Annotated in this window: 48 protein-coding genes (1 of these 48 running past the window's edge); 30 read left to right on the forward strand and 18 right to left on the reverse strand. The window is 61.9% G+C overall.

Annotation, left to right across the window (positions count from 1 at the left end; genetic code table 11):
* The first annotated feature begins 39 nt into the window (after positions 1 to 39).
* The gene (locus BTIS_RS12080) at positions 40 to 291 is read left to right on the forward strand and encodes a hypothetical protein (protein ID WP_094663787.1); all 252 of its coding nucleotides are present in this window, start codon (positions 40 to 42) and stop codon (positions 289 to 291) included.
* 397 nt (positions 292 to 688) lie between these two features.
* Here the strand turns inward: BTIS_RS12080 and BTIS_RS06385 are convergent, their stop codons facing one another.
* The 5 genes from BTIS_RS06385 to BTIS_RS06405 form a co-directional block, all read right to left on the reverse strand.
* Positions 689 to 1474 (reverse strand): nitroreductase family protein, encoded by a 786-nt coding sequence (locus BTIS_RS06385; protein ID WP_094663789.1) that lies wholly within the window; start codon positions 1472 to 1474, stop codon positions 689 to 691.
* 117 nt (positions 1475 to 1591) lie between these two features.
* Complete coding sequence (locus tag BTIS_RS06390) at positions 1592 to 2026, reverse strand: DUF4235 domain-containing protein (protein ID WP_094663915.1); 435 nt, start codon at positions 2024 to 2026, stop codon at positions 1592 to 1594.
* Between the two features lie 56 nt (positions 2027 to 2082).
* Entirely contained in the window at positions 2083 to 2787 is a 705-nt protein-coding gene (locus BTIS_RS06395; RefSeq protein ID WP_094663791.1) for a sirohydrochlorin chelatase, read from the reverse strand.
* A 119-nt stretch (positions 2788 to 2906) separates the two neighbouring features.
* Positions 2907 to 3353 carry a flavodoxin domain-containing protein gene (locus tag BTIS_RS06400; RefSeq protein ID WP_094663793.1) on the reverse strand — a complete coding sequence of 149 codons (447 nt, stop codon included), beginning with the start codon at positions 3351 to 3353 and terminating at the stop codon, positions 2907 to 2909.
* Complete coding sequence (locus BTIS_RS06405) at positions 3353 to 4984, reverse strand: nitrite/sulfite reductase (protein ID WP_094663795.1); 1632 nt, start codon at positions 4982 to 4984, stop codon at positions 3353 to 3355. The genes BTIS_RS06400 and BTIS_RS06405 overlap by 1 nt, the downstream gene beginning before the upstream one ends.
* Before the next feature lie 354 nt (positions 4985 to 5338).
* On the opposite strand from BTIS_RS06405, the gene BTIS_RS06410 reads away from it, so the two are divergent.
* The gene (locus tag BTIS_RS06410) at positions 5339 to 6319 is read left to right on the forward strand and encodes an NAD(P)/FAD-dependent oxidoreductase (protein WP_094663797.1); all 981 of its coding nucleotides are present in this window, start codon (positions 5339 to 5341) and stop codon (positions 6317 to 6319) included.
* Between the two features lie 568 nt (positions 6320 to 6887).
* On the opposite strand, the gene BTIS_RS06420 is transcribed toward BTIS_RS06410, so the two are convergent.
* Positions 6888 to 8234, reverse strand: a complete 1347-nt coding sequence (locus tag BTIS_RS06420) for an aminotransferase class III-fold pyridoxal phosphate-dependent enzyme (RefSeq protein WP_094663801.1) — start codon at positions 8232 to 8234, stop codon at positions 6888 to 6890.
* Positions 8235 to 8598: 364 nt separating this feature from the next.
* Here BTIS_RS06420 and BTIS_RS06425 point away from each other — a divergent pair, with 364 nt between their 5' ends.
* The 4 genes from BTIS_RS06425 to BTIS_RS06440 all read left to right on the forward strand — a co-directional run bounded on the left by BTIS_RS06425 (position 8599) and on the right by BTIS_RS06440 (position 12741).
* The gene (locus tag BTIS_RS06425; RefSeq protein WP_094663803.1) at positions 8599 to 9780 is read left to right on the forward strand and encodes an iron-containing alcohol dehydrogenase family protein; all 1182 of its coding nucleotides are present in this window, start codon (positions 8599 to 8601) and stop codon (positions 9778 to 9780) included.
* A complete protein-coding gene (locus BTIS_RS06430) occupies positions 9777 to 10676 on the forward strand; it encodes an ABC transporter permease (protein ID WP_094663805.1) in 900 nt (299 codons plus the stop codon). Before BTIS_RS06425 ends, BTIS_RS06430 begins: the two co-directional genes overlap by 4 nt.
* 178 nt (positions 10677 to 10854) lie before the next feature.
* The gene (locus BTIS_RS06435) at positions 10855 to 11943 is read left to right on the forward strand and encodes a taurine ABC transporter substrate-binding protein (RefSeq protein ID WP_094663807.1); all 1089 of its coding nucleotides are present in this window, start codon (positions 10855 to 10857) and stop codon (positions 11941 to 11943) included.
* Between the two features lie 15 nt (positions 11944 to 11958).
* Positions 11959 to 12741 (forward strand): ABC transporter ATP-binding protein, encoded by a 783-nt coding sequence (locus tag BTIS_RS06440; RefSeq protein WP_094663809.1) that lies wholly within the window; start codon positions 11959 to 11961, stop codon positions 12739 to 12741.
* 121 nt (positions 12742 to 12862) lie between these two features.
* Here BTIS_RS06440 and BTIS_RS06445 read toward each other — a convergent pair whose 3' ends face one another.
* Positions 12863 to 13897 (reverse strand): glycyl-radical enzyme activating protein, encoded by a 1035-nt coding sequence (locus BTIS_RS06445; RefSeq protein ID WP_219846811.1) that lies wholly within the window; start codon positions 13895 to 13897, stop codon positions 12863 to 12865.
* Between the two features lie 177 nt (positions 13898 to 14074).
* Positions 14075 to 16555 (reverse strand): (2S)-3-sulfopropanediol dehydratase, encoded by a 2481-nt coding sequence (hpsG, locus tag BTIS_RS06450; RefSeq protein WP_211279435.1) that lies wholly within the window; start codon positions 16553 to 16555, stop codon positions 14075 to 14077.
* 532 nt (positions 16556 to 17087) lie between these two features.
* On the opposite strand from hpsG, the gene BTIS_RS06455 reads away from it, so the two are divergent.
* The 10 genes from BTIS_RS06455 to BTIS_RS06500 all read left to right on the forward strand — a co-directional run bounded on the left by BTIS_RS06455 (position 17088) and on the right by BTIS_RS06500 (position 29723).
* Positions 17088 to 18776: an amidohydrolase gene (locus BTIS_RS06455; RefSeq protein WP_094663813.1), complete on the forward strand. Its 1689-nt coding sequence runs from the start codon at positions 17088 to 17090 to the stop codon at positions 18774 to 18776.
* A 95-nt stretch (positions 18777 to 18871) separates the two neighbouring features.
* On the forward strand, positions 18872 to 20539 hold the full coding sequence (locus tag BTIS_RS06460) for an ABC transporter substrate-binding protein (protein WP_094663815.1): 1668 nt from the start codon (positions 18872 to 18874) through the stop codon (positions 20537 to 20539).
* A gap of 18 nt (positions 20540 to 20557) precedes the next feature.
* Positions 20558 to 21523: an ABC transporter permease gene (locus BTIS_RS06465; RefSeq protein WP_094663817.1), complete on the forward strand. Its 966-nt coding sequence runs from the start codon at positions 20558 to 20560 to the stop codon at positions 21521 to 21523.
* A gap of 1 nt (position 21524) precedes the next feature.
* The gene (locus BTIS_RS06470; RefSeq protein ID WP_094663819.1) at positions 21525 to 22436 is read left to right on the forward strand and encodes an ABC transporter permease; all 912 of its coding nucleotides are present in this window, start codon (positions 21525 to 21527) and stop codon (positions 22434 to 22436) included.
* Positions 22433 to 24124, forward strand: coding sequence for a dipeptide ABC transporter ATP-binding protein (locus tag BTIS_RS06475; protein WP_094663821.1), 1692 nt, complete (start codon positions 22433 to 22435; stop codon positions 24122 to 24124). Before BTIS_RS06470 ends, BTIS_RS06475 begins: the two co-directional genes overlap by 4 nt.
* Before the next feature lie 315 nt (positions 24125 to 24439).
* Entirely contained in the window at positions 24440 to 25576 is a 1137-nt protein-coding gene (locus BTIS_RS06480) for an aliphatic sulfonate ABC transporter substrate-binding protein (RefSeq protein ID WP_158216856.1), read from the forward strand.
* A gap of 6 nt (positions 25577 to 25582) precedes the next feature.
* Entirely contained in the window at positions 25583 to 26485 is a 903-nt protein-coding gene (locus BTIS_RS06485) for an ABC transporter permease (protein ID WP_094663825.1), read from the forward strand.
* Between the two features lie 84 nt (positions 26486 to 26569).
* On the forward strand, positions 26570 to 27310 hold the full coding sequence (locus tag BTIS_RS06490) for an ABC transporter ATP-binding protein (RefSeq protein ID WP_094663827.1): 741 nt from the start codon (positions 26570 to 26572) through the stop codon (positions 27308 to 27310).
* A gap of 451 nt (positions 27311 to 27761) precedes the next feature.
* Positions 27762 to 29234 carry a YeiH family protein gene (locus tag BTIS_RS06495; RefSeq protein WP_094663829.1) on the forward strand — a complete coding sequence of 491 codons (1473 nt, stop codon included), beginning with the start codon at positions 27762 to 27764 and terminating at the stop codon, positions 29232 to 29234.
* A gap of 48 nt (positions 29235 to 29282) precedes the next feature.
* A complete protein-coding gene (locus BTIS_RS06500; RefSeq protein ID WP_094663831.1) occupies positions 29283 to 29723 on the forward strand; it encodes a hypothetical protein in 441 nt (146 codons plus the stop codon).
* 292 nt (positions 29724 to 30015) lie between these two features.
* Here the strand turns inward: BTIS_RS06500 and BTIS_RS06505 are convergent, their stop codons facing one another.
* Together BTIS_RS06505 and cobA are read right to left on the reverse strand one after the other, a co-directional pair.
* On the reverse strand, positions 30016 to 30513 hold the full coding sequence (locus BTIS_RS06505) for a precorrin-2 dehydrogenase/sirohydrochlorin ferrochelatase family protein (protein WP_094663833.1): 498 nt from the start codon (positions 30511 to 30513) through the stop codon (positions 30016 to 30018).
* The gene (gene cobA / locus BTIS_RS06510) at positions 30510 to 31316 is read right to left on the reverse strand and encodes a uroporphyrinogen-III C-methyltransferase (RefSeq protein WP_094663835.1); all 807 of its coding nucleotides are present in this window, start codon (positions 31314 to 31316) and stop codon (positions 30510 to 30512) included. Before cobA ends, BTIS_RS06505 begins: the two co-directional genes overlap by 4 nt.
* A gap of 245 nt (positions 31317 to 31561) precedes the next feature.
* Between cobA and hemB the strand changes: the two genes are divergently transcribed.
* The 4 genes from hemB to hemC all read left to right on the forward strand — a co-directional run bounded on the left by hemB (position 31562) and on the right by hemC (position 35844).
* Positions 31562 to 32566 (forward strand): porphobilinogen synthase, encoded by a 1005-nt coding sequence (gene hemB, locus BTIS_RS06515; protein ID WP_094663837.1) that lies wholly within the window; start codon positions 31562 to 31564, stop codon positions 32564 to 32566.
* 13 nt (positions 32567 to 32579) lie between these two features.
* The gene (locus BTIS_RS06520; protein WP_094663839.1) at positions 32580 to 33485 is read left to right on the forward strand and encodes a uroporphyrinogen-III synthase; all 906 of its coding nucleotides are present in this window, start codon (positions 32580 to 32582) and stop codon (positions 33483 to 33485) included.
* 117 nt (positions 33486 to 33602) lie between these two features.
* On the forward strand, positions 33603 to 34652 hold the full coding sequence (locus tag BTIS_RS06525; RefSeq protein WP_094663841.1) for a LacI family DNA-binding transcriptional regulator: 1050 nt from the start codon (positions 33603 to 33605) through the stop codon (positions 34650 to 34652).
* A gap of 181 nt (positions 34653 to 34833) precedes the next feature.
* Entirely contained in the window at positions 34834 to 35844 is a 1011-nt protein-coding gene (hemC, locus tag BTIS_RS06530) for a hydroxymethylbilane synthase (protein ID WP_094663843.1), read from the forward strand.
* Between the two features lie 88 nt (positions 35845 to 35932).
* Here the strand turns inward: hemC and BTIS_RS06535 are convergent, their stop codons facing one another.
* Complete coding sequence (locus BTIS_RS06535; RefSeq protein WP_094663845.1) at positions 35933 to 37711, reverse strand: glycoside hydrolase family 13 protein; 1779 nt, start codon at positions 37709 to 37711, stop codon at positions 35933 to 35935.
* 303 nt (positions 37712 to 38014) lie between these two features.
* On the opposite strand from BTIS_RS06535, the gene BTIS_RS06540 reads away from it, so the two are divergent.
* The 8 genes from BTIS_RS06540 to ureC all read left to right on the forward strand — a co-directional run bounded on the left by BTIS_RS06540 (position 38015) and on the right by ureC (position 48715).
* The gene (locus tag BTIS_RS06540; protein WP_094663847.1) at positions 38015 to 39577 is read left to right on the forward strand and encodes a dicarboxylate/amino acid:cation symporter; all 1563 of its coding nucleotides are present in this window, start codon (positions 38015 to 38017) and stop codon (positions 39575 to 39577) included.
* Between the two features lie 726 nt (positions 39578 to 40303).
* The gene (urtA, locus tag BTIS_RS06545; RefSeq protein ID WP_211279437.1) at positions 40304 to 41650 is read left to right on the forward strand and encodes an urea ABC transporter substrate-binding protein; all 1347 of its coding nucleotides are present in this window, start codon (positions 40304 to 40306) and stop codon (positions 41648 to 41650) included.
* Positions 41651 to 41668: 18 nt separating this feature from the next.
* The gene (gene urtB, locus BTIS_RS06550) at positions 41669 to 42553 is read left to right on the forward strand and encodes an urea ABC transporter permease subunit UrtB (protein ID WP_093961208.1); all 885 of its coding nucleotides are present in this window, start codon (positions 41669 to 41671) and stop codon (positions 42551 to 42553) included.
* A gap of 85 nt (positions 42554 to 42638) precedes the next feature.
* Positions 42639 to 43787, forward strand: a complete 1149-nt coding sequence (urtC, locus tag BTIS_RS06555) for an urea ABC transporter permease subunit UrtC (RefSeq protein ID WP_094663849.1) — start codon at positions 42639 to 42641, stop codon at positions 43785 to 43787.
* Complete coding sequence (gene urtD, locus BTIS_RS06560; protein ID WP_245819345.1) at positions 43784 to 44764, forward strand: urea ABC transporter ATP-binding protein UrtD; 981 nt, start codon at positions 43784 to 43786, stop codon at positions 44762 to 44764. The genes urtC and urtD overlap by 4 nt, the downstream gene beginning before the upstream one ends.
* Positions 44765 to 44990: 226 nt before the next feature.
* On the forward strand, positions 44991 to 45692 hold the full coding sequence (locus BTIS_RS06570; protein WP_245819346.1) for an ATP-binding cassette domain-containing protein: 702 nt from the start codon (positions 44991 to 44993) through the stop codon (positions 45690 to 45692).
* 596 nt (positions 45693 to 46288) lie between these two features.
* Positions 46289 to 46969 carry an urease subunit gamma gene (gene ureA / locus BTIS_RS06575; RefSeq protein ID WP_094663853.1) on the forward strand — a complete coding sequence of 227 codons (681 nt, stop codon included), beginning with the start codon at positions 46289 to 46291 and terminating at the stop codon, positions 46967 to 46969.
* A gap of 21 nt (positions 46970 to 46990) precedes the next feature.
* A complete protein-coding gene (gene ureC / locus BTIS_RS06580; RefSeq protein ID WP_094663855.1) occupies positions 46991 to 48715 on the forward strand; it encodes an urease subunit alpha in 1725 nt (574 codons plus the stop codon).
* 79 nt (positions 48716 to 48794) lie between these two features.
* Here ureC and BTIS_RS06585 read toward each other — a convergent pair whose 3' ends face one another.
* From BTIS_RS06585 to BTIS_RS06615, 7 genes are all read right to left on the reverse strand, one after another.
* Positions 48795 to 50117: a ferric reductase-like transmembrane domain-containing protein gene (locus tag BTIS_RS06585; RefSeq protein WP_094663857.1), complete on the reverse strand. Its 1323-nt coding sequence runs from the start codon at positions 50115 to 50117 to the stop codon at positions 48795 to 48797.
* 92 nt (positions 50118 to 50209) lie between these two features.
* On the reverse strand, positions 50210 to 51127 hold the full coding sequence (locus tag BTIS_RS06590; RefSeq protein WP_158216857.1) for an FAD:protein FMN transferase: 918 nt from the start codon (positions 51125 to 51127) through the stop codon (positions 50210 to 50212).
* A 21-nt stretch (positions 51128 to 51148) separates the two neighbouring features.
* The gene (locus BTIS_RS06595) at positions 51149 to 51691 is read right to left on the reverse strand and encodes an FMN-binding protein (RefSeq protein ID WP_158216858.1); all 543 of its coding nucleotides are present in this window, start codon (positions 51689 to 51691) and stop codon (positions 51149 to 51151) included.
* Positions 51692 to 51890: 199 nt separating this feature from the next.
* Entirely contained in the window at positions 51891 to 52919 is a 1029-nt protein-coding gene (locus BTIS_RS06600; protein WP_094663863.1) for an urease accessory protein UreD, read from the reverse strand.
* 84 nt (positions 52920 to 53003) lie between these two features.
* A complete protein-coding gene (gene ureG / locus BTIS_RS06605) occupies positions 53004 to 53612 on the reverse strand; it encodes an urease accessory protein UreG (protein WP_094663865.1) in 609 nt (202 codons plus the stop codon).
* A gap of 102 nt (positions 53613 to 53714) precedes the next feature.
* Complete coding sequence (locus tag BTIS_RS06610) at positions 53715 to 54569, reverse strand: urease accessory protein UreF (protein WP_094663867.1); 855 nt, start codon at positions 54567 to 54569, stop codon at positions 53715 to 53717.
* A gap of 81 nt (positions 54570 to 54650) precedes the next feature.
* Positions 54651 to 55337 carry an urease accessory protein UreE gene (locus BTIS_RS06615; protein ID WP_094663869.1) on the reverse strand — a complete coding sequence of 229 codons (687 nt, stop codon included), beginning with the start codon at positions 55335 to 55337 and terminating at the stop codon, positions 54651 to 54653.
* Positions 55338 to 55759: 422 nt separating this feature from the next.
* Here BTIS_RS06615 and cbiM point away from each other — a divergent pair, with 422 nt between their 5' ends.
* Positions 55760 to 56821, forward strand: a complete 1062-nt coding sequence (gene cbiM, locus BTIS_RS06620) for a cobalt transporter CbiM (RefSeq protein WP_211279438.1) — start codon at positions 55760 to 55762, stop codon at positions 56819 to 56821.
* A 57-nt stretch (positions 56822 to 56878) separates the two neighbouring features.
* On the forward strand, positions 56879 to 57671 hold the 5' portion of the coding sequence (locus BTIS_RS06625) for an energy-coupling factor transporter transmembrane component T family protein (RefSeq protein WP_094663871.1). 92 nt of this gene lie beyond the right edge of the window; the window shows 793 of its 885 coding nt (coding positions 1–793); its start codon is at positions 56879 to 56881; the stop codon falls past the right edge of the window.

A 57671-nucleotide genomic window follows, 5' to 3' on the forward strand; every position in this document is an offset into this window, starting at 1 on the left:
GGTTCGTCGTTGACCGTATGACGGGGCATAATACGGAGCATGCACTTCTTCACTCCGAAACGATGCCCGAATTCGTCGAAAATCATGTATCACGACAAAGCCCAGGCGGAACGAGCCGCTGAGCAGAGCCGTATCGAACGCGGAGCGGAACTGTGGACGTATCGTTGCCAGTACTGTGGAACATGGCATCTGACCAGTCATTCACCGGACAATGCGTGGGTGCATGTGCCACTCAATCAGCAGGTCAAACCGCATTCGCGGAAAAAGGGATACAAGCCACGTCGTAAATAACGGAGACGATCGTCATCTCGTCATCAGTACGGAGTCGTCAATACCGTCATACATACACCGAGGCCAATCGTTGACTGTGGAACAGCATTGCGGTGGTCTTCAGCAATAGCACATCTGCTGTGCTGTCAGAGGTACGCCAAAGAACGTAGAGCAACATCACTGTGGACTCCAACCACGTCCCATGGGGCGGCGTGGGAACTGAACTATGGAATCGCATCACAGTGGACTCAACAACGTTGACAATTGCGACGTTGACAATTGCAGGAACGGTGAGTGTCCACTGTGATACGCATAGGATGGCGAAAAGCGCGCGATACACGTAGAACGAACGGTAGCCGGTACGTTCTGACCGGCTACCTTCATGAAGTGCGTTATGCGCGTAGGGTGAACGATCGAACTAGCGGTCGAGACGGAATCCCTGGCGGGAAGCAACCGGCTGGACCTTGCGTTCATCCATGTTCGCGGTGGAGTTCTTTGCGATCTGATCGCTGAAGGCGTCGACCGGGCGATCCGTGTCTCGCAGATCGTAGTACTGATGCACATCGGCATCGAAATCGGCGATCTTGGACAGTACGTCGTCGGAAATCTCCGGGTAGGCGTTCTCGAAGAACTGTACCGACTTCGGCATACGCGGCTTCAGCTTGGGCTCCTGAGCGGGAACGCCCATTGCCAGACCCAGCACGGGGTAGGTGTACTTGGGCAAGTGGAGCAGGTCGATCAGCGCGTCCACATCGTTGAGCAGCGAGCCGAGGATCACGCAGCCCAGACCAAGCGAATAGGCGGCGGTTTCCATGGCATGCAGGGCGAGCACGGCGTCGTTCTGCGCCTGGGTAAAGCGGTAGCTGCCGTTCAGCGTGAACTCGTCGGAATCGATATCCACGCTCTTGGCCTTGGCGATCAGCGCGTTGCGATGCTCGTCAAGAACGAACACGTACAGCAGCGGAGCCTGTGCGATATAGGGCTGGCGGCCGATTTCAGCGAGTTTGGCGGCGATTGCGGGATCGGTGATACGGATTGCGGACCAGTCGTTGAGGTACTGGCTGGATGCTGCGTGCTGGGCCACGGATTCCAGAGCATCGATCACATCGGCGGGAATGGCTTCGTCGGCGAATGCGCGGATGGAACGACGGTTCAGCAGCGTCTGAATGGTTGGATTGTCAAGATCATAGGTGTGTTCTGTCATGACACCATTGTGGCAGAACACAGTATGACGACACTGAACGTTGTTCGCTGGGAGAACATGGGAGTGCTCTGTCCAGCGATCGGTGTCACAGCGATATTGATAACGATTGTCTAACGATTATCGGCGACGGTGACGGCGATTCACCAAGGCCTGGGATCCACGATCGGAAAGCTGGGAGACCACGGCGCTCAATGCCGCGGACAACGCCGAGAACGCGATGCTCATGAACAGGCTTTCTTGTTCATCGATGGTGCCATCGCCGAGCTTGCCGGTGCCAACGGAATTCTCACGCGTCACCGCGGACTGGGCCGAATGACGTCCAGCGCGCTGCGACGCACGCTTGGTCATGAGGCCGTTCCACACCAATTGAAATGCCTTGCTGGCTATGAATCCGGCAACGGACGGGATGGCGAATTTCAGCATCTTGTCGCCGAGCGAATCAGGATCGTTGAGACGACGCTCACGCATGGCATCCACCTTTGCATCGAAACGTCCGAAGGCGTCGACGATCTGATCGACATTGCCGTTCGGGCTGGTCTGGAAATCCGTCATGATGACCATTATTCCACGATCTCCAACGGCCGAACGGCAGCGGACGCCGAGTTCGTTTAGTTCGCCGGGGCCAAGGCGAGCTCGGAAAGACGCTCCTGAATAGCCGCGGTAATGACCGGATCATCCTCCAACGTGGGAAGGAATACAGCGTCGGAGGTCAGCGCCTCGACGCGGGCCTTGATCTTGTTGGCAAGACGTCCGTCGGTGAGGAACAGGCGCTCGACGATCAACGGGCCGGGATCGACGCGCAGCGTCTCCTCGATCAACGGATGGCCGATGTGATTCGTGCAGATGATCGGCACGCCGATCTGCCGTTCGACATCGGAGGCCAACGCCTGCAACTGGTCGAACGGTTCGGGGAAGTGCGGAGTGCCATGCGCGACCAGCAGAATACGACGTCCAGGATATTCGTTGACCGCCTTGCTCAGATGATCGACCAGGTAGTCGCGCACCGCGCGCGTGGTGGCCAACGGTTCGGTGACGGACAATGTGACGCCGGGCTTGAGTACCTTGCGCGTGCGCTGCGGAATATCCCAACGCATATGCGTGGCGGAAAACAGCAGCACCGGCACGATCGTCAGGTGCGAGACATGGGATTGCAGGTCGCGAATGCCGTCCTCCAGAGTCTGCTCGTCACCCTCAAGAAATGAGATGCGACCGATCTGCTCGGAACGCTGAATGAAGTTGTTCAGCAGGTCGAGGTTTGACTCGGGAATCTTTCCGCGGCGCCCGTGCAGGACGTAGAGGTATCCAGTGGTCATGATGAGTCCTTGATGTGAGACCTTGACGGCTCCCTTCGACGGTGATGAACACCATCGAAGGGAGCCGTGACGGGGATGAGTGTGGGGATGAGAGATGGGATCGAGGCCGGGCTGGGAGATCAGTCCGCGTCGGCGAGGGTCTTGGCGAGATCCTTGATCTTGGCGATCGCGTCGTCGTCGGGGGCGAGCTCGATCTTCAGGGACGGAGCGGCCAGTTCGGCACCGTCAGCCGTGAGCAGCTTTTCGAAGATGTCCACGGCGGCGCAGAAGTGCGGGTAGCTGGTGTCGCCGGTGCCGAGCACGGCCACCTTCTTGCCGGACAGGTCGTATCCGTCAAGATCGTCGTAGAAGTCGACGATACCGCCGGGCACTTCGCCGTTGTCGCCGTCGCTCCAGCTGGCCACGACATAGTTGTCGGCACCGTCGAAGAACTCGTCGACCTCCACGCCGTCCTCGGCGTCGAAGACCTCAACGTCCTGATCCAGATCCTGCAGGGCCTCCTCAAGCAGTTCCACGGCCTCCTTGGTGTTGCCGGTCGCGCTCGTGAAAACGATCTTGGTGCTCATTACTTCAGTACCTCCGTTGCGGGTAGGGTTGCCAGATAATTGTCGAAAACTTCCTGAAAATGTTCGGTGCCCACACGCTGGTAGTAGTCGTAGAACGACTCCTTGCCCTCATGGGAGTCCTGATAGTCGGCGAGTAGCGAGCCCACCGCATCGGTGAGCTGCTCGGCGGAGACCACACCCTTCAGCTGTTCGTTGAAGTGACCGCCGTCGAGCAGGCTGCCGCCCACGGATAGCTTGTATCCCGCCGTGTGCTGACGGTCGGCCGTACGGGCGTGCACGCCTTCGATGCCGATATCGGCGATGGAACGGTGGGCGCAGCCGTTGCCGCATCCCGTGAGCGTGATGTTCAGCGGGGTGTCGAAGCTGAACCGCTTGTCGAGCTCCTCGACCAGCGGCTTGAACACGGTCTTGGTGTACGCGTTCGCCAGATTGCAGTACTCGGCTCCCGTGCATGTGGTGCCGTAATCGGCCAGCAGACGCGGGTGGATCGAGAACCGTTCGAAGATCGGCTCGGCCTCAAGAGCGGGCAGATCCTCCTCCTTGATCCACGGAATCATGAGATTCTGGCAGTGGTCGAAACGGATCTCGTCCTTGCCGTACTTGCGTGCCACGTCGATCAGCGCCTGGAAATCATCGGCCTGAATACGGCCGGACGGTACGCTGACGCCCACGTAGTAGTAGCCGTCCTGCAGCTGACGATGCACGCCAAGCGCGGTGCCGTTCGTCCAACCCTTGACCTTGGACACGCCCTTGGTCTGCAGATCAGGCAATGATTCGCGGATCTTGTCCTCGAACTGTTCGACGCCCCAATCCTTGATCAGAAACTTGAGCCTGGCCTTGGAACGGCTGCGACGGTAGCCGTAGTCACGGAACAGACGGCAGACGACCTCGGCGAGATCGGCCACGCGGTCGGGCGTGACGAAGATGTTGAGCTGCTGGGCGAGCATCGGCTTCATGCCCAGACCGCCGCCGACCTTCACGTTGAAGCCCTTGACCGTGTGACGGCCGATGCGTTTGGTGGCCGGGATGAACGCCAGATCGTTGATCTCCGCATTGCCCGAGTTGTGACGGTTGCTGCTGATCGAGATCTTGAACTTGCGCGGCAGGTTCGAATAGTCGTAGTTGCCCTGGAAACGACGGTATACGTCGAGCACGGTCTGACGGGTGTCGAACAGCTCGTCGGGATCGATGCCGGACAGCGGATTGTCGATGATGTTACGCGTGATATCGCCTTCGGCACCCACCGTGGTGAGGCCCACAGCCTCGATGCCGGCGAAGATGTCGACGAGTTCGGCGAACGGAATCCAGTGGTACTGCACGGCCTGACGGGTGGTCAGGTCAACGATGCCGTGACCGTACTTGCGGCCGATCCATGCAAGATGATCCGCCTGCTTCACGGTCACACGACCGCCGGGGATCTTGATGCGCATCATGAAGTAGCCTTCGTCCTGCGGCTTCTGCACCGTCAGACCGGCGTACTTGAAGTACATGTAGTAGCTTTTGTCGACTTCCGAGAACGGCTTCTTGACCAGTTCCGGCAGATCCTTGAATACGTCAAGGCCATCCTCGTTCAGCTTGCTGATCTCGTTGGCGTTGAGCTTTTGGTCTGCCCAGGTGGCGGTGTAGCTCATGTGACCCCCAAAATAACGTAAAACCCCTAGTGGCTGCGGCCCCGCCGCTGTTGCGTGGCCGGCCGTATGGCTCACAGCGTACAAATGTGCGTGGCGGACTGTCAAAACGGCTCATGACGGTCATATAGTGCCCAAAACCGTTGGAATTGCAACGAAAACGTGATGTCAAGAGCGGACGGGTGTGAGAAAGTACGGTGACGGTTCTATTTGTGAACCGTTATCAATCGTTGAAATTGCAACGTTTTCGGCAGTGTTGGCAGTGTTTCGTCAACGGTGGTGAATCCGTATACTGGCGGCTATCGTCATGCACAATGCGTGCGTAATGCGTCATATACAACACTAGGGGGAACCATTATGACCGATGAGACGCTGACCGATGTGACCGTGATCGGGGGAGGACCGGTGGGCATGTTCACCGCGTTCTATGCGGCCATGCGCAATCTTGATGTGCAGCTGGTCGACAGTCTGCCCGAACTCGGCGGTCAGGTGGCGGCGCTCTACCCGGAGAAGCCGATCCACGACATCGCCGGATTCGTGTCAGGAACGGGCGCGGAACTCATCGCCAATCTCAAACGGCAGATCGAATCGTTTGGTGACCGGATCGATGTGCACACGAACGAGGAGGTGACCGGACTCGAACGTCGTGATGACGGTACGTTCATCCTGCGCACGGCGAATCGTGAGATCCATACGCGCAGTGTGATCGTGGCCATCGGCAGCGGTGCGTTCAGCCCGCGTCCGTTGGCCATTGACTATGATCGTGAGCAGCTCGACGGACGCAAGGTGTTCTACTTCGTCAAGCGTCTGGCCGATTTCAAGGGCAAGACCGTGGCTGTGGCGGGCGGTGGCGACGCGGCGATCGACTGGGCGCTCGAACTGGAGCAGATCGCCGAAAAGGTGGTGCTCATCCATCGTCGCGACAACTTCCGTGCGCTTGAATCCAGCGTCACCCGGCTCAAGGAGTCCACGGTGGCGATCCTGACCCCGTACAAGTTCACCACCGTGGCCGGCACGCCGGACGGTCTGCATATCGAACTGGCGAAGATCAAGAGCGACGAGACGCTTGATCTCGACGTGGATGCGCTGCTGGTCAACTACGGGTTCACCTCCGACAACCATGTGCTGCGCGATTGGGGATTGCCGGTCAAGCGCGGCGACCTGCAGGTGAACGAGTATCTGGAAACCGACGTGCCGGGCATCTACGGCGTAGGTGACGCGGTGAACTATCCGGGCAAGGTGAAGCTCATCTCCGCGGGATTCGGCGAGGTGCCGCGTGCGGTGAACCATCTGGCCGAGCAGCTGTATCCGGATCGAAAGCAGCCGCTGCACAGCTGAGCGGGTGCTTTCGTAGTTGGCTGGCGGGTGACCTGACGCAGGGTCACCCGCTTTGTGAGAGCGTGCGATCTATTCCGATTTTCGAGCGTTCTTCTCGCGCTCTAGATAATTGAGCCTGATCTCGATGTGGTAAAGAGCCTGAATGACCTCTGCAGATAGGGTTTCCATTGTGAATGTCGGATTGCCGTCAGGATCCACGGTGGAGAGTCTTTGACATACAGACTCAATGAAACCGAATGTTGTTGGAGTCTCGTCCTTATCCAAATTCGATTCAAAACTCTTTAGGAACCGCGTAAAGTCTTCTTCTGTAATTTTCTTACCTATTTTCATTTTCAAGTGTTCCTAGCCAGATGCCATTGTTGTCGAGGCTTATCACGCAATAAGCAGAAGGCCACAAAGCCAGCCACGTAATACCTTTCCCCAATCGAATCCCGGTCCGTTCTGGGTCGAACTGGGTCATGAACACCGGCTCTGGGTATAACCATGTCACGAACACCTTCTTTTTCGCCGCTAACCTACCCGGTTATACCCAGACGTCCGGTAATACCCGTGGTGTCGGATGCGGTTATCAGGCGTTGCAGAATTTGCGGTCGGCCCAGGCGAGGACGTCGTCGAGCGTGGCGAGCTGTTCGCGCAGTTCGTCCTCGGTGATGATGAGCGGCGGGCAGACGTTGAGGTTCGACTCGCGGCCGAACGTGTAGAATCCACGACGCTTCAGCTCGGCGAAGATGGCGGGCATGCGGCCGTTCGACGTATGGTACGGGGCCATGAGTTCACGCGTGCTCTTGTCGGTCACCAGTGTAAGCGCCGCGAACAGACCGATGCAGCGTGCCTCGCCCACGCAGGCGTGACGCTGGACGAACTCTTCGAGCGCGGGCTTGAGCACGCCCTCCAACTGCTTCACATGGCCGCAGATGTCGTTGTCCAGATAATACTGGGTGGCGGCCACGCCGGCGGCGCACGCAAGCGGATGCCCGGAATAGGTCAGGCCACAGGGCAGCGGATGGTTCTCGAAGAACGCGGAGATCTCCTTGCTGGCGATCACGCCGCCAAGCGGGACCGTGGCACCGGTCACGCCCTTGGCGAAGGTGATGAGATCCGGAACCAGATCGAAGTTCTGCCAGGTGAACATCTTGCCGGAACGCGCGAATCCGGCCATGACCTCGTCGCAGATGAGCAGGATGCCGTTGTCTCGGCACAGCTTCGCCACGCCTTCCATATAACCCTTCGGCGGGATCAGCACACCGTTCGCGCCCACGATCGACTCCATGAGCACGGCCGCGATGGTCTCCGGCCCCTCATAGCGGATCTGCTCCTCCAGCTGACGCAGATACTGGCGTGTGCAGCGGGCCTCGTCCTCCTCAGTGCGATCGAAGCCGTCCTCGTACACACTCGGATTGAGGAAATGAATGAACGACGGGGCTGCACCGCCCACTTCGTAGGCGAAACGACGCCAGTCGCCGCTCGCGAACGCGGAGCCCAGCGTGGAACCATGATAGGAGCGATAGCAGGAGAGGATCTTCGGACGTCCGGTATAGAAGCGGGCGATCTCGATGGCGTTCTCATTGGAATCCGAACCGCCCAGCGTGAAGAACACCCGCTGGAAATGATCGGCCCCGGCGATGTCGACCAGCAGCTTGGCCAGCTTGCCGCGCGGCTCCACGGCGAAACTTGGTGCGATATAGCACAGTTCGTCGGCCTGACGCTTGATCGCCTCGACCACCACCTTGTTCTGATGGCCGAGATTGGAGCACACCATCTGCGAGCTCATATCGGCGTACCGGTTACCGTCGTAATCCCAGAAGTAGATGCCCTCGGCGCGCTTGATGGGCGTGGCGGGAGCCCCCTGCTTCGCCCACGGCTGCAGAACATACTGCTCGTGAAGATGTGCCACTTCCTCGCCGGTCAACGTCATATCGAAACCCCTTCCGAAACCGGACTGAAATCATTGGAACGCCCACGGACGTCGTGAGCTGATAGGCAGTATACGCGGCGACTCCGCGCGGACGAAACGTCGTCAATACCGCGGAATGTCAAGGATTATGCGGAATAGTAATCCGTCATAGCGAATGCCTATAGGCCTTTTTTCGTTTTTCTGATTTTTCGCGATTTGAGGAGAATATTGTGGTATACGGATTCCGACGACACGCCGGAACCCACGCATGACCGCGTCGGAGGAGGGGATGCCTCCGGTGCGGTCCGTCACAACAGCAGTATTCGTATTCCACGACGTCAGGAACAGGGCCGACGGGCGCCGTTTCTCGGGGAGGCATCGTCATATGAAATGGAACTACACGCAGCCGGTCGACATACGATTTGGTGCCGGTCGCGTGGCTGAAATCGGCGAGGTCGCACGTGAACGCGGACTGTATCGCGGGCTTCTCGTGGCCGGCGGGCACAGTGTGCGCTCCGGTCTGGCCCAGCGCGTGCTCGACCACGGTCGCGGCACGATCGAAGCCGTGTTCAGCGAGTTCTCCCCTAACCCCGATGTGACCGAAGTGGACGCCTGTGCCGAACTGATCCGCACGCAGGACGTCGGATTCATCGTGGCGCTCGGCGGCGGCAGCGCGCTCGACCTTGCCAAGGCCGCGTCCGTGATCGGTGCGGGCAGTCGTGAATCGGTCGGTTCGATCACGGACTATCACGGCACCGGCAAGCCGTTGCCACTCACCCACCTGCCGCTGATCGCTGTGCCGACGACAGCCGGCACCGGCAGTGAGGTCACCTGCGTCTCCGTGCTGACCAATCGTGCGGCGGGCGTCAAGGCACCCATCGTGTCCAACGGGTTCTACCCGGAACTGGCGATCATCGATCCGGAACTCACCTATACCGTGCCGCCATATGTGACCGCATGCACGGGAATGGACGTACTCAGCCAGGCCATCGAAGGCTACTGGAGTGTGGGTCATCAGCCGATCTGTGACGCGCTCGCCGTGCATGCCGCCCGGCTCGTATTCGAATTCCTACCGAAGGCGTTCACCACGCCGGACGATCGGGAGGCGCGCGAGCGCATGTGCGAGGCGTCGGTGACGGCCGGACTGGCGTTCACCCTGCCGAAGACCACGTCCAGTCACGCCTGCTCGTTCCCGCTGACGAACCGGTACGGCATCGCGCATGGCGAGGCGTGCGCGCTCACGCTTGACTACTTCACGCGGATCAATGCGGCGGACCCCGAAGGACGGGTGAATGCGTTGGCGCGTTCGCTGGGATATCGGGACGCCGACGGACTGGCCGACGCCATCGCCGATCTGCGGCGAACGCTGGGGCTGCGCGAGAACATCGCCGATCTCGGACTTGGTGAGTCCGACATTGCGGCGCTGGTACGTGACAGTCATCATCCGAATCTTGACAACAATCCCGTCGTCATCACCGACGACAACCTACTGGCCCTGTATCGCGGGCTTGCCTCGGGCGGCGCGGCGAATGCAGACAAACACAACGAACGAGAGGAACGTCAATGACCGCCGTAAGCATACCTGCATCCAAGGTGACGGAGCGAATCCGTAGCGTATTCGGCCAGCCCGGAGGAAACGGATCGGTGAAATCCGACGGTCGGGTGACCGTGAGCAAGGCGCAGGGGGTGATCTCCCTGGTGGCGTTCCTGATCGCATGGTGGGCGGTGACCGCGGCCAAGCTGGTCAGCCCGCTGTATCTGCCGAGTCCGGCGGCGGTGTGGGACGCGTTCGTGAAGGCGAACACCTGCAATCCGATCGCGGCCGGCTCCGATCGCATCGTCTGCGGTGTGCAGCAGTACTTCCTGTGGCAGCATCTGCTCATGAGCCTGGAACGCATCGGCGTGGGATTGGCGCTCGCCATCGGATTCGGCGTGCTCGTCGGATTCGTACTCGCCAACGTGACGGTGCTCAACCGGCTGGTGATGCCGTACATCAACTTCATCCGTGCGTTGCCGCCGCTGGGATACATCGGTCTGCTGATCGTCTGGTTCGGCATCGGCGACACCACCAAGATCTGGCTGCTGTTCCTCGCCGCGTTCCCACCGATCGTGCTCGCCACCATCGACGGCATCTCCAGCGTGAACCGTGATCGTCTGAATTCGGCGCTCTCGTTGGGCGCGAACCGACTGCAGCTGCTGGTGCATGTGATGTTCCCGAGCACGCTGCCGTCGATTCTCAACGGCATTCGACTGGCCGTCGGATTCGCGTGGACCACGGTGGTGGCGGCCGAGCTGAACAACGGTATTCCGGGCATCGGCGCGCTCGCCTACCTGTCCGGTACCGAGATGAACACGCCGCTGACCATCGCGTGCATTCTGGTGATCGGCGTGGCCGCTCTGGTGCTTGACGGGCTGATCCAGCTGGTGATCCGCGCGCTTACGCCGTGGGTCGGCAAGGAGTAGCGCGGTAGCCGTTTCGCGGCGTCGAACACATCGAATATCTGTGATCGTGGTTCGTGAATGGGGGTTTGCGGACCACGGTTGAACGCACCTTTGGTCGGAGGCTTGTCGTTGGTGCAAGTGTCGTTGGCACAAGGTGCGGCATGGCAATCAACATCACTATCAACAAGGGGGAAGAACCATGCCCGTTTCATCGAAATCATCGAATGCGTGGCTGCGCAAGGCATTGTCCGTGATCGCGGCGGGGGCCGCGGTATTGTCGCTCACGGCGTGCGGCGGCATGAAGACGGCTGATCAGGTGGCCGGCAACACCGACGCATCGTCGGCAAACGGCGCCTGCCCGACCGATGTCAACAACGATTTCACCGGAACCGTGCGTGTGGGATGGCAGGCCATTCCGAACGCCGATCTGGTGGTGAAGGATCAGAAGCTGCTGGAGTCCTGCCTGCCCAAGGCGACCATCAAGTGGAGCCAGTTCAACTCCGGTGCCGACGTGTTGCAGGCGTTCGGCGCGAAGTCCCTAGACATCGCGCTGCTGGGATCCAGCCCGTCGGTGAAGGCCGTGAGCGGCCCGCTCAACCTGCCGGTGCAGGTGGTGTGGATCAACGATGTGATCGGTGAGGCCGAGTCGTTGGTGACGCAGGCGCAGGGCGTGTCCTCGATCAAGGATCTCAAGGGCAAGACCATTGCCGTGCCGTTCGGATCGACGTCGCACTTCAGCCTGCTGTCGGCCCTGAGCGAGGCGGGTCTGACCGAGTCCGATGTGAAGCTGGTGAACCTTGATCCGGACAAGATGCCGGCCGCGTGGGAGCGCAAGGAGATCGACGCCGCATGGGTGTGGGACCCGGTGCTGAGCCAGCTCAAGGAGAAGGGCGGCACCACGGTGACGTCGAGTGCCGAAACCGCGAAGACCGGTGCGCCGACCTACGATCTGGAGCTTGCCGACAGCACGTTCATCAAGGACAATCCGGCGGTGCTTGACACCTGGACCGCAGTGGAGAACCACGCCGTGCAGCAGGTGAAGAAGGCCGACGACAAGGCCGTGGACTCCATCGCCGTGCAGCTCAACGTGAAGCCTGATCAGGTGCGCCAGCAGCTCAAGGGGTACACGTATCTCGACGCTGCGGAGCAGGCCAAGGCCTTTGATGATCTGCCCGGCGTGTTCTCCAAGACCGCCGAGTTCCTGAAGAGCCAAGGCGGACTCGACTCCGTGGCATCCAGCTATGATTCGGCGCTCTACACCGACGCGATTCAGAAGGCAAGCAAGTAGGCGAGTAGGAGAACCATGACCGATACCCAACCGGCCGTCGCCATCCGAGGCGTGACCAAACGATTCCACACCGACCGCGGCGAGGACGTGACCGCGCTGCACGACGTCAACCTGACGATCAACGCGCATGACTTCATCACCGTGGTGGGACAGTCCGGATGCGGCAAGACCACATTGCTGCGCATGCTCGCCGGCTTTGACCAGCCCACCGAAGGGGAGATCCTCATCGACGGACGTTCGGTGAGCGGACCCAGTCCCGAACGCGGTGTGGTGTTCCAGAAGCCGCAGCTGTATCCGTGGCTGAACGTGCGACGCAACGTGGAATTCGGTCTGCGTATGCAGGGCGTTGACGCCGCTCGGCGCCAGCGTGTGGCCAACGAGTATCTGTCGATGGTCGGCTTGTCCGATGCGGCCGATCGCAAGCCATATGAGCTGTCCGGCGGCATGCAGCAGCGCGCGCAGATCGCGCGAGTGCTGGCCGCCGACCCGGCCGTGGTACTGATGGATGAGCCGTTCGGCGCGTTGGATGCCCTGACCAGGGAGAATCTGCAGGTGGAGTTGCGGCGCATCTGGCAGGAGCAGCGCAAGACCGTGTTCTTCATCACCCACAGCGTGGACGAGGCGATCTTCCTCGGTACTCGAGTGGTGGTGATGAGTGCGCATCCGGGCACAGTGCTGATGGACATCCCGGTGGACGTGCCGCGCGACCCGGAGCACCCCGAGGACATCGACGCCGTGCGGGACACCGATGAGTTCCGCACGCTGGAGACGAGGATCTCCGCCGCGATTCACGCGTGAGAGCGGTAGTCGCCGAGTTCTCCATTATGACGATTTGGGGTATGAGTGTTACAACAACGCTCATACCCCAAAATATTGTTTCTGCGTAGAACTCGACGATCGCCAGTTCCCGTGCATGAGATCAGTCGTGGTATAGGGCTTCGGCGGCCAGACCGGACGCGAGCGCATCGTCGCGGATCGCGTTGAACAGGTCGTCGTCGAGCTTGACTGATCCCATCGGATAGTTGCGGCCGAGGGCGTGATACTTGCCTTCACCGAAACGGTGGTAGCGCAACGGTTGATAGGTGATGTTCGCGTCGGCACCGCCCAGTCCGTGCAGGAAGTCGAGAATGGCGGCCACGTCCTCGCGTGAATCGTTGAAGCCGGGGATGATCGGCGTGCGTACCAGTTTGGGGATTTCCGGATGGTCGGCGCAGAGGCGGCGGAAGTTGTCGAGGATGCGGGTGTTGCCGAAGCCGGTCCATTCGCGGTGTTTCGCATCGTTCATGGATTTGATGTCGAACAGCACGTAGTCCAGATGTTCGGCGGCGCTGGCCAGCGAGGCGTAGGGCGCGTATCCGCAGGTTTCGATGGCGGTGGAGATGCCCCGATCGTGGGCACCGGCGAGCAGGGAGGTGAGGAACGTCCGGTGGGAGAGCGGTTCGCCGCCGGATACGGTGAGACCGCCGCCGCTGCGGTCGAAGAACACTTCGTCGCGTTCCACGACGTCGAGGATTTCGTCCACGCGCATGGGACGGCCTTCCAGGGTGAGTGCCTTGGAAGGGCAGGTTTTGGCGAAGGCGGTGATCTCGTTGAGATCGAGGCGGTCGAGCCGTTCGTGGTCGAGGGTGATGGTGTCGGTTCCCGGTGCGGTACGCACCGCTCCCGGGCAGGCCAGTGCGCATCGGTCGCAACCCATGCCGGCGATGCATTTGTCGGCCACGTAGCTGACCTCGGGGCCGAAGCGCTGCGATTCGGGGTTGCTGCACCACGGGCAGCGTAGCGGGCAGCCTTTGAGAAACACGATGGTGCGGATGCCCGGGCCGTCGTGCAGCGAATAGTGCTGGATGTTGAACACCAGTGCCGAGTCCTTGGGCATGAGTTTGCGCCATTCGCCGGTGGGCTTGGAGGAGCGGCTGCGATCCTCGAGGATGCGGCTGACGAGTGACGATTGCATAGGAGCCTCGGGCGTGGTGTTGGAAACGGGAATATGGCAATGACCGGAGAAGGTTGTGGGATTCCCGCCGCAGGGGCTGGGAATCCCACAACCATGAGTCGATATATATAAATATGTATTTATTTATATATATGTATATGAGTGTGAGGCGCTCACGGCGCGTGGAATCAGGATGTCTTAGAAGGCTTCCTGCTCGTTGCGGGAGATGAGCTCGTCCTGCAGATCCTTCGACAGCTCGGTGAAGAACGCGGAGTATCCGGCGATGCGCACGATGAGGTTCCGGTACAGTTCCGGATGCTTCTGCGCCTCGCGCAGCGTCTCGTTGTTCATCACGTTGAACTGCACGTGCCACAGCTTGAGGTCGCGCCAGGTCTCGATGAACTCGACGAGCTTCTCCGTGCCTTCCTTGCCGGCCACGCAGCCGGGGGAGAGCTTGATGTTGAGCAGTCGGCCGGCATGCTCGTTGTGGTCGAAGTTCTTGGTCAGGTAGTTCGACAGCAGGATCGCGGTGGGGCCTTCGTGATCGGCACCTTGCGCGGCGGAGGATCCGTCGGACAGCGGCGTGTAGGCGCGACGGCCGTCAGGCGTGGCCGACACCACCTTGCCGAACGGCACGTGGCTGGTGAACGGCACCAGACGGATGTCCATGTGCACGCCGATCTGTTCGGAGTACTTGGCGGTGAATTCCTGCGCGGTACGGTCGAGCACCTTGCCGATCTCGTCGGCGTACGGGTCGTCGTTGCCGTAGGACGGGGCGTTCTTCAGCAGCTGGCGGATCACCTCGTAGCCTTCGAAGTCGTGTGCGCACGCCTCCTTGAGCTCGTGCAGGGTGATCACGTGATCCTCGAATACGAGCTTGCGGATGGCGGCAAGCGAGTCGATCACCGTGGCATAGCCCATGTACTCGAGGTAGCCGAGGTCGATGCCTCCCGGGATCTTCGGCTGGTGAAGGTCGATGCACGAGTCGCGGCACAGCTTCTGCAGCATGGAGCCCAGCGGGGTGGCGAAGTGCTCGGCGCGCAGGCGGATGATCTCATGCTGCTGGATGAACGCGTGCTTGAGCAGGTTGTTCTGCTGCTTGAGGAACGCGGCGAACAGGTCGTCGAAGCTCGTGAAGTCCTCGAATTCGCCGGTTTCCAGGCCCAGCACCTCGTCGCCGTACTTGAGCATGCGGCCGTTGTACATCACCATTTCCAGCGCGGCGGCGAAGTTGATGTAGGCGTTCGGGCTGGTGTAGGTGTCGCGGTTCGGCATACGGCATTCGGCGCATCCGGACACGGAGTAGTCGAGCGCCTCATCGAACTTGGCACCCTTGCTGAGCAGCAGCGGCACCACGTCCTCGTCGTTGAGCAGCTTCGGGAAGCCCTCGCCGCTCTTGATGGTCAGCGCCACCTCGCGCAGGTAGCGCTTGGGGGAACGGGTGTGGATGCGGGCGGCAAGATCCGGGTAGTTGAGCGGGAACTCGCGCTTGGACTTGAGCAGAATGTAGGTGAGCTCGTTGGTGGCGTCGTAGCCCTCCGGGGTCTGGCCTCCGATGGTCACCGCCTCCCAGTGCGCGTAGCCCTCGTTGAACGCGCCACCGGCGTCGGACAGGTACAGGTCGATGTACTGGGCCATATCGACCCACATGCATTCGAACAGCTCCTGCGCCTCCTCGGCGGTGATGCGTCCGGCCTCCTTGTCCGCCTTGTAGAACGGGTAGAGGTACTGGTCCATACGGCCGTTGGAGATGATGGTGCCGGTCTTCTGCTCGATGCGGCTGAACAGCTGCGTGAACCACTGGCTCTGCATGGCCTCGTAGAAGGTGCGGGCCGGGTGCTCGGGCACCCAACGGCAGGTTTCGGCGATGCGGCGCAGTTCGGCGGCACGCTTCGGATCGGACTCCTCGACGGCCAGCTGCTCGGCCAGATCGGCGTGACGGTTGGCCCACAGAATGATCGCGTCCGCGGTGAGGATCTCCGCCTCCAGGAACGGGCGCTTCTCGCAGTTGTCGATCGGCGAGAACTCGTCGAGCTGCGCCAGACGCTCCTGCGCCTCGGCACGCAGTCCGCCGAAGCCCTTCTTCAGCACGATGTCGTAGTCGTGCACCCACTGCAGGCTCGAACGGAACGATGCGGTCTCGTTCACCACGTAACGGGAGGTGAGCGCCTCATCGGGGTTGTAGGTGAGCTTCATGGTCTCCGGGCCCAGCGCCTTGGCCAGATCCTCGTGGAAGGTCTTGCCCTTCCAATACGGGGCGATCTCCTCGACGATGATGCGAGCGTCCTCGGGGCTGATGTCGAACGGCGAGCTTTCGCGCGTTGGCAGCTTCTGAATGGCCAGATCGAGCGTATCGCCGTCAAGTTCCGGGTACAGCAGTCCGTAACGGCCCTCACTGCCGCCACGGCCCACGATCAGCTGATCCTGGTCGATGTACACGGTGGCCTTTTCCGCGTAGTGGTAAAGCGCCTTGGCCCAGCGCAGCACGAGCGGCTCGCCTTCGGTCTGACGGAAGCTTTCGGTGAACAGCAGTCCGCGTTCCACATCGACGTGCGGCTTCTCCGCGCGAATGCGGGCCAGAATGTCATTGGCTCGCGTGTGATGCTCGAGCTTGACCGGCTGGTGTTCGATCTGCTCCTTGATACGGGTCTCCTGCGGAGAGAGTACGACTGTGCTCAAGATTGTCTCCCATCGTGTGACGATTATGGTGGTTGCCGGACCGCTCATCCCTTAACGATTCGACATCCATTCCAGCGTACCGGCTGGCGTTCGTCCGCGGGCGAAAAACGGCGAACGGGATTATAGGGATTGATTATGAGCGCTCATAGATCCTTGAAACCATTGGATTTCAAGGCGTGAGACCGTGTAGGGCATAGCCGTTCTCTATAGGGGCCGGTTATGACAAGTAAAAGAACGGGACAACCATGGCGAATGCGTGACGGCCATAACCAGCCGCTATAGCGAATCCGCCGATTTCGGTTCAGGCGACGTCTTCGTGCGGCTAGTATGGCAACCAACGACGACGCGGATGGGGGTCCGCGACATCGTACGGAATCATCACAGTGCCGATATGAATTCAGCCGTATTCGAATTCACACCGGCACGATCGCACACGAAGGGTCAACGGTCTCAAGGGGATGCCGTCGGCATATTCGATATTCGCCTTCATGATTCCGCGAATCAGTCATCGACATCACGTAAGGGGGAAACCATGTCTGATGAACCGTATTCCGAAACCGATGAAATCCGCCCGCGACTGTTCGTGGGCGGTGACATCCTGACCGCCACGCCGGACTTCGAGAACGCACCGAAGCCCCAGGCGCTGCTCACGAACGCCGAAGGCCGTATCGTATTCGTCGGCGACGAGGACGAGGCTCGTTCTCGCGCCAAGGAATTCGACAACGTGGAGGAACGTGATCTTGACGGTGCCGCGCTGCTGCCCGGATTCGTCGACGCGCATGGTCATCTGTCGGCCATCGCCCACTATTTCACCACCGCCGATCTGCACGATACGAAGGACATCGATGATGTCGTGAACCGTCTGCGTGACTTCGCGCAGCAGCGTCACATCGATGCCAACGGCATCATCATCGGCAACGGATACGACCAGAACACGTTGGTCGGCGGAAAGCACCCGACACGTCATGATCTGGACCGCGTATCCACGACCATTCCGGTGGTGGCGGTTCACGTCTCCGGACATGTGCTCGCCGCCAATACGAAGGCGCTGGAGGTCAGCGGTATCCATCTCGACGATCCTGATCCGTTCGGTGGCACCTTCGGGCGCGACGCGGACGGGCTTATCAACGGGTACGCGGCCGAGGGGGCGGCTTGGCGTATCCGTGCCGCAGCGGCGGAACGCAGTGTCGTCGACTTCGATGAGCTCGGCGACGCCACGCAGGACGTTTACCTGTCGAATGGCATCACCACGGCGCAGGACGGGGCTTCCGGGCGGCAGCCGCTCGCGGATTTCGCCCGGTTCGCCAATACACACGGTCTGCGCCTCGACGTGGTCGCGTACCCGGTCAGTGGTCGGGATTCCGACGGCGTGCTCGCCGACTACGCGACCTACGTGGGCGAAACCTACCACAATGGACTGCGCATCGGCGGTCTCAAAGTCGTGTTGGACGGCTCCCCGCAGGCGCGTACCGCATGGGTGACCGAGCCGTACACGCCCGGTCCGGAAGGAGAAGGATACCGTGGCGGCCCGTCGGTCAGCGAGGAGGCCGTCTACCAGGCAGCGCGCAAAACCATCGACAACGATCTGCAGCTCATCGTGCACACCAACGGGGACGCGGCATCCGACCGGTTCCTCGACGCCTACGAGCGAGCGCTGCACGATTCGCCGAATCCCGGCAAGCACGATCTGCGTCCGGTGATGATCCACAGCCAGCTCGCCCGTCAAGACCAGTTGGAACGTCTGCAGAAACTCGGCGGCATTCCATCGTTCTTCGTGGCGCATACCTGGTATTGGGGAGACGTGCATGTGAAGAACTTCGGTGCCAGACGAGGCGGACGAATCTCCGCCGCCGGTGACGCCAAACGACTGAGGCTGCGGTACACGTTCCACAACGATTCGCCGATCATCAAGCCGAACCTGCTTGACACCGTCTGGGCGGGTGCCACACGACGCACCAAAAGCGGCCGTCAGCTCGATCTTGATCAGAGGGTGAGCGTCGCTGACGGATTGCGTGCCATCACCGCCAACGCCGCATACCAGTACGGCGAGGAGCGCGACAAGGGCACGTTGGAGGCCGGCAAGCGCGCCGATCTGGTGATTCTGGAGAAGAACCCGCTGTCGGTGCCGTTGGACGAGACCGGGGCTCCGGACGACAGCCTGCGCAGCCTTCACGTGCTGGAAACCATCAAGAATGGCCGTACCGCCTGGACGCGCGGCTGACCAGCCACCCATCACTCGTATCAGATTCATCACTCGTATAGGGGAACCACAACATCACGCGGCTTTGGGGAGTCGCACACGAAGGGGGAACAATCATGAACAATCGGAAGAACCGACCGTTGTCCGGTCGCATAGGCAAGGCATTCGCGGCAATCGCATCCGTGGCCACCATCGCGGCGCTCGCGGCATGCGGCAGCTCGTCGGCGAGCGCCGGCGACAATGCCGGAACGCCTCAGCAGGGCGGCACGCTGCGACTCATCCAATTCCCGGACACCGGCCAGTGCATCGACCCGTCCCAGGCGATCTCCGACTCCGGTCCGCGCACGGTGGTGCGCAACTATGTGGAATCGCTCACCGATCAGGACCCGGACACGGGCAAGCTGGTGCCGCGACTCGCCTCCGACTGGCAGGTGAGCGAGGACGCGAAGACGTATACGTTCCACATCAGGCAGGGCATCACGTTCTCGGATGGCGAGAAGCTCGACGCGGCCGCCGTGGTCAAGAACATCGAATCGCTGTCCAAACAGGCGGCCATCTCCAAGGTGCTGTCGCTGAACACGCTGGAGAAGGCCGAGGCCACGGACGCCAACACGGTGACGGTGACGTTCTCGACACCGAACCTCGCGTTCCTCAACTCCACGGCGTCGACGAAGTTCGGCATCATCGCGCCGAAGTCGCTTGACATTCCGGCCGCACAGCGCTGCTCCGGCCAGGGCGTGTACGGCACGGGTCCGTTCACGCTGGAACAGTACGATCCGAACACGAAGACGATCCTGAAGCGTCGCGCCGACTACAAGCCGACCAGCGAGCTCGCCAAGCATCAGGGCGCCGCCTATCTCGACACCATCGAGATCTCGTACGTGCCCGAGGAATCCGTGAGACTCGGCACCTTCTCCAGCGGACAGGCCGACGCCATCCACGCCGCCACCACCGAACAGTTCACGCGGAACGCCGTGGCGCAGATCAAGGCCGCCGGCGGCACCATCCAGTCGCACTCCATTCCCGGACAGGCGTTCAACATCTACCCGAACGTGGAGGACGGCAAGCCGCTGAGCGACATCAAGGTGCGTCAGGCGCTCTCCTACGCCATCGACCGTGCCACGTACGCCACCACGGTGTATCGCGAAGGCTACCCGGTGGTCGGCAGCGTCTACGACGCCACCAGCGTCGGACTGGTGAAATCGCCCAACACCACCACCTACGACGTGGACAAGGCCAACAAGCTGCTCGACGAGGCCGGTTGGAAGCAGGGCGACGACGGCTACCGTCACAAGGACGGCAAGAAGCTGACGATCGTATGGTTCGATGCGACCAAGCGCACCGGCCAGGAGCTGCTGATCGACGAGCTGCGCAAGGTGGGCATCGACCTTCAGGTGGACATCAACCCCTCCGCAGGCGAGAATCTCAAGCGTGTGCAGAGCGGTGACTACGACTTCGTGACCACGCCCTACAACGCCAAGAACGATCCGAACGTGTTCGACCTCATCTACAGTGATCAGCCGTCCTTCTACAGCGGCGTTCACTCGCTGACCCCCGACAAGCTCAAGCAGGCCCAGGATATTCTCAAGCAGGCCGACGAGGGCACCACCAAGGAGGCGCGTCTGGAACAGTACTCGAAGTTCCAGAAGTTCATCGAGGAGAACTACGCGGCCATTCCGCTCAGCGAGCGCACCCAGGATCTTGCCGTATCCAACAAGGTGCATGACACCCGGTTCGGTGTGGAGACCACTGTCGACTTTACCGACACGTGGCTGTCGAAGTGACGGACGGGGCGCGCAATCATGAATCCCAAAGGATATGCGGTGTATATCGCCAAGCGTATCGGGCAGGCGGTCCTGGTGCTCTGGGCCGCCTACACGGTGACGTATGTGATCCTCAACCTGCTGCCCAAGAACGTCGAACAGTCGATTCTGGTGGCCCGAGGCATGCAGGAGGCGGTGGGTGATCCGAACGCCATCGCCCAGGTCCGTTCCGAATTCGGACTCGATGAATCGCCGGTACGGCATTATTTCACGGTGCTGTTCGCCGCGTTGCACGGCGACCTCGGCACCTCCTACCAGTACGGTTCCAACGTGGCCTCGCTGATCGCGACACGACTCGGCATGACGATATCCGTCAGTCTGCTCGCCATACTGCTGGCGGTGGTCGTGGCGTTCGCGCTCGCGTTCGCCGCATCGTACTTCCGTCAGAAGACCGTCCGCGCGATCCTGCAGGCATTGCCCACGCTGTCGGTGTCGGTACCGACCTTCTGGATCGGACTGCTGCTCATGCAGGTGTTCTCCTTCTGGCTGGGATTGCTGCCATCCATCGGGCAAAGCGGATGGAAGACGATGGTGCTGCCGGTGGTCACCATGGCCATCCCCGTGAGCGCCATGCTGTCACGACTGCTCATGGATGGGTTCGACACTGTGATGCGTGAGCCGTTCATTGTGGCGGCCAAGGCGCACGGCTTCAGCCGTCGGTCGATCGTCATCAGTCATGTCATCAAGAACGGTTCGCTCCCGGCGCTGACCATGCTTGGCCTGATCGTGGGCGGCACGGTGAACGGCGCGATCGTGGCGGAGACCGTGTTCTCCCGCCAGGGTGTGGGCCTTCTGATCCAGCAGGCCGTGCAGAATCAGGATTTCCCCGTCGTGCAGGGCGTGGTGTTGCTTGCGGCTGCGGCCTTCGTCGTCGTCAATCTGGTGGTCGATCTGATCTATCCGTTACTTGATCCGCGAATCTCCCATATCGCCAAGGAGGTGTGAGATGAGCAACGCCATACAACTTGAATCACTCGAATCGGTGAAGACATCCATGCACAGTACATCGTCATACAGTCAGTCCGTGTCCACTGTGTTGCGCAGGATCGGAAACGGATTGCGCGCGCACAGCAGCGTCTCGACCACGTTGGCGGGACTGTTCACCGTGGTGATACTGATCGCCTCGCTGTTCCCCTCGGTGGTGGCCCGCAAGGATCCGTACGCCACCGACCCCGTGCACATGTTCCAGGCGCCGAGTGCCGAACACTGGTTCGGCACCGACCAGCTTGGCCGTGACCTGTTCTCGCGAACCATCTACGGCGCGCACGCCACCGTGACGGCGTCCCTGCTGTCATTGGCCATCGCCGTGGTGGGCGGTCTTATCATCGGCATCGCATCCGCCTACGTCGGCGGCATCGTGGACACCGCGCTCATGCGTTCGGTCGACGTGCTGCTGTCCATTCCGGGACTGCTGCTGTCCATCACCATCGTCACGGCCATCGGCTTCGGCACCACGCCAGTCGCGGTCGCCATCGGCGTGGCCAGTCTTCCGGGCTTCGCGCGCACCACCCGCGCGCAGACGCTGAAGATCAAGAACCACGCCTACGTGGAGGCGGCCGTCGTGTCCGGCGTCTCACCGTTGCGCATCGTGTTCTCGCACATTCTGCGCAACGTGCTCGGACCGGTGTCCGTGCTCGCCATGCTCGAATTCGGCGCCGTCATCATGTCGGTGGCCACGTTGAGCTTCCTCGGCTTCGGTGCGAAACCGCCGGCCGCCGAATGGGGCTCGCTGATCAACGACGGTCGCAACTATCTCATCACCAGCCCGTGGATATCGCTGATCCCCGGATTCGTGGTGGTCCTGACCGTGCTTTCCGCCACCGTGCTGGCGAACAATCTGAAACGAGGTGAACGATGAGCAGTGCTGAATCCACGGCAACGGCGGCGGATGGAACCGCGACGGAAAAAATCGCAACGAACGACGGTAATGACACGGTCATCGAGGTCTCGCATCTGAGCGTGACCTACCGGTCGTCCCGCCGATCGGTCACCGCCGTCAACGATGTGACATTCGCCGTCCGACATGGCGAAACCGTCGGCATCGTCGGCGAATCCGGCTCCGGAAAATCAACCCTGGTCGACACGTTCCTCGGCATATTGCCCGACAACGCCGACATCACCGGCACCTTCTCACTGTTCGGCGAGGACTTCACCCATGCCGACGAACGGCAATGGCGGCAGGTTCGCGGCCGCGTCCTCGGATTCGTTCCGCAGGATCCACGAACGAACCTCGACCCGACCATGACCGTCGGCAGGCAGACCGAGCAGATCGTACGGTTGCGCCATCCCGAACAGTCACGTGACGATGCGCGGAAGCGCGTCATCGACCTGTTCACCGAAGTCGGCATCGACCGCCCCGAACTGCGCTACCGGCAATATCCGCACGAACTGTCCGGCGGACTGCAGCAGCGTGTGCTCATCGCCCAGGCCTTGGCCAGCGAACCGGAGGTCATCGTCGCCGACGAGCCCACCAGTGCACTCGACGTCACCGTGCAGAAACGCATCCTCGACGTACTCGAATCACTGGTACGCAAGCGCGGCATCACCCTCGTGATGATCACCCACGATCTGGCGGTCGCCTCCGACCGTACACAACGACTGCTGGTCATCCACAACGGGCGTCTGGTCGAACACGGCGAGACACGTCAGGTGCTCGACCATCCCCACGAGGAATACACGCGGCATCTGATCTCCTGCGCGCCAGCGTTCCAGGTGAACGAGAACGTGCACGACGACGAGCGTGAGCAGGCCGACGCGGAGACCACCCCGTCCGACGACATCGCCGTGAGCTGGAACGACGTCTCGAAGGTGTACCACGAACGCGGCGGACGAGGGGCGGCGTTCAACGCGCTGAACCACGTATCGCTCACCGCCCGCACCGGACGGACGCTGGCCATCGTCGGCGAATCCGGTTCCGGAAAATCCACGCTGCTGCGACTCGCGCTCGCGCTCTCCGCACCCACATCCGGCACCGTGCTCGTCGACGGACGCAACATCCACGAACTGCACGGCCGCGCGCTGCGCGTCGAACGACGCAACTTCCAGCTCGTGCAGCAGAACCCGTTCGACTCGCTCGACCCGAACTACACCGTGCGCAAGGTGATCGACGAACCGTTGCGATCATTCGGCTACGGCAACCGTCAACGCCGCAACCAACGCATCGCCGAACTGCTCGACCGCGTCTCCCTGCCCGAACGGCTGCTCGACGCCAAAGGCTCCGAACTCTCCGGAGGCCAATGCCAGCGCGTGGCCATCGCCCGGGCGCTCGCCATCGGCCCGAAGATCCTGTTCCTCGACGAACCCGTCTCCGCACTCGACGTCTCCGTACAGTCGCAGATCCTCGACCTGCTCAAGGAACTGCAGGAGGCGCTGGGCGTCACCTACGTGTTCGTTTCGCACGATCTTGCCGTCGTCGCCGGTCTGGCCGACGACATCGCCGTCCTCGAACGCGGCAACATCGTGGAACATGGCAGCGTGGACGACGTCTTCGGCCATCCGCGCAGCGCCTACACCAGAAAGCTCCTCGACGCCATCCCCGGGCGTTGACGGTCTCCCGGGAAGATCGCCGTCGTCGACGTCGTTGGAGTCTCCCCGCACGGTCCGGTGGACATCCCCGTCCGCCGGACCATTTTCCGTATGGTGCCGCATATCGAACGGTGTGCCGGACGGCGTATCGAGCGGCCTCGACCATACACGCGTAACCGCTGAAATTTCAGCGGTTGATAAACGGCTCAAGATTTTTGGATTACCCCAAAGCGTTGATTTCACTCGAATGGGCAACATGGCGCGGAGATAATGGTGAGCAACGCGGCTCGTCGCAGGGGACCAGTACGACGGCGCGACATACATCGTAAGGGGATCATGATGGGCACAGGCAACGGGAGTGGCATACGCGGACGGCTTCACGGCGTGCGCATGGCATGCCGTTGCGTCGCGGCCGCGCTCTCGCTGACGCTCATGCTGTCCCTGTCCGGATGCGCATGGCCCAGCGAACTCATCGCCGACGCCGGTGCCAAGGCGCTGCGCGACAACGGCAGCGGCACCACCACACTGCGCATCGCCGCCCAACCCTACCCGCTGTACTCCGACGTGTGGGTGGCCCACGAACTCGGCTACCTCAAGGACGAACTCGGCAAGGCCGACGCCAGCTACAACTGGGATTCGTTCAAAAGCGGACCGCTCGTCAACGAGGCCATGGCCTCCGGCAACGAGGACATCGGCTACGCGGCCGACCTCCCCGCCATCATCGCCAAATCCACCGGGCAGAACGTGACCATCGTGTCGAACGTGGCCTACGGGGAGAAGGCGCTCGCCATCATGGTGCCCACTGACTCGCCCATCACATCCGTCGCCGATCTCAAAGGAAAGAAAGTCGGCTACGCCACGGGATCGTACGCCCAGCATCTGCTGGCATTGCGCCTCGCCGAACAGGGCTTGACGCTCGACGACGTGCAGACCGCGAACCTGTCCGCTGAGGATCAGGTCGCCGCAATCCAAAGTCATGGCGTGGACGCCATCGTGATCTGGGAGCAGTACATCACCAAGCTGGAAAGCGAGGGCACGGCCAAGGTGCTCGTCGACGGCACCGGCGTGAAACGCGGCAACATGGTCAGCTATGCGACCGCCGACTACGCGAAGCAGCACCCGGACGTGATCCGTGCCTACAACCGTGCCGTGCAGCGTGGCGCCGACCTGATCGCCAAGGACCCCGACAAGGCGTCGTCCGCCGTGGCCAAGGACTTCGGCGTGGATGCCGCCATGCTCAAGCGGATCTGGATCCATCTCACGTTCACCACCGAACTCAAGCAGGACGATATCGACGCGATCACGCAGGTCAGCGACTTCGCGTGGCGCAATGGCATCCTCAAATCGCAGGTGGACGTCAACGCGCTCATCGACACCAAACTCGCCGCATCAACGTCGGCTTCGGCTTCGTCGCCGACATCAACGTCGTCATCGTCGTCATCGTCATTCACCACAGCCACTACGAAGGAGTGACCAGTCATGGTCGAAAAGGTACTTACGGGATTGTCGGCACTCCGTCCGGGTGCCATCGAATCGAAGCCGGCCACCGTCGTGCGACCGGATTCACGCACGCAGGCGGGCGCGAAGAACACGGCAACTGCGAAACGACGTTCCGGCACGCGTTCCGCCGCGACCCGAGGCATTGGCGGATGGGCGCTGTATCTGGCGCTGCCCGTCTTCCTCGTGGCGGCATGGTCGCTGTATGGCGTGGTCCGCGGCGGTCAGTCCGTCGCCATGGCAACGCCGCAGCAGATCGTGGGTGCCGCGGTCGAATACGCGGCCAACGGCGAACTGTGGCTGAACATCGCGGTGAGCATCGCCCGCGTGCTGGAGGGATTCCTCGTGGCCCTGGTCGCCGCGGCAGTGCTCGGTGTGGCCGCAGGTGTCTCGCGCCGGTTCGAGCGCGCGATCGATCTGGTCATGCAGATCCTCCGTCCGATCCCCGGCATCGCATGGATTCCGCTTGCGATCATCTGGTTCGGCATCGGCGAAAACTCGAAGGTGTACATCATCTTCATCGGCGCGTTCTTCCCCATGTTCGTCAACATCGTCGACGGCATCAAGGGCATCGACAAGCGCTATTTCGAACTCGGCGAAGTGTATGAGATCCCCAAGTGGCGGTTCATCCGGCAGGTCGTGGTGCCCGCCGCGCTGCCGCAGATCCTCACCGGCATCCGTCTGGGCCTGTCCGGCGCGTGGATCTGCGTGGTGGCCGCGGAGATGATCGGCGCCACGTCCGGCGTGGGATTCATGCTGTCCGACGGCCGTTCGATGTCCCGCCCGGACGTGGTGATCCTCGCCATGCTCATCATCGGCGTGATCGGCAAGTTCATGGACGACTTCGTGCAGTGGCAGCGTCGTCGTATGGTCAACTGGCAGTGACCGGTCGTCCGTGAACGACGATGACGAAACAGCGATGACGACATTGACGACATCACCATCAACGAAGGCGGCGGACCTGCGATCATGACCGACAGCATCATCGACATCCGTAATCTCACCAAGACCTTCCCGTCCGACGACGGCGAGGTCGAAGCGTTGCACGACGTGACGCTGTCGCTTGATCGCGGCGGATTCACATCGATCATCGGCCCGTCCGGCTGTGGAAAATCCACGTTGCTGCGCATCATCGGCGGACTTGACACCGACTATGAGGGCACGGCGCTGATGAACGGCGAACCCATCGCCGGGCCCGGCCGTGACAAGGGATTCGTGTTCCAGGACCATCGTCTGCTGCCATGGTTCTCCGTGCGCGACAACATTCGATTCGCGCTGCCCGATGAACATAAGAACGACGACGACTACATTCAGGAATACATTGATCTTGTAGGGCTCACCGGTTTTGAAAAGGCCCTGCCGAAGCAGCTGTCCGGCGGCATGGCGCAGCGTGTGGCCATCGCCCGCGCGCTGGCGAACCGGCCGAAGATCCTGCTGCTCGACGAACCGTTCGGCGCGCTCGACGCCATCACCAAAATCAAGCTGCAGGACCAGCTGCTGCGCATCTGGCAGGCCGAGCACATCACGATGGTGATCGTGACGCATGACATCGACGAAGCCGTGTATCTGGGCCAGACCGTGGTGGTGATGAAACCGCATCCCGGTGAAATCAAACGCGTGGAGCACGTTGATCTCGGCACGCCGCGCAAGCGGGTCGGCGATGCGTTCAACCGTGCCAAGGACGCGATCTACACCGAATTCTTTGCATGATCGTGTGAGCCTGTGCCCGGCTGTGCCTGATCACGGCTGATTTCCGATCCGCGCGACGTTATCGATTATTCCGATGGCGACGCGCGGATTTTTGTTGTAACGCGAAGCTTGCGTTGGACGAGGTCGGGTCGTTAGCATCGGAACTACGCAACGGAACGAAGGTTGCCACGCAACGTTTCGCAACGACGGGATTCATTTGACGGTGGGGGACACGCGTCGGGGGAATTCAATACGCAGATGTGGCATCGGACCTGAATCCGTTCCGTTGCGGCCAATTCATCAATCAATGCAACACAAACCAACACAACTAACAAACCATCAACAAGCTGACGTCAGTCAACAGACAAGATGTTCGGTATCGCGGTAGTCAGGCGTCGTGGTACCGGATGTGATCACGGACAATGCCGATGGGGATCGGCAGCGTCCGTGCAAGGAAGAAGGGGAAACCATCATGGCGCAATCACAACCGGTGGCGGTGAGGCAAACCGCCAAGCGTGGAGTCAAAGAAGCGGTCCCGGCGGCCGCCGAAGGACGCAAGATCCTCGGCAGTGAGGACTGGTGGGCCACGTTCATCGGACTCGGCATCGTAGTGCTCGGATTCGTGATCTGGGCATTCGGCGGCACCTTCAACGTGTTCGCCGCCAAGATCCCCAGCTGGGGTGATTGGGCGTTCCTGTTCAACGGCGGCGACGTGACCAAGAACGGCGTCACCACGCATGCGGCCGGACTCATCCAGCGACTGCCGAACATCATCGCCCTGTTCGCGCTGTTCGCCGTGGTGTTCGGCGTGGCCGCGTACTTCCTCAGGCTCAAGGTGCAGGCGTTCCTCGGCGGATTCCTCGCATTGTTCGTGCTGAGCTTCATCGTCAACGTGTTCAGCTCGTCGAAGTTCGCCAGCTCCTACAATCTTGAGGCGCCGCTCGTCGCGCTGGTCATTGGACTGGTGCTTGGCAACCTGATCAACCTCGAACGGTTCTTCGGCGGCGCGTTGCGCACCGAACTGTTTGTCAAGGTCGGCATCGTGCTGCTCGGTGCCACCCTGCCGTTCACCACCATCGTCAAGGCCGGACCGGTCGCATTCCTGCAGGCCACGTTCATCGCCGTATCCACCTTCCTGGTGATCTACTTCGCCGCGACCCGCCTGTTCGGGCTCGACAAGCGCTTCGCCGCCACGCTCGGCGCCGGCGGTTCCATCTGCGGCGTCTCCGCGGGCATCGCCGTGGGCAGTGCCGTCAAGAGCCGTAAGGAGCACGTCTCCGCGGTGATCTCCATCGTGGTCGTATGGGCCATCATCTCCATCTTCCTGCTCACCGCACTCGGCAAGGCGTTCGGTCTGCCCGACGGTGTGGCCGGCGCCTGGGTCGGCACCTCCGAGTTCGCCGACGCGGCCGGCGTGACCGCGGCCAGCAGCTTCGGCGAGCAGGGCATCGCCGCCTTCACCCTGATGAAGGTGGTCGGCCGCGATATCTTCATTGGCGTGTGGTGCCTGATCCTCGCGTTCATCGCCGTGACCTACTGGGATCGTCAGGACCAGATCAAGGAGGCCAAGGCCGAAGGCCGCGACCCCGCCACCCTGCCCAAGCAGAAGCTTGACGTGGCGCAGATCTGGCACCGCTTCCCCAAGTTCGTGATCGGATTCTTCATCGCCTCGATCTTCCTCACCATCGTGATCGCGGTGGCGGGTACCGCGGCATCCGGTGGCGTCACCAGCGATCTGATCACCCCGATCAAGGAACTGCGCACGTGGGCGTTCACCTTCACGTTCCTGTCGATCGGTCTGACCACGCGCTTCGGCCAGCTCTCCTCGCTTGGCTGGAAGCCTGCCGCCGCATTCAGCATCGGCGCGATCGTGAACATCATCCTCGGATTCATCCTCTCCGCGGTGATTCTGCCCGGCTTCTGGGCCAACATCCCGGTGGCCTGACGGATCCTCGACCCGAACCATCCCATCCCATATCGAAGGAGCAGACTCATGAGTTTCGCAGCCCTGCTGAAGACCCGACCCGTGGGCGACTCGTTCGCCTCGGGGGTGAACGATGACGAACACGCGGCCGTCGCCGACTCCGGCGACGTTGCGAATGCCGACGGCGGACTGCCCGTCGTATGGCATGTGATCGTCGACATTCCCTTCCTCGACGGACCATTCCGTCGCACCCGACTGTCGCTGGACGAGGCGTCCGAAGCGCTCAGCAAACGCGTCGAACGCGCGACCGTGGTGGAACGCGTGCTGCGCGCACTGCGGTCGATTAGTGATGCGGACGACTGGCAGGTCACGATCTCATGGAAGGGCGTGCGCGCTGAACGCGACGGTGAATCCTACGAGCGGCTCGAACAGGAGCTGCGGGCTGCGGGATTCGACGACGGCGACTTCGAAATCCGCGTGGAATACGCCCGCTCCTGGGGAATGCTGTGATGCGGTGACTCGATTTGAGCCTCATACCCGTCTAAGTTCTGGAGCTAAGGGATGGGCCTAGGGGATGGGCGGCATATGATGATCGACTGTATCAGCGGAGGTGATTTGATATGCTCTGCAATCAAATCGCCGGAGCGAGGCCAAACGGCCTGAGTGTGTCGATCATCATATGCCGGCCATCCCCTTCTCCCTATAGAGATTCGTTAACCCGGGCACCCCTTTTCCGTATCTGCTGGCGCTCCGCCGGGTGCGTTGAGGGCAAAGGGATTTGGGGTGGAAGGTTGCTGGGGCTTTATGCTTCTAGCCGCTGGAGCCAGTCGTGCAGCAACGCTTTCACCCTGCGCGCGCGTGACGGGTTCTGGCCGTATGTGGAGACCGTGAGCATCAGGCCGTCGTGTTCCGTCACGGCCACGTTGGCGAAGGTCGATTGCGCGGGATCGGCGGCGTTGTTGATCAGGGGAACACCGGCCGTCTTGGCGTCGTTCGCGACCTGCGCGTTCACCGTCGGATCGTCCGTGCAGGCGATCACGATGAACGCACGATCGGCATCGTCGTCGGTTGTGAAGTTATCCCCAGACTTGTATGACATATCCACCCAGATCACGCGTCCGGCCGACACCTGTTCGGCGATACGCGGATCGATCGTCGGGCTGATCACCGTCACGTGCGCGCCGGAGCGCAACAGCGACATGACTTTGCGCGTGGCCACGGTTCCGCCGCCCACGACCACGGCCCGTCTGCCGCGGATATCGAGATTCACCGGGTACGGTTGGTGGAATTCCGCGGTCATTGCTCGCCCGCCAGCGTCTCGTCCAGCAGCGACGCCACGCCGCCGACCACGATCAACGCGGGCGCGCCCAGCCCGGCCTCATCCACCGCCGCACGGATGCCGGCGAGATCGGAGCGCACGGCCCGCTGCTGTTCACGCGTGGCCCATTGGATCACGGCGATCGGCGTATCGGCCGGCTTGCCGTTGGCGATCAGATTGCCGGTGATGCGGTCAAGCGATTCCATACCCATGAGGAACACGAGCGTGCCCTCCATGTGCGCGATGTTGTTCCAGTCGAGTTCATGCCCCTCGCGTTTGCGATGCCCGGCGATCACATGGAAGCTCGACGCATAGTCGCGGTGCGTCACGGGAATGCCCACGGCCGCCGGCCCCGCGATCGCGCTGGTGATGCCGGGCACGATCTCCACGCGCACACCGCGGTCGCGCAGATACCGCTGCTCCTCGCCGCCGCGTCCGAACACGAACGGATCGCCGGATTTAAGCCGCACCACGCGCTTGCCGTCACGCGCGAGACTGGCGAGCATATCGTTGATCTCACGTTGTTTCACCGGATGATGATGCGCGGATTTGCCCACGTCGATGCGTTCGGCGTCGTCGCGTGCGAAATCGAGCAGTTCAGGGTTGACGAGTCGATCGTAGACGATCACGTCAGCCTCCTCGATCCGGCGTTTGCCGCGCAATGTCAGCAGTTCCGGGTCGCCCGGCCCGGCACCGACCAGCGACACCAGCCCCGTGCCGTCGGTGCCGTCGTGCCGTGCAATACGTGCATTGGTCGTATCCTTCACGTCGTCGTTGCCGCCCATATGGTCCCTTCCGTTTGTCGACGCCCGTATGCGCCGCAGTCAATCACTCGTTCCAACATACCTGTCCGCGCAATCCGCGAGGAACGTCCGGAATCATCACCATCCTTGCAATCATTGATCTCTATCAGCCGTCATAACAAACCGGTATAGGCGTTCCAACACCCGGCGCAACGCATTCCCGCCGAACCGGTTACGCTGGGGATTCGGAAAACGCAGATAGTGATATTGGACATATTGGGGGATGTATGACGGAGAACAACACCATCAGCACACTGCAGTTCGATCGGCATCGTCGTCTGCGCACCAGCGCCGTGCTGCGTGATCTGGTACGCGAGACGCATGTGTCGAAGGACGATCTGATCATGCCGGTGTTCGTCGATGCCACGATCAGCGGCAGCCAGCCGATCGCATCAATGCCGGGCATTTCGCGCTTCGGCCTGGACGCCGTGGCCGCCGAGATCGATGAGATCGTGGCGCTTGGCATCAAATCGGTCATCGTGTTCGGCATTCCGGATCATAAGGACGATACCGGTTCGGATGCGTGGAGCGACAACGGCATCGTGCAGCGTGGCATCCGACTGATCAAGTCCCGCCATCCGGAGCTGGTGGTGATCGCCGACGACTGCATGTGCGAGTACACGTCCACCGGCCACTGCGGCATCGTGCGCGACGGTGAGGTGGTGAACGACGAATCGCTGGACTACATCACCCGGATCGCGGTGAGTCAGGCGAAGGCCGGCGCGGACATCATCGCGCCGTCGAACGCGATGGACGGATACGTGGCCGCGATCCGCGCCGGCCTTGATGCGGCCGGGTTCGTGAATACGCCGATCATGTCGTATGCGGTGAAGTATGCGTCGAGTTTCTACGGCCCGTTCCGCGACGCCGCCGACGGCGCTCCGCAGTTCGGCGACCGCAGTGGATATCAGATGGATCCGGCGAACCGTCTGGAGGCGCTGCGTGAGGCGGCAAGCGATGAGCGTGAGGGCGCGGACTTCCTGATGGTCAAGCCGGCGATGGCATTCCTTGACGTGGTACGCGAGGTGCGCAATGCGAGCGATCTGCCGCTGGTGGCATACAACGTCTCCGGCGAGTATGCGATGATCAAGGCCGCGGCGGCCAACGGCTGGATCGACGAGAACCGAATCGTCAAGGAGACGCTGACCGGCATCAAGCGCGCCGGCGCCGACCTGATCATCACCTACTTCGCCAAGGACGTGGCGGCGCGCATCGACGCCCGTACGTGGTGACGGCGAGTCCGTCATGACCGTACTGATCACCTATCCGCGGCGGAGCGTTCCGGAGGATCTGCGTGCCCGGCTTGAACAGGCCGCCCCGGCGACTCCGCCGATCTACCTGCCGCTCCGGCATCTTCGCGCGGTGCCGTTGTCGTCGCAGGACCGTCGGCGCATCGCGCGCAGCGCATATCTTGTGGTGACCAGTCATTTCGCGCTGACCACGCTGATCGATCTGCTCCCCACGCTGGCACCGGCGTGGCAGGGTACGCTGATCGTACTGAGTCACAAGATGGAGGCCGTGGCGCGGAACGCCGGGATAGTTCGTGTGCTGGTGCCGGATGAGGAGAACCATCGGGGGTTGGACCGGCTGATCGCCGCATTGCCGCCTCACGAGGGAGGTGACGACGTTGATGATGGTGACGGCGTTGGTGATGCTGACGTTGGTGACGCTGTCGGTGATGTCGTCGGTGGCGTCATCGAACTGTGCGGCAACCTGCACGTGCCCGACGATCATACTCGCATTCCGATCGCCGGGAATCCGACGCCCGTCGTTCCACGAATCCGCATCTACGACAACGCATGGGACGAGATGGGCGAACGGAATGCGGTTCGATCGATCCGGCGATCGTTGACTTCCGCACGACATGACGATTCCGGGCTACGCGAACGTGATCAACAAGCCGAAAATCGTATGCGTATCGATCGTGTTCTGGTGACCAGTCCATCTTCATACCAACGTTTGCAACGGATCATCGCCGCCACTCCAGAAAGTTTTATCGATGAACTAACGTATTATGTACTGGGTCCCAGCACTGCTCACACCATCGAGGCGGATGGCAATGCCGTGATCTGTCCGCGTACCAACACCGATGTGCTCCGGCGGATTCTGGACCGGATGCTACGCGATCTTGCCGGACGACCGCAGGACTGAACCCGGGCGGTCGCAGGCCGAGCCTTGGGTTGCGGTGTATCGGCCAGGCGCTGCCGGCACTGATCGCCTACAATGACGGAAGGTTCAAGCGACTCGGCGTCGAGGAAGCGAGGAACGATGCAGGCGACCATTCAGGATGTGGCGGCCAAGGCGGGGGTTTCCATCTCAACGGTGTCACGTGCGTTCACCAGACCGGAAATGGTGAGCGAACGCACGCGCGCCAAAGTGATGCGCGTGGCCGACGAACTCGACTTCAACATCTCCCGATCCGCGGCCACCCTCAAATCCGGGCGCACCAACCGCGTGGCGATGCTCATGAACGACGACATCACCAGCTGGTTCAACGCGTCGGTGCTCGCCGGACTCGAATCCGTGCTGCACCCGGCCGGATACGACATCGCGCTCTTCCAGAACATCGACACCGCGCGCAACCGTCAGCACTTCTTCAGCACACTGCCGATCCGACGCAACGTGGATGCCATCTTCGTCGCATCGTTCGCCGTCGACCCGCACGAGGTCGAACAGCTCGGGCGCGCACAGGTGCCGATCATCGGCATCAACTCCCCGGACGTCGACGGATTCGACGCATCGGTGTCCATCGACGACGAACAGGGCATGTTCATGGCCGCCCAGCATCTCATCAAACTCGGCCATCGTCATCTCGCCTACGTGGGCGCGGAGGCGGTACGCACGCTCCACGCCAGCATCGACCAACGTGAACAGGGATTCCGAAGGGCCTGTGAATCGGCGCGGTCGGAAGGCGTCGAACTCGACTGGCAGGTGATCGGTGTCCCACGCGATGTATCGGCGCTCGCCGCCATCTCGTCACCGCAGACGATGTCCATGATTCTGGCCCGTCTGCTGGAACTCGATCCATTCCCCGACGCGATCTGCTGCCAGGCCGACATGATCGCCATCCCGCTCATGTTGCGACTCGAACGATACGGCAAACGGACGCCCCGCGACTATTCGATCATCGGATTCGACGACAGCACGTATGCCGACGTACTTGGGCTGACCACGATTCGGCAGAATCCGCAGTCGATGGGTGCGGCTGCGGCGCGCAAGGCGTTGCGACTGATCGCAGGGGAATCGTTGGGCGACGATGCGCATGAGACCGCGCCGGCCAGTCTGGTTCCGCGCAATACCGACGATACGTATGCGTGAGTTCGTCCGTTGGTTTCGTGGCGTCTCCCATAATTCCTTCTATAGGTTCCTCCCATAAGTTCTTCGTATAGCCGGGCGGCAATTCCGACTTGGCGCGACTGCTATAGTGGTCTGCCGGAATTTGGAATGCGAACTTGCCGGCGTGAACGGATGGCGCGGCGAAGCTGGAACGGGGGACGGGATGGGACGTGAATTCCGCATCGGCACGAGACGAAGCCGCTTGGCATTACGCCAGACCGAGCTGATCTGTGACGCGCTGTGCGAACGGTTCCCGGATATCGTCATCACGCCGAAGCCGATCGTCACCCAGGGGGATCGGGATCTCAACTCCAGTCTGCAGACCATCGGCGGCAAGGGGGTGTTCGTCAAGGAGATCGAACGCGAATTGCTCGACGGCACGATCGATTTCGCCGCACACAGCCTCAAGGATGTGCAGCCGGTGCTGCCCGACGGACTGGTGCTGGGATGCTTTCCCAAGCGCGATTCCCCGTTCGACTGCCTGATCTCCCCGCGGCCGTATGAGCGTTTCGACGATCTGCCGACCGGCGCGCGCATCGGCACGAACAGCCTGCGACGGCAGGCGCAGCTGCTGCATCGCCGACCCGATCTGGTGATCGTGCCGATTCGTGGCAACATCGACAGTCGTCTACGCAAGATCGAAACCGAGCATCTTGACGGTGTGATTCTGGCCGAGGCAGGATTGAACCGGCTGTATCCTTCATGCGCGGAAGGTGGTGCTGGCGTGGAGGTCTCCGAAACGGAATATCTCGGAGTATGTCATCCCGAACTGGATGGACTGTATCGGCTGTCGCTGAGAGGCGTGCTGCTGCCGGCCGCCGGTCAGGGCGCGATGGTGGTGGAATGCCGCGCCGACGACAGGGAGACGCTGGATCTGCTGGCCGCGATCGATGATCCGGTGACGCGTGACGAGGTCCTGACGGAACGGGAGTTCATGACCACGCTGGGTGGCAGCTGCACGTTCCCGATCGGAGCGTATGCGATGGCGATGGTGCCGCCGGAGACGGATGAGCGGTGCGTGGCCTTTGAAGGATTGGTCGCGTCGCCGGACGGCACGCATATGTTCACGGAGCGCAATGTCGGCACGGTCGCCGGTCATGTGGGGCGTGCCGTCGCTGAGGAATTCATCGAGCAGGGCGTGCTTCCGCTTATCGATCCGGGTGTACGGGCATAGGGTTCTAGGGTTCTGGGTGTAACCGGGCAGGTTGAGGGTTACACCCAGAACGGCATGCTGCCTGTTGTTGCCTATTGTCTGGACTGCGTTAGAACGCGAGCCAGACGGTGGCGTCCTGGGGGAGGCGGCCGTTGTCGTCGAGCGAGGCGGAGGCGAGCAGCACCTCGGCCTCGGCGGGCAGGGTCAGCGGTTCGTCGGCGAAGTTCGTCACGCTGGCGAACGTGCGGTTGTCGGCGGTCGGACGGCTGTAGGCGATCGCGGTGCCGCCTTCGGCGGTGTCGAAATCGTCCAGCCATGCGATCGACGTGTCGCCGGTCGGGGTGAGCAGACGCTGACGCAGGGCGAGCGCGGCTCGATACAGGTTGAGCATGGATACTGGATCGGAATCCTCCGTATCGGCGGCGAAGTCCTTGAACCACAGGGGCTGCGGCAGATGCGGTTCGGCTGTGGGGAGGCCGTCGGGGCGTGCGCCCGGCGCCGGTGCGAACCCGAACGTTCCGGTCGTGCCGTCGCCGAACTTCTCGTCCCATTCGGCCGGCTTCGGCTCGTCGGCGGCGGTCCATGGCAGCGGCACGCGGCAGCCGTCGCGGCCCTTCACCGTGAACTGGTGCTCGGAATTGAAGGCGTAGGGGTCCTCCAGGCGATCCCATGGGATGTCGGCCACTTCGAACAGTCCGAGCTCCTCGCCCTGATAGATGTAGGCGGACCCCGGCAGGCCGAGTTCCATGAGCGCGGCCGCGCGGGCGCGACGGGTACCGGCGGCGCGATCCTCCTCCACGAACTCGCCGTTGCGCAGCAGCCACGCCTCGGCCATCTGATGGTAGTGCTTCGTCTTCACCTGCGGCAGCGCGTATCGGCTGGCCGAACGCGGCACGTCATGGTTGTTCATCACCCACGTGGTGGTGGAGCCGGAGCGTTCGGCTGCGGCCATGCCGTCTTCGATGGCGGCGCGCAGATCGGACTGACGCCAGTCGGCCTTGGCGAATTCGAAGTTGAAGATCTGGCCGAGTTCGTCCGGGCTGGCGTACAGGGCCTGATGTTCGGGGGAGATCCAGGCTTCGGCCACGGCGAAGCGCGGCGGATCGTATTCGTTGAACACGGTGCGCCATTCGCGGTAGATGTCATGGACTTCGGCGCGGTCGAAGAGCGGGTTGTCGCCGTTCGGGTTGAACTGGTCGAGCGTGGACCATTTGCCGAGTTCCACGAGCGGCTTGGATTCCAGATCCTTGGCGAGGCCGTGTGCCACGTCCACGCGGAATCCGTCGGTGCCGTGGTCGGACCAGAAGCGCAGGGTCTTGAGGAACTCCTCGTGGACTTCGGGATTCTTCCAGTTGAAGTCGGGCTGCTGCTTGGCGAACAGGTGGAGATACCACTGGCCGTCGGCCACGCGCTCCCAAGCCGGACCGCCGAAGATCGACTGCCAGTCGTTCGGGGGCAGTTCGCCGTGCTCACCGCGTCCGTCGCGGAAGATGTAGCGGTCGCGTTCGGGGCTGCCGGGGGCGGCGTTCAGGGCGGCCTGGAACCAGACGTGCTTGTCGGCGCTGTGGTTGGGGACGATGTCGACCACGATCTTGATGCCGGCCTCGTGGGCGCGGGCCACCATCTCGTCGAAGTCGTCCATACTGCCGAGGCGGGGGTCCACGTTGCGGTAGTCGATCACGTCGTAGCCGCCGTCGTGCAGTTCGGAGGGGTAGAACGGGCTCAGCCAGATCGCGTCCACGCCGAGTTCCCTGAGATAGTCGATGCGGTCGGTCACGCCCTTGAGGTCGCCAAGGCCGTCACCGTTCATGTCCTTGAAGCTGCGGGGGTAGACCTGATAGACCACCGCCTGCTTCCACCAGTCGTTGTGGAGATTGTTTGCGGTCATTGCTGTCCTTTCCGTACAAGAAGTCCGGTAGTTCCGATTGTCCACCGGTCGGCGATGGCCGGTAAAGGGGTGTCGGTGCCGGATGTGGACTACGTCATATTTGAACGTTCTAATCCTATCGCGACGGAACGACGATTGTGTACGTTCGTACATATCGGCGTGTCAGATTCGCAAATCGTGAATAATCGTCACTCGGACATGACCTATAAGCAAACTTCTGTATAACTCTCATGAATGCTTATGGCTAACAGAGCCGACATCGGCAACAACACATGACATACAACACATGACATGGGGAGAACAATGTCAGACGTGACACTCAACTGGGTGGCGCTCGGCGTCACCGTCATCCTGTTCGCGGGAATCGCGGCGCTGAGCGTGAAGAAGAAGGCCGGATTCACCACACGAGTGCTGCTCGCCACCGTGCTGGGCATCGGCATGGGCGTGATCTTCAAAGGACACACCGACTACGTGGCCGCGTTCGGCACCGTATGGTCCAACGTGATCTCCGCCATCGTGGTGCCGCTCCTGCTGTTCAGCATCATCGCCAGCATCACCAACCTCGGCGAATCCGTGCGACTGCGCAACATCGGCATCAAAACCATAGTCCTGCTGCTGCTCAACACCCTCACCGCGGCGGCGATCACACTGGCCCTGGCGCTCGCGTTCGGCGTGGGCAAGGGCTTCCAGTACACGCTGCCCACCGACTACCAGCAGCGCGAGGTGCCGGCCGTGATCGACACCATCGTGAATCTGTTCCCCACGAATCTGGCCGCGAACTGGTCTGAAAACCAGGTGGTGCCCGTGGTCGTCTTCGCCATCCTCGTGGCCGTGGCCTACAACGCGGCCGGTTCCACCGACAGGGCCCGCGCAGCCATCGCGCCGTTCAAGGCGTTCATCGACGCCGGCAACGTGGTGATGTCCCGCGCCACGCAGATCGTGGTGGGCTTCACGCCGTACGCCGTGCTGTCCCTCATCGCCGCGGCGGTGAGCGGCAGTGACGTGGCGGCCCTGCTGCCGCTGCTCGTGGTGCTGGTCGTGGCGTACATCGCCATGGCCCTGCAGATGTTCGTGGTGCAGCCGCTCGTGCTGGCCGCCGCCACCCGACTCAACCCGGTGTACTTCTTCAAGTCGTTCTGGACCACGGGCGTGGTGGCGTTCACCTCCGAAAGCAGCATCGGCACGATTCCGGTGACCGTGCGCCAGCTGCGTGGCGCGGGCGTGCCCGGCGACATCGCGTCGTTCGTGGCCGGACTTGGTGCCAACCTCGGTATGCCCGGATGCGCGGGCGTGTGGCCCGTACTGCTCGCCGTGTTCGCCGTGAACGCGCAGGGACTGGCGTACTCGCCGGCACAGTACGGATTCCTCGTGGTGCTGGCGCTGCTGGTGTCGATCGGCACGGTCGGCGTGCCCGGAACCGCCACGATCACCGCGACGTCCCTGTTCGCGGCCGCCGGACTGCCGATCCCGTTCATCGCGATCTCCCAGCCGATCTCCCAGATCGTCGACATGGGCCGTACCGCGCTCAACGTCGCCGGTGCCGCCAACACGGCCGTGGTCGTGGCCGCCAGCGAGAAGCAGCTCGACGAGGACCTGTACTATCAGCGCAAGGCATTCGCCGAGGAAGAGGAAGACGCGATCGAGGCATTCCGCGGCACCATCGCCGGTGTAACGTCCGGTGTTCCCGCGACGGCTGCATCCAGCTCCGCGGGAGCGGTGGGCGTTTCCGCCGCATCCGTGTTCGCATCCGCATCGTCGAACCCGCTGGACTTCACGCCCGGTGCCGTGCTCGCCGGTCAGGGCGAAGACCTGTGCGGCGTCCGCCTGCCGGTCAAGTCCGGTGCCCGCCACTCCGAGGAAAAGTAGCGTCCGGATTTCCGCCGTTGCCGGCGTAATGAACGAACAGGGTCCGTGTCGCCAAGCGCACACGGACCCTCGCCATATCCATACCAATCCATTCCGTATGACACGCACCCTCTTAGTGTGATCACACTAAGGAATGCCCAAACACCTAGCAGCAGTACCCTCCCTGACGGAACGCCCCCCATTCCTGGGAGCTATCCCTCCCTGATAGAGCTATTCATTCCTGACGGAACGACCCATTCCTGACGGAACGACCCATTCCTGACGGAACGACCCATTCCTGACGGAACGACCCATTCCTGACGGAACGACCCATTCCTGACGGAACGACATTCACCCCCGATTCGGTTTATTTCGCATCCACCTGAGCGGAAGGCCGGTGCATGATGTCCGACTGTATCAGCGGAGGCGATTTGATATGCTCTGCAATCAAAACGCCGGAGCGAGGCCAAACGGCCCGAGTGTGTCGGACATCATGCACCGGCTTTCCGCGCCCACCTGAGAGCATTGAGCGCCGACTTGACCCGTCCCACAGTGCTCGTCCTGTCGTGATCGCCCCACAGTGAGCATCCGCCCGTGATCGCCAATGTATAGGGAAAACCAAGAGCATCCCTGTAACATGTCTGACATCTTCGAGATCGAAACGAAATACTCGAGCAACACGTTCGATGCCGAACGTTGCCATGCTGTTCCCCGTTGCAATCGTTGAATTACGGGGAGAGGAAACGCATGGCCAGAACATCACTATTCCACGCCGGCCGTGCCGGACTACGTTCCGGCATGATGCGCGCCGGCGCAGCAGCAGTGGCCGTCGCCGCGATCATGAGCCTCGGTGGCTGCGGATGGGGTCGCACCGTCGCCGAGAAGGAAGCGCTGGACGCCACCGCCGCCAGCGCGACCAGCACCACATCCTGCGTGGACACATCCGGCAGCACCATCAAGGTCGGCTTCGTCAACTCGCTGTCCGGCACCATGGCGATCTCCGAGAAGACCGTAAGCGATTCCCTGCACATGGCCGTCGACGAGATCAACGCGGACGGTGGCGTGCTCGGCAAGAAGATCGAAATCGAACAGCAGGACGGCAAATCCGAACCCGCCACCTTCGCCGAAAAGGCGCGCACATTGATCGAAAAGCAGTGCGTGGCCGCGGTGTTCGGCGGATGGACGTCCAGCTCCCGCAAGGCCATGCTGCCCGTCTTCGAAGAGGACAACGCGCTGCTGTTCTACCCGCTGCAATATGAGGGCATGGAAGCCAGCCCGAACATCTTCTACTCGGGTGCCGCACCGAACCAGCAGATCGTGCCCGCGCTCGACTACCTCAAGGAGCAGGGTTACAAGAAACTGTTCCTGGTCGGTTCCGACTACGTGTTCCCGCAGACCGCCAACCGCGTGGTCAAGGCCTATGCGGAAGGCAACGGCATGGAGGTCGTCGGCGAGGAATACACGCCCATGGGCTCCACCGACTTCACCACGATCGTGAACAAACTCAAGTTCTCCGGCGCGGACGCCGTGGTCAACACGCTCAACGGCGACTCCAACGTCGCGTTCTTCAAGGAGTACAAGGCATCCGGCCTGACCGCCGAATCCACGCCCGTGATCTCCATGTCGATCGCCGAAGAAGAAGTTGCGTCGATCGGCGTCGACAACGTCGACGGCCAGCTCACCGCATGGAACTACTACCAGACGCTCGACAGCACCACCAACAAGACGTTCGTCAAGAACTTCAAGGCCAAGTACGGCGAAAACCGCCCCACCTCCGATCCGATGGAATCCGCCTACACCTCCGTCTACCTGTGGAAGGCGATGGTCGAAAAGGCCAAGTCGTTCGACGTGGACAAGGTCAAGGCCGCCGCCGACGGCGTCGCGTTCGACGCGCCGGAGGGCAAGGTCACCGTGGACGGCAAGAACCACCACATCTACAAGACGTCGTACATCGGCAAGATCGGCAAGGACAAGCTCATCCACACCGTGTGGAAATCCGACGGGCCGATCAAGCCCGACCCGTACCTGACCACCTACGACTGGGCGAAGAGCCTGAGCGCCGGTGCCACCGATTCCACGTCCAAGAGCGAGTAAGAGGAAGAGAGAACAACCATGAACATGCTGTTTCCGCAGATCGTTGCGGGATTGTCAAACGGATCGATCCTGCTGCTCGCCGCGCTCGGCCTGTCGCTGACATTCGGCCAGATGGGCGTGATCAACAACGCGCACGGCGAATTCATGATGGCCGGCGCTTACACCGCCTACGTGATGAGTTCCGTGATCGGCAGCAAGACCGTGGCCCTGGCCGTGGCGCTCGTCGTCGGATTCGTGGTGTCGGGTCTGCTCGGCCTGCTGCTCGACGTTCTGCTGCTCGAACGCATGCGTGAACGTCCGCTCGACACGCTGCTCGTCACATTCGGCGTATCGCTGGTGCTGCAACAGGTGGCGCGAGACATCTTCGGCGCGACCGGCGTATACGCGCAGGCCCCGGCCGGACTCACCCAGCCGGTGACCATCTTCGGCTACAGCTTCCCGGCCGCCCGACTGTTCATCTTCATCCTCGCCGTGGTCTGCGTGGCCGCACTGTACGCGGTGCTCAAGCTCACGCCGCTCGGCCGTCAGATCCGCGCCACGTCCGAAAGCCGTGAACTCGCCGAAGTGTCCGGCATCTCCACCAAGGCCGTGGACCATGTGACGTTCTTCATCGGCTCGGGTATCGCCGGTGTGGCCGGTGTGGCGCTGAGCCTGCTCAACTCGATCAGCTACAACTTCGGCACTACCTTCATCGTGCAGGCGTTCCTCGTGGTCGTCGCCGGCGGCGTCGGCCAGCTCAAGGGTGCGGTGATCGCATCGTTCGTGCTGGGTCTGTGCCAGTCCGCCGTGGAACTGCCCACCTCGTCGTCGATCGCACAGATGTCGGTGTTCCTAATCGTCGTCGTGTTCCTGCAGTTCCGTCCGCAGGGCCTCGTCTCGATCCGTTCGAGAAACCTGGCGTAACGGATGACGGACTGATGAGTGCGAATACGAATACGAATGAATGACACGAACATGAACGACGTGAACGTGAAAGAGGGGAACTGACATGAATGCACCAACGACTTCCTCCGGCGTGGCCGGAGCGTTCATCGGCAAATACCGGGCGTGGTTCGGCACGGCCATAACGATCGTACTGATCTTCCTGATGCCGGCCGTGCTGAGCACCTACAGCCTGGGACTGCTCGCCAAATATCTGTGCTACGCGATGGTCGCCGTGGGCATCGGACTGGCATGGGGACAGGGCGGCATGCTGACGCTCGGCCAGGGCATGTTCTTCGGTCTGGGCGCCTACGTGATGGCCATCCACCTCAAGCTTGAGGAACTCGGGCCGGGCGAAGTGCCCGACTTCATGGCCCAGTACGGCATCACGCAGCTGCCCGGATTCTGGGAGCTGTTCCGCAACCCGGTGATCGCCGCGATCTCCGTGGCCGTAGTGCCCGGCGCGATCGCAGCCATCCTCGGCATCCTCGTGTTCGGCCGCGGTGTGCGCGGCGCCTACTTCGCCATCCTGTCGCAGGCGCTGGTGGCCGCATTCTCCGTACTGCTGATCGGCCAATCCAAAACCACCGGCGGCGCGAACGGTCTGAGTGACTTCTCCGGATTCTTCGGATACGATCTGACCGACCCCGCCAACAAGACCATGATCTACTTCATCTGCGCGTTCCTCACGCTCGGCATGGTGCTGATCGTGCGCTGGATTCGCGGATCATTCATGGGCGAGCTGATCATCGGCGTGCGCGATCAGGAAAACCGTATGAAGTTCCTCGGCTACAACCCCGCATCGATCAAGGTGTTCGCCTTCTCGCTGGCGGCCATGTTCGCCGGCATCGGCGGCGCGATGTTCGTGCCGGTCGTCGGCATCATCTCCCCGTCCGACATCGGCGTGACCCCGTCGATCCTCATGCTCGCCGGCGTGGTCATCGGCGGCCGCACCACACTGCTCGGACCCGTGATCGGCACGCTGCTCGTCCGCTTCGCCGAAACGCAGCTGTCCGACGCCTACCCGTCCGCATGGACCTACATCGAAGGCCTCATGTTCATCCTCGTCATCGCATTCGCGCCCATGGGACTCGGCCAGTTCAAGGGCGTATGGCCATGGATCGTCGAGAAAGTCACCGGCCGATCGTCCGGTGCCGCAGTGTCGGCCGGTGCAGCGGCCGCCGCGCCCGTCGCAGCCAAGGCGGTGAAGGCATGAGTAACGACATCAACCACAAGGAGGCAACCGTGACCACCAACACCACCGATGTCGCCGACACCACTGTCACCACCGACACTGACATGGACGCCGCCCAGCTTCGCGAAGAAGCCCGTCAGATGCGCGACGAGGCCCGACGCATGCGCGACGAAGTCAGCCGCATGAAAGACGAAATCGTCTCCGAACGCAAACGCATGGAAGACCTCAAGGACGAACTCGCCGTCCTCGACGACCGCGGCGGCCAATGGAGCGACTACCTCGAAGTCAAAGGCCTCCACGTCGAATTCGACGGATTCGTCGCCGTCAAAAACCTCGACCTCACCGTCGAACACGGCGATCTGCGATTCCTCATCGGCCCCAACGGCGCCGGCAAAACCACCATCATCGACGCCATCACCGGCCTCACCCCCGCCACCGGCTCTGCCACCTTCCGCGGCGAACAGCTCCTCGGCCGCAAACCCAACGACATCGTCAAACTCGGCGTCGGCCGCACCTTCCAAACCGCATCCGTCGTCGAAGAACTCTCCGTCCTCGAAAACCTCCAGCTCGCCGAAGGATTCCGCAAGAAAACCGCCGACCTCTTCAAAAAGGTCAAAGGCGTATCCCAGAACATCCAATACATGCTCGACGTCACCGGCCTCACCGCCGACGCCTACAAGCCCGCCGGCATCCTCCCCCACGGCAAAAAGCAGTGGCTCGAAATCGGCATGCTCCTCGTCCAGGACGCACACCTTCTCCTCCTCGACGAACCCGTCGCTGGCATGACCCCCGAAGAACGCCAGCAAACCGGCGAACTCCTCAAACGTTGCAGCCGCAACCGCACCGTCATCATCGTCGAGCACGACATGGACTTCATGCGCAGCTTCGCCGACTCCGTCACCGTCCTCAACCAGGGCGAGATCCTCGCGGAAGGATCGGTCGAAGACATCCAGAACAACGAGGAGGTCGTCAGGATCTACCTCGGCGGAGGCGAATGATGGAGCGCCTTCTGCGTTGCGGAGAACTTGACGTACTGTTGTACGCCTTCGTTCTCTGCGCCTTGAAGTCGCACGCATCATTCGCCTCCGGTGGAGGCTGTGATAGGGGGCTTCTGCGTTGTGGAGGACTTGACGTACCGTTGTACGCCTTCGTTCTCCGCGTCTTGAAGTCGCACGCATCATTCGCCTCCGGTCAGCGGTGGGGCAACGAGTAAGGAAAACAATCATGGCAATGCTTGAAGTGAAGAATCTCAGTACCGGGTATGGCAAGGTGACCGTGGTCAACGACATCGCCTTCAGCGTGGAAGCCGGACAGTGGATCAGCATCATCGGCAACAACGGCGCCGGCAAAACCACGCTGCTCAAGGCGATCCTCGGCCTGCTGCCGGCGAGCACGGGTACGGTGTCGTTCGACGGACGCGACGTGACGAAACTGTCACCGAACCAGCGCATCCGATCCGGCATGGCATTCGTGCCGCAAGGGCAGCAGTCATTCGGCGGCATGACCGTCGACGAAAACCTGCACGTGGTGGCCGACCGGTACGGCTCCGAGGCGCAGGCCCGCTACGACGAAGCCGTGGACGCGTTCCCCGTGCTCAAGGAATTCGCGGGGCGTCGCGCCGGCCTGCTGTCCGGCGGTCAGCGTCAGCAGCTGTCGATCGCCAGGGCGTTGATCACGCGGCCGAAGCTCATGATCCTCGACGAGCCGACCGAAGGCATCCAGCCGAACATCGTGGCCGACATCCAGAAATCCATCCGTTCGATGGTGGAGGATCGCGGCATCGGCGTGGTGCTGGTCGAACAGAAGGTGCAGTTCGCCGTCGAACGCTGCGACACGTATCATGTGCTCGCATCCGGACGGTTCGTGGCCGGTGGTGAAGGCGGGGCCGATCAGGTCGAGGCGGCCAAGCAGTCCATGCGCGTGTGAATGCGCGTGTGAATGGGCGTGTAAGTGGGCGCGCGATAGCTCGCGCGTGGCAGAGAATGCGATATTCGGCTCAATAGTCGTTCTCTGCCACGGCCTTTGGCAGAGAGTGGAGTACAGGCGTGGTTTCTCGTTCGCTGCCACATTTCGTGGCAAGGAACGCGTATATGTCATGAATTCTCATTCTCTGCCACGCGATCATGGCAGAGAATGAACAATCTGGCTGAATCATCATTCTGTGCCAGCGCGTTGCCGAATCGTCGTGGCACGGAATGACCAAATGACCGGATCACGCATTCTCTGCCACGATGACACCGCGTATGGAGCCGATTTCCGTGGCAGGGAATACAACAATCACCGTATATGGCATTCTCTACCACGCCCCTTGGCAGAGAATGAATTCAACCTTTGATCTGTCATTCTCTGCCACCCGGCCAACATCACCGTATGCCACGTGTGGAAACGTGTCGTTTTTATTGCGGTCCTAGGATGATCGCGATTCGACAGAATTACCTGACATGCCTGACATACCCGACATGCGGATACGACGGATTGTCAGATTCGACATTGCCGGAACGACCGGGACGAATGGGGGTCCGATGAGACTTACTCCGCGAGAGATCGACAAACTGCTGCTGCATCAGGCGGGGGAGCTTGCCAAGGAGCGCAAAAGCCGTGGCGTGAAACTCAACTATCCGGAATGCGTGGCGCTGATCAGCTCCGAATGCGTGGAACGCGCGCGCGAAGGCGCGACCGTGGCCGAACTCATGCAGTACGGGCGCACGCTGCTCAAACCCGAAGACGTGATGGACGGCGTGGCCGAGATGATCGACGTGGTGGAGGTCGAGGCCACGTTCCCCGACGGCACCAAGCTCGTATCCATCCACAACCCCATCGAAACCACCGAAAAGCTCAAGCCCGGCGAATACTTCTACGCCGACGGCGACCTCACGCTCAACGAAGGCCGTGACGCCATCGAGCTCGACGTGGTCAACACCGCCGACCGTCCCATCCAGATCGGCTCCCACTTCCACTTCTTCGAAGTCAACAAGTATCTCAAATTCGATCGCAAGGCCGCATACGGCAAGCGTCTCGACATCGCCGCGGGCACGGCCGTACGTTTTGAACCGGGCGAAGCGCATCGCGTACGACTCATCGACATCGGCGGCACGCGCGAGATCCACGGATTCAGCGCACTCGTCGACGGCAAGCTCGACGATCCGCAGGTGCGCGACGCCGCATTTGCCAAGGCGCACGATCAGGGATTCCTGGGAATCTGACGGGGGAAAGAGACCACAATCATGAGCACCACGATCACACGCAGCGACTACGCCGGCATGTTCGGCCCGACCACGGGCGACCGCGTACGCCTCGGCGACACGAACCTCATTATCGAAGTCGAACGCGACTGCACCAACTACGGCGACGAACTCAAATTCGGCGGCGGCAAATCATTCCGCGACGGCATGGGCCAAAGCTCCGTGCAGCTCGACGCGGAATCGCCCGACACCGTTATCACCAACGCGCTGATTCTCGACTACACCGGCATCTACAAGGCCGACATCGGCATCAAGAACGGCAGGATCAGCGCCATCGGCAAGGCCGGCAACCCGCAGACCATGGACGGCGTGACGCCGGGACTCGCCGTCGGCTCCGGCACCGAAGCCATCGCAGGCGAAGGCATGATCGTCACCGCGGGCGGACTCGACACGCACATCCATTTCATCTCCCCGCAGCAGGTGCGCACCGCGCTCGCCGGCGGCATCACCACCATGGTGGGCGGCGGCACCGGCCCGGCCGACGGAACGAACGCCACCACCTGCAATCCGGGCGCGTTCCATCTGGCGCGCATGATCGAAGCCGCCGAAGCGCTGCCCGTCAACATCGCCTACCTCGGCAAGGGCAACGACTCCAGCCCCGAACCATTGCGCGAGCAGATCCGCGCCGGTGCCGCCGGACTCAAGATCCACGAGGATTGGGGATCGACCCCCGCCGTGATCGACACCTGCCTTGGCGTGGCCGACGAGATGGACATCCAGGTGGCCATCCACACCGACACGCTCAACGAGGGCGGCTGCGTGGAGGACACGATCGCCGCGTTCAAGGGCCGGGCCATCCACACGTACCACACGGAGGGCGCGGGCGGCGGCCATGCCCCCGACATCATTCGTGCGGCAGGATTCCCGAATGTGCTGCCCAGCTCCACGAACCCGACCATGCCGTTCACGCGCAACACGGTGGACGAGCATCTCGACATGATGATGGTCTGCCATCACTTGGATCGCAACGTGCCGGAGGACATCTCGTTCGCCGATTCACGAATCCGCCCCGAGACGATCGGCGCGGAGGACATGCTGCACGACATGGGCATCATCTCGATGATGAGCTCCGACTCGCAGGCCATGGGCCGCGTGGGCGAGGTGGTGACACGCACCTGGCAGACCGCGCACAAGATGAAGATCCAGCGCGGCCCGCTTCCCGAGGACGCGCACGACGGCAACCGCAACGACAACTACCGCGCCAAGCGCTACGTGAGCAAGTACACGATCAACCCGGCCATCACGCACGGCATCGCCGACTACGTGGGATCGGTCGAAGTGGGCAAGATGGCCGATCTGGTGATCTGGCAGCCGGCCATGTTCGCGGCCAAGCCGGAGATGGTGATCAAAGGCGGGTCGATCGCCTACTCGCGCATGGGTGACGCCAATGCGTCGATCCCCACTCCGGAACCCGTGTACTACCGCGACATGTTCGGCGCGCTGGGTCGTGCGCTCGGTTCGAGTTGCGTCACGTTCGTCTCGCAGGCGGCAATCGACGACGACATCAAGGGCCGTCTCGGTCTGGCCCGGCAGGTGCTGCCCGTGCGCGGCTGCCGTACGATCGGCAAGAAGGACCTGAAGTTCAACGACACGTTGGCCGACATCCAGGTGAATCCGGAAACGTTCCAGGTGACCGTGGACGGCGAGCTCGTGCACTCCGATCCGGCGAACGATCTGCCGCTCACCCAGCGGTACTTCCTGTTCTGAGATCGCGCGTTCTGGGCGTCGGCGGGCGATGACGTCTGACACCGACGTCCGTCGCCCGTCACCCTCGCCTGCCGGCCGATCACATCGCGAACGGCTCGTAATAGATGTCGTCGGCACGCACGCCGTGCGCGAGCAGCGTCTTGCGTACGGCGACGATCATGGCGTGCGGTCCCGCCACCAGATACACGGCTCCGGGACGGATCATGGGCGTGAGCGCCGTCTCATCCGGGCGGTGCAGACTGATGCGCACGCGGGCGTTCGGATGATCTTCGCCGAACCGCGTCAGCTCCGGACCATAGATGACGTCACGATCCTTACTGACGGTATACAGGAAATCAACGCTACGGCCACCGCCCCTGCCCGTGCCGGCGTAGGCGGTGAGCACACCGATCAGCGGGGTGATGCCGATGCCGCCGCCGATCAGCACCAGCGGCGCGTTGGCGGGATGCTCGTCGACGAATTCGGCGTAGCGGCCGTACGGCGGCACCACGCGTACGGCGGTGCCCGGCTGCAGTGACGCCACGCGCGTGGTGAAATCGCCGTCGGCACGAATCGCGAACATCATCGGCTGCGGTGCGGAACCACCGTTCGGATCATACGAATTCGTCAGGGAGAACGGATGATATTCGTGCATGCCGCGCTCGCCGGGGAACGCGATGAACGCGAAATCGCCCGGTCGCCAGCGAGCGTTTCGTGCGGAATCGCCGTCCAGTCCGACCGATAGTTCGGTCACGCGATCGGCGAGCGGCCGTACCGCAATCACCCGCCCACGCAACGCATACGCGTGTCGGTTGATCATGCTCCACACATAGTAGGCGAACACGACGATGGTCGCCGCATCGATCAGCAGAATAAACGGCTTGATCGCGGCGATGTAGTCGATCACATGCACATGAATCAAGATGATGGCGATCGCGATCAGATTGAATCGATGCAGCCAGACGCTCATCTCATGACGGAACACGCGCTCCAGCGTGCGCTTGACGTTCTCCAGCCATCGCACCCGGCTGGTCAGCCATCCGGCCATGAACACCAGCGACCAGACCGCCACGGCGATGAACAGGTACAGGCCAACATGGCCGGTCAGTCCGACCAGCGCCCCGGCACCGGGCAGCAGGCTCTGATGAACGAACGCGAATCCGATCGCCAGAATCGCGAGAATGCCGTGGATCATCATCATGTGCGGCAGGCCGACCGTGCGATCCACCCAGCGCGGACGGCACGCCAGATAGACGGCCGCAAGCATCCACGTGTAGGCGATCACACCAAGTTCAATGCCGAACAGTTGGCCGCTGTACAACGACGGCAATCCGTAGGCGAGCGCGGCGAGGAACGGCAATGGCACGACAAACAGCACGACGGCCCATGCCAAGGTGACGGTGGTGGTGAGATGACGGTTCATGATGAGGTCCCTGTGGTTGTACGGTTCTGTGTTCCTGAGTGTCTGCGTGTCTGTGGCGTTTTGCGGTTCCGGCAATTGGTCAGTGGCATTGGTCAGCGGTATCGATCAGCGGCAGTGAGCGAGTCACTGTCGCCGATGGTCGCGATGGTGTGATCGGCGCGTACGAGCACCGCAAGAAGACGCCCGTGCGGGTCGGTGAGTTCGCGGAAACGGCGCTCGCCGGCGCTGATGGCGGCCGTGGCCCACATGTCGGCGAAGATCAGATGATCATCGACCACGGTGGCCTGTGCCAGATCGTGTGCGGTTCGGGTGATGTGCTCGCCGCGTCGATAGGTGCCGGAGGTGGCCACGGCACCGTTGCGCAGTGTGATTGTGCGCAGTGTGGCGGTGTGTGACGTGGCGGTGTGCTCCGCGTCGGTATGCGTTGTGCCGGCGTCGACGGCGAACGGGTTCTGCACGCCGATGCGCCACTGGAAATCACTGTCCGCATGCACGGCGGTCTGGATGTCGCCGCCTCCGCCCAATGCGGCCGCGGCACATCGTTCGGAACGGACCAGTGGCATGAGTATCCGCTCATGCGCGCGCTGGATCGCCCAGCCCTTCACGATGCCGGTCGGATCGTAGGCGCCGTCGTGCATCGGATCGAATGCACCATCGGTGAGCTGTTTCGCCTGCGTGCACAATGCGTAGACCTCGGCGAAGTCCGGATCGTTCAGCAGGGCGGACCAGTCGCCGCGCCGGGCGCAGGCCACCAGGGAACGCGCGTTGAACGGGGAGAACCGTGTCTCGACACTATGCAGATGATTAGCAATGCGGGTCGCGGCCGTATCGATCATGCCGTCGAGGTCTTCCGCCGACTGCCATGGCATGCCAACGATCTGTATGGTGAACGGTACGGTCATGGCATGAACGACCCGGCTGCGAATAATCCACGGATTATCAGTGTTGTCAATGTCGTCAGTGGGATTGTCGATGCGCTGATCGGTCCTGTCGTCTACTGTTCTGATCATGTCGTTCCCCATTCGCGTCCGCTACTTGCTCGCGTTCAGCGCCTGATTGATGGCGTCCTGCAGGGAGTTGACGAATGCGGTGGATGTTTCGGTCGCGCCGCTGACGAATTGAATATCGGAGCTCTGCTTGCTGATCGCCCGTTCGGCGAGTTCTGGAATGGCCTGCGCACTGATCGAACGGGAACGATCGGTGTGGTTCGGGTAGGTGATCGCATTCACGGACGTGATCTTTCCGTCCTTGACGACGACCTGCAGCTGGACTTCGCCATATTCGTTCGGTGAAGCGACGCTGGTGTAGGTGCCGTCGGTGAGCGTGCCGGCGGAGCCGCTTGCAGAATCCGACGAATCCGAAGAATTCGAGGAATCGTCGGTGGAATTGCCGGTTGTGCCCGAGTCGGTCGAGTCGGTCGAATCGGCACCGCTTGACGCGCCGAGTGTGCCGGACTGTGACGTCGAGGCAGCTCCGACGTCGGCATGCGGTTTGACGAATAGCAGGAAAGCGTCGCCAACGATGGCCAGTCCCGCGATGACGGCCACCGCGGCACGGGTGATGGTCGCGTTCATGATGTCCCTTCGATGATGCCGCACTACGGATACCCCTAGTCGTAGTGCGATGCGTATTCCCAACATCTGCGAGACTAAAAACGGTGTCTGGGCACTTCTCTGACATCAACTGAGAGCCAGCTGAAAAACACGCTGAATGTGAGCCATCTCTCATCGTCGTCGCTGATGTCAGCGTTGTCCGGCATGCATCGCGTCAGCGTCACACCATATCGGTGATGGCCGTGATGAGGTCGAAGGCGTCGTCGCCGCGCATGGCCAGTACGCGCACGCACACGCCGTTCACTACACGACTGACGCCGAATTCGCCTCGGAAACCATGGGATTCCGCGGTTTTGGCATAATCGCGAATCCGCGTGATCAGCGCATCCTCGGCCGCCATGCGCGTCGCTTCGATGCGCTTGCGCGGATCGGCGATCAACCGGGGATCCTTGGAACCGGACGCAGCCCCTCCCGACGCCGCATACGGCGATGCCTGCACGTCGTCCAGCGCATTCGGGTTGTATCCGGGGTCGATCTCGGGAAGATGTGCGTACAGCACGCCGCAATGCGTGTACTCGCGCCACATGCCCATCTCCGTGTAATCGAAACGGGAGGGGTCGAGCAGCAGACGATCGGCGAACACCAGACGGGAACGATCCGGCTGCTTGCGCGGACGGCCGCGATGCGCGTGACGGCCCGCATCGGAGTCGGAGTCATCAGTCTCACCGCGTAACGCCCGCCGATAATCCTCCGACGCCAACGACTCATCCACGCTCACGCGCAGCCGATTCGAGAACCGGTTCATCATCCAGCGCTCGCCACGGCCAACACGACCGCACGTCACCACATCCGCGTACACGAACGTCGATTCCGGACTGATGCGCGCGGTCGACACGTTCGCAAACGTGCTGCCTGCGAACGGAATCACCGGAAACGGCAGGAACACCGCCTTCGCATCGCCGCACGCGGTCAGGTCGATCGTGCGTGACGCCGATCCGTCGGCCGTGTTCAGCACCTTCTCGTAGCTTTGCGTCGTGATCGTCGAATCCGTGCCCGTGCCGAACGTGCACTCGATGTGCGCCTCGTCGCCCTTGAGGAAACCGGGCGAGGCGAGCATCACGATGAAGTCCGCGTGACGGCCGCGCACGAACGGGCTCATGAGCTTGAACGGCGCCTCGAAATAGACGTCATCGATCTTCGTGCGGCCATTGCGGAATGTGGTGGCGAGACGGAAGGTGCTGCTGGGCATGGATTCTCGATTTCTGACGATGGAGCGTGACGGTTCTGACGCGCCTGACGGATGGGTCCTGATGGGAATGGCTACGACTCGGGACTACTTGCCCTCGAACAGGACGTCCTTCTTGATCCAGTCGATCACATCGTCCACGCCGGAACCGCCCATCAGATCGGTGAAGATGTACGGACGACCGTTGCGCATACGTTCGGAATCGCGGGCCATCACGTCCAGATCGGCGTGCACGAGCGGTGCCAGATCGGCCTTGTTGATCACCAGCAGGTCGGAGCGGGTGACGCCCGGGCCGCCCTTGCGCGGGATCTTGTCGCCCTCGTCGGTGGCGATCACGTAGATCGTCGCATCGGCAAGATCGGGGCTGAACGTGGCGGAGAGGTTGTCGCCGCCGGACTCCACGAAGATGATGTCTACATCCGGATGCGCGGCGGCCATCGCCTCGCACGCCTCGAGGTTCATCGAGCAGTCCTCGCGGATGGCGGTGTGCGGGCATCCGCCCGTCTCCACGCCGACGATGCGGTCCTCGGGCAGACGGGAGTTCGCGATCAGGAACTCGGCGTCCTCCTTGGTGTAGATGTCGTTCGTGACCACGCAGATGCTGTAGTCGTCGGCCATCTTGCGGGTCAGGCGTTCGATCAGTGCGGTTTTGCCGGAGCCGACAGGGCCGGCCACGCCGATGCGTACGTAGGACATGGGGTTCTCCTTTGTTGTGTTGCTTGCTATGTGATATTTGACGAATTGGTTGTTGTGAGATGTGCTTATGTCTTGTCGTGGTTGACGGGGTGCCGAGCCCACTCAGCTCATGTACAGCCTCGAATACAGGGTCTCGTGCTGCATGGCGGCGATGTCGAGATACGCGCCGGAAATGCCCAGATCGTCCGGTTTGAGCGTGAACGCCACGTCGACCGCCTGCACCAGATTCGGGAACGAATCGTGCAAGGCCACCTGACCGGCATACTGGCTGAGCGGAATCGCCTTCGCCGCGCACATGGTGAGCGCACTGATCAGCGAATATCCGTACGTGACGGCCGCGCTGCGCAGACTCGCCGCATGATCGGCCGCATACAATCCCATTGCGATCGCGTGCAGACCGCGGCAGCGGCCGTCGGCGATCAGACGCCGATATCGTGCCAGATGCGGACTGTTGTGTTCGATGCCGCCGTCGGCGGTCGGGGCGGAGTCTGCCCCGTTCGCGTCCATCTTCTCCACGAGTTTGATCAGACGGGCGCACATGCGCTCGCTGCCGTCACGAATCTCACGCGCGGACTGCAGCGCCGAACACAGCGCGTCCAACTCCTCGATCCGCGTATCCAAACCGCGTTCGGACAACCGCGAATCCTGCGCGTACCGTCCGGCGATCACCATCTGCCCGATCTCCTTGTAGGGAGCGACCTCCAGATAGTTCTTCAGATACTGCTCGAAGTCGGGGCCTCGGCGGAGAAAGTCCCGCTGCACAAACGTCTCCATGCCGTTCGACAGTGCAAACGCGCCGATCGGGAACACGCTGTCGCACACCTGCAGCATGGCCAGATGCCGTGCCTCGATCTCATCCGGCGACAGGCCGGTTGGTTCCGCGCCCGGCGCGGTGGCCGTTGCCGACGAATGAGAGCGGGTGCCCGGGCGTGTTTGGGTGCGAACATTTCGGGTCATGATGGTCCTCGATGAGTGTGATGGTCCGGTGGTCCGAATGCGGGCCGGCGGTCGGGAAGGACGACCGACCCGCCTGGCGGATCAGTGGGTGTGCCAGGTCCTGCCGCCGTCGTGGCTGTGCGAGCCGTCGGGACGGTGCAGCACGCCGTTCACTTCGTATTCGCCATCGACGTGGCTGGCGTGATCATGGCCGTGCTCGTGCTCGTGCGCATGATCGTGCGAGTGCTCATGCCCGGCGTCGGCTGCCCAGTCCTTGTCCGCCTCGGCCTCCTGCTCCTCCTCGGCCAGATCGCCGGTCGTCTTGTTCGTGCCGGGGATGATCGTGCCCGAACCGGCATGCGCCTTGACGATCAGGAATCCATCGAATCCGCCCTCGATGATGTGCGGCTCATAGCCGATCTTCTTCGTGTACTCCATCGTCGGATGATCGTACGGCACGAGCACACGGTCGTTCTCCACCTTCAGACTCAGGTGACGGTTGCCCAGCTCAAAGCAGAGGCGCCCCATCTCCTTCATCGAATCCACCGGAATCTCGATGAGCTGCGCCGACTTGATCTTCGCGTAATACCGCTTGTCGTCCGTCTCGGCCAGCACATCGCCGTCCTTGATCGTGCGGCCGACCATCACGCCGAACTCGGTGCCGTCCTCCGCCACCTTGGCCATGCGCTTCTTGTCGGTCTCGAACCATTCGAAGTCGATCGGCACGCTCAGCTTGCCGTCCTTCGGAGGATTCTCGATGATGTTGCCGCTGATGCTGTTCGCGATCATGACGCCGCCTTTCGCGGAAAATCCGCACCGTATCCCGACAGTCATGCCGTGCGTGCGCGGCCGGCTGTCATCACATTTCGCGGCCAAGAATAATGCTCAAAAAAACATGCGTGTAACGGGGAAATCACCGGTTTCATACGACCGTATCGTCGGCGTGTCGTGTGGTTTGTCATGTGCTGTTTTCGTTGGAATCTCAACGAAACAACGTATTCGATATCCCATGTTTACATGGGTGAAATCGGACTTCCTACCATATTTCTCGGGGCTTTGGGCCTGACCGGCCGCAATCCGTGACCGGCCGCGTCCTTCCCGGTCCCGTGTGCAGTGCCCGCTCGCTGCATACGTGAAAAAATGCGGCAATCTGGCAATTCGTGCGCAGCCGCAAGCCGCGAGTGGGCGGAAGGAAAGGAAGGACGATCGTCATGGTCACCAACGACGTTGTTACGCTGTCAATGCACATTCCCGACAACTATCTGTCGCCGTCCACCGGTCTGATGTTCACCGTCATCATGATTCCGATCTGGGGGCTGTGCCTCAAATACGTGATGACCCACGCCAACCATGAACGGATGGCGTATCTTGGTGCGGGCGCGGCGTTCTCGTTCCTCATCATGATGTTCAATGTGCCGTGCCCCGGCGGCACGACGGCGCACGCGGTGGGAGGGTCGCTGATCGCCATCCTACTTGGGCCGCAGTACGCCACGGTTGCGGTTTCGGTGGCGTTGCTGCTGCAGGCGTTGCTGTTCGGCGACGGCGGCCTGATCACGTACGGTGCGAACTGCTTCAACATGGCATTCGTGCTGCCGTTCGTGGCGTACGGACTGTATACGTTGCTGACGAAGGCGCTCGCGTCCGGATGGAAGGAGCGTGTGGCCTCGTTCATCGGAGCCTACGTGGGTATCACGCTTGCCGCGCTCTGCGTGGCCTTGGAGCTTGGCGTGCAGCCGATGCTGTTCCGCGATGCCGCCGGTCAGGCGCTGTACTTCCCGTATCCGGTAACCGTCTCGGTGCCGGCCATGCTGATTCCGCACCTGCTGATGGCCTCGATCATCGAGGGATTGGTCACCGTGGTGGTCGTGGAATTCGTCCGTCGTACCGCCCCTGAAATCGTGGCGGGCGCGGCCAAGCCTGCCGCCGATGGCAAGGCTGCCAAGGGACTGAGGACCCCGGTCTGGATCGGTCTTGGACTGCTCGCCGTCATCTCTCCGATCGGTCTGCTCGCCACGGGCAGCGCCTACGGTGAGTGGGGAGCCGAGGAATTCAAGGAGGCCACAGGCCTGAGCTACGTGCCCGATCAGATCGCGCACGGATTCTCCTGGAATGCGCTGCTTCCCGACTACTCCATGCAGGGACTGCCCGACTGGGCCGGCTATATTCTTTCCGCGGTGATCGGCATCGCCGTGATGACCATCGTGTTCCGTCTGCTGGCGTCGGGCGTCAAGGATGCCTCTGCATCCAAGGGCACCAAGGCGACTACCGCATGATGCTGCCCTGATCGAGTGCCGATTGGGTTTCTGACTGGGTTCTGACTGGGGAAGGCAATGTCATCAACGTCATCCACGACAACAACCATGACGGCGGCGGTCGCGTCGGGATCGTCCTCTGCTGGTTCCGCGCTGCCGGATTGGCTTGCCGAATCGGAGTCATACGAACCGCTCAACGACCGTTCGACGTTCATCGAGAAGAATCTGGGGTCCATCGGTTCCGCGCTCGCTGAAGTCGCTGACGGAGGACAGCCGGAGCTCGTTTCCAGCCCGGTCGATCGTCTGCTCTGCCGAGTCTCCCCGGCTATGCGACTATTGGGGCTGATCTCGGCCATCATCTGCGTCAATGCGACGCGCAACATGACCTTCGGCTATATCATGCTGGCCGTGGTGCTGGTGGCGCTCGCCATACGTCCGGCACGATTGATGAAAACCGTGCTGTTCGGTGGGCTCGGCATCGCCGGGCTGAGCGCGGTGATCGCCCTGCCATCGATACTGATCGGACAATATGAGGCTCCGGCGCGGTTGTTCATCCGCGCATTCATCACCGTGTCGCTGACCATAGGGCTTGCGAGAACGGTGCCGTGGAACCGGCTGATCGCCGGTCTGCGCGGATTGCACATACCGAATGCGGTGGTGTACGTCTGCGATGTGACCATCCAGTTCATCGACATTCTGGGACGATCCATGCTGCTGCTTCTCGATGCCCTACGGCTACGGAGCGTTGGCCGGAACTCCCGCAAACTCACTTCGGCCGGGCATATCATCGGCACGGTGTTCCTGCTGGCGAACCGTCGTGCCAAGGAAATGGGGGAGGCCATGCTCTGCCGCGGCTTCGAGGGGGAGTATC

The sequence above is a fragment of the Bifidobacterium tissieri genome (genome assembly GCF_002259645.1).
In the GTDB taxonomy this organism is placed as follows: Bacteria; Actinomycetota; Actinomycetes; order Actinomycetales; family Bifidobacteriaceae; genus Galliscardovia; species Galliscardovia tissieri.

Coding starts and splice junctions, on each gene's coding strand:
- BTIS_RS12080 (WP_094663787.1), top strand. CDS start 40: ATGCACTTCTTCACTCCGAAACGATGCCCGAATTCGTCGAAAATCATG.
- BTIS_RS06385 (WP_094663789.1), bottom strand. CDS start 1,474: ATGACAGAACACACCTATGATCTTGACAATCCAACCATTCAGACGCTG.
- BTIS_RS06390 (WP_094663915.1), bottom strand. CDS start 2,026: ATGACGGATTTCCAGACCAGCCCGAACGGCAATGTCGATCAGATCGTC.
- BTIS_RS06395 (WP_094663791.1), bottom strand. CDS start 2,787: ATGACCACTGGATACCTCTACGTCCTGCACGGGCGCCGCGGAAAGATT.
- BTIS_RS06400 (WP_094663793.1), bottom strand. CDS start 3,353: ATGAGCACCAAGATCGTTTTCACGAGCGCGACCGGCAACACCAAGGAG.
- BTIS_RS06405 (WP_094663795.1), bottom strand. CDS start 4,984: ATGAGCTACACCGCCACCTGGGCAGACCAAAAGCTCAACGCCAACGAG.
- BTIS_RS06410 (WP_094663797.1), top strand. CDS start 5,339: ATGACCGATGAGACGCTGACCGATGTGACCGTGATCGGGGGAGGACCG.
- BTIS_RS06420 (WP_094663801.1), bottom strand. CDS start 8,234: ATGACGTTGACCGGCGAGGAAGTGGCACATCTTCACGAGCAGTATGTT.
- BTIS_RS06425 (WP_094663803.1), top strand. CDS start 8,599: ATGAAATGGAACTACACGCAGCCGGTCGACATACGATTTGGTGCCGGT.
- BTIS_RS06430 (WP_094663805.1), top strand. CDS start 9,777: ATGACCGCCGTAAGCATACCTGCATCCAAGGTGACGGAGCGAATCCGT.
- BTIS_RS06435 (WP_094663807.1), top strand. CDS start 10,855: ATGCCCGTTTCATCGAAATCATCGAATGCGTGGCTGCGCAAGGCATTG.
- BTIS_RS06440 (WP_094663809.1), top strand. CDS start 11,959: ATGACCGATACCCAACCGGCCGTCGCCATCCGAGGCGTGACCAAACGA.
- BTIS_RS06445 (WP_219846811.1), bottom strand. CDS start 13,897: ATGCAATCGTCACTCGTCAGCCGCATCCTCGAGGATCGCAGCCGCTCC.
- BTIS_RS06455 (WP_094663813.1), top strand. CDS start 17,088: ATGTCTGATGAACCGTATTCCGAAACCGATGAAATCCGCCCGCGACTG.
- BTIS_RS06460 (WP_094663815.1), top strand. CDS start 18,872: ATGAACAATCGGAAGAACCGACCGTTGTCCGGTCGCATAGGCAAGGCA.
- BTIS_RS06465 (WP_094663817.1), top strand. CDS start 20,558: ATGAATCCCAAAGGATATGCGGTGTATATCGCCAAGCGTATCGGGCAG.
- BTIS_RS06470 (WP_094663819.1), top strand. CDS start 21,525: ATGAGCAACGCCATACAACTTGAATCACTCGAATCGGTGAAGACATCC.
- BTIS_RS06475 (WP_094663821.1), top strand. CDS start 22,433: ATGAGCAGTGCTGAATCCACGGCAACGGCGGCGGATGGAACCGCGACG.
- BTIS_RS06480 (WP_158216856.1), top strand. CDS start 24,440: ATGATGGGCACAGGCAACGGGAGTGGCATACGCGGACGGCTTCACGGC.
- BTIS_RS06485 (WP_094663825.1), top strand. CDS start 25,583: ATGGTCGAAAAGGTACTTACGGGATTGTCGGCACTCCGTCCGGGTGCC.
- BTIS_RS06490 (WP_094663827.1), top strand. CDS start 26,570: ATGACCGACAGCATCATCGACATCCGTAATCTCACCAAGACCTTCCCG.
- BTIS_RS06495 (WP_094663829.1), top strand. CDS start 27,762: ATGGCGCAATCACAACCGGTGGCGGTGAGGCAAACCGCCAAGCGTGGA.
- BTIS_RS06500 (WP_094663831.1), top strand. CDS start 29,283: ATGAGTTTCGCAGCCCTGCTGAAGACCCGACCCGTGGGCGACTCGTTC.
- BTIS_RS06505 (WP_094663833.1), bottom strand. CDS start 30,513: ATGACCGCGGAATTCCACCAACCGTACCCGGTGAATCTCGATATCCGC.
- cobA (WP_094663835.1), bottom strand. CDS start 31,316: ATGGGCGGCAACGACGACGTGAAGGATACGACCAATGCACGTATTGCA.
- hemB (WP_094663837.1), top strand. CDS start 31,562: ATGACGGAGAACAACACCATCAGCACACTGCAGTTCGATCGGCATCGT.
- BTIS_RS06520 (WP_094663839.1), top strand. CDS start 32,580: ATGACCGTACTGATCACCTATCCGCGGCGGAGCGTTCCGGAGGATCTG.
- BTIS_RS06525 (WP_094663841.1), top strand. CDS start 33,603: ATGCAGGCGACCATTCAGGATGTGGCGGCCAAGGCGGGGGTTTCCATC.
- hemC (WP_094663843.1), top strand. CDS start 34,834: ATGGGACGTGAATTCCGCATCGGCACGAGACGAAGCCGCTTGGCATTA.
- BTIS_RS06535 (WP_094663845.1), bottom strand. CDS start 37,711: ATGACCGCAAACAATCTCCACAACGACTGGTGGAAGCAGGCGGTGGTC.
- BTIS_RS06540 (WP_094663847.1), top strand. CDS start 38,015: ATGTCAGACGTGACACTCAACTGGGTGGCGCTCGGCGTCACCGTCATC.
- urtA (WP_211279437.1), top strand. CDS start 40,304: ATGGCCAGAACATCACTATTCCACGCCGGCCGTGCCGGACTACGTTCC.
- urtB (WP_093961208.1), top strand. CDS start 41,669: ATGAACATGCTGTTTCCGCAGATCGTTGCGGGATTGTCAAACGGATCG.
- urtC (WP_094663849.1), top strand. CDS start 42,639: ATGAATGCACCAACGACTTCCTCCGGCGTGGCCGGAGCGTTCATCGGC.
- urtD (WP_245819345.1), top strand. CDS start 43,784: ATGAGTAACGACATCAACCACAAGGAGGCAACCGTGACCACCAACACC.
- BTIS_RS06570 (WP_245819346.1), top strand. CDS start 44,991: ATGGCAATGCTTGAAGTGAAGAATCTCAGTACCGGGTATGGCAAGGTG.
- ureA (WP_094663853.1), top strand. CDS start 46,289: ATGAGACTTACTCCGCGAGAGATCGACAAACTGCTGCTGCATCAGGCG.
- ureC (WP_094663855.1), top strand. CDS start 46,991: ATGAGCACCACGATCACACGCAGCGACTACGCCGGCATGTTCGGCCCG.
- BTIS_RS06585 (WP_094663857.1), bottom strand. CDS start 50,117: ATGAACCGTCATCTCACCACCACCGTCACCTTGGCATGGGCCGTCGTG.
- BTIS_RS06590 (WP_158216857.1), bottom strand. CDS start 51,127: ATGATCAGAACAGTAGACGACAGGACCGATCAGCGCATCGACAATCCC.
- BTIS_RS06595 (WP_158216858.1), bottom strand. CDS start 51,691: ATGAACGCGACCATCACCCGTGCCGCGGTGGCCGTCATCGCGGGACTG.
- BTIS_RS06600 (WP_094663863.1), bottom strand. CDS start 52,919: ATGCCCAGCAGCACCTTCCGTCTCGCCACCACATTCCGCAATGGCCGC.
- ureG (WP_094663865.1), bottom strand. CDS start 53,612: ATGTCCTACGTACGCATCGGCGTGGCCGGCCCTGTCGGCTCCGGCAAA.
- BTIS_RS06610 (WP_094663867.1), bottom strand. CDS start 54,569: ATGACCCGAAATGTTCGCACCCAAACACGCCCGGGCACCCGCTCTCAT.
- BTIS_RS06615 (WP_094663869.1), bottom strand. CDS start 55,337: ATGATCGCGAACAGCATCAGCGGCAACATCATCGAGAATCCTCCGAAG.
- cbiM (WP_211279438.1), top strand. CDS start 55,760: ATGGTCACCAACGACGTTGTTACGCTGTCAATGCACATTCCCGACAAC.